The sequence below is a fragment of the Paenibacillus sp. GYB006 genome (genome assembly GCF_036577645.1).
In the GTDB taxonomy this organism is placed as follows: domain Bacteria; phylum Bacillota; class Bacilli; order Paenibacillales; family Paenibacillaceae; genus Paenibacillus.
Map to the genome: position 1 here is coordinate 57672 of NZ_JARBDA010000011.1, position 57671 is coordinate 115342.

At 42.0% G+C, this 57671-nt stretch carries 53 protein-coding genes, 1 pseudogene and 1 riboswitch (1 of these 55 only partly in view); of the genes and pseudogenes, 40 read left to right on the plus strand and 14 right to left on the minus strand.

Annotation, left to right across the window (positions count from 1 at the left end; all coding sequences use genetic code 11):
* Window positions 1-161: 161 nt before the first annotated feature.
* The 6 genes from kduI to PV403_RS19450 all read left to right on the plus strand — a co-directional run bounded on the left by kduI (window position 162) and on the right by PV403_RS19450 (window position 7237).
* Window positions 162-992, plus strand: coding sequence for a 5-dehydro-4-deoxy-D-glucuronate isomerase (gene kduI, locus PV403_RS19425; RefSeq protein WP_332085674.1), 831 nt, complete (start codon window positions 162-164; stop codon window positions 990-992).
* Between the two features lie 37 nt (window positions 993-1029).
* Window positions 1030-1782 carry a DeoR/GlpR family DNA-binding transcription regulator gene (locus PV403_RS19430; protein ID WP_332085675.1) on the plus strand — a complete coding sequence of 251 codons (753 nt, stop codon included), beginning with the start codon at window positions 1030-1032 and terminating at the stop codon, window positions 1780-1782.
* 19 nt (window positions 1783-1801) lie between these two features.
* Window positions 1802-2554: a 2-dehydro-3-deoxy-D-gluconate 5-dehydrogenase KduD gene (gene kduD / locus PV403_RS19435; protein ID WP_332085676.1), complete on the plus strand. Its 753-nt coding sequence runs from the start codon at window positions 1802-1804 to the stop codon at window positions 2552-2554.
* 29 nt (window positions 2555-2583) lie between these two features.
* Window positions 2584-3426: a sugar phosphate isomerase/epimerase family protein gene (locus tag PV403_RS19440; protein ID WP_332085677.1), complete on the plus strand. Its 843-nt coding sequence runs from the start codon at window positions 2584-2586 to the stop codon at window positions 3424-3426.
* Window positions 3427-3619: 193 nt separating this feature from the next.
* Window positions 3620-4933, plus strand: a complete 1314-nt coding sequence (locus tag PV403_RS19445) for a homocysteine synthase (RefSeq protein ID WP_332085678.1) — start codon at window positions 3620-3622, stop codon at window positions 4931-4933.
* A gap of 354 nt (window positions 4934-5287) precedes the next feature.
* Window positions 5288-7237, plus strand: a complete 1950-nt coding sequence (locus PV403_RS19450; protein ID WP_332085679.1) for a heavy metal translocating P-type ATPase — start codon at window positions 5288-5290, stop codon at window positions 7235-7237.
* A 115-nt stretch (window positions 7238-7352) separates the two neighbouring features.
* Here PV403_RS19450 and PV403_RS19455 read toward each other — a convergent pair whose 3' ends face one another.
* On the minus strand, window positions 7353-8084 hold the full coding sequence (locus PV403_RS19455) for a ZIP family metal transporter (protein WP_332085680.1): 732 nt from the start codon (window positions 8082-8084) through the stop codon (window positions 7353-7355).
* Window positions 8085-8420: 336 nt separating this feature from the next.
* On the opposite strand from PV403_RS19455, the gene trxB reads away from it, so the two are divergent.
* Together trxB and nagZ are read left to right on the plus strand one after the other, a co-directional pair.
* Window positions 8421-9368: a thioredoxin-disulfide reductase gene (gene trxB / locus PV403_RS19460; protein ID WP_332085681.1), complete on the plus strand. Its 948-nt coding sequence runs from the start codon at window positions 8421-8423 to the stop codon at window positions 9366-9368.
* A 218-nt stretch (window positions 9369-9586) separates the two neighbouring features.
* Entirely contained in the window at window positions 9587-10912 is a 1326-nt protein-coding gene (gene nagZ, locus PV403_RS19465; protein ID WP_332085682.1) for a beta-N-acetylhexosaminidase, read from the plus strand.
* 112 nt (window positions 10913-11024) lie between these two features.
* On the opposite strand, the gene PV403_RS19470 is transcribed toward nagZ, so the two are convergent.
* Together PV403_RS19470 and PV403_RS19475 are read right to left on the minus strand one after the other, a co-directional pair.
* Window positions 11025-11222, minus strand: coding sequence for a hypothetical protein (locus PV403_RS19470; RefSeq protein WP_211749725.1), 198 nt, complete (start codon window positions 11220-11222; stop codon window positions 11025-11027).
* A gap of 155 nt (window positions 11223-11377) precedes the next feature.
* Window positions 11378-12538: an ROK family protein gene (locus PV403_RS19475; RefSeq protein WP_332085683.1), complete on the minus strand. Its 1161-nt coding sequence runs from the start codon at window positions 12536-12538 to the stop codon at window positions 11378-11380.
* Between the two features lie 263 nt (window positions 12539-12801).
* On the opposite strand from PV403_RS19475, the gene xylA reads away from it, so the two are divergent.
* The 4 genes from xylA to PV403_RS19495 all read left to right on the plus strand — a co-directional run bounded on the left by xylA (window position 12802) and on the right by PV403_RS19495 (window position 19706).
* Window positions 12802-14118, plus strand: coding sequence for a xylose isomerase (xylA, locus tag PV403_RS19480; RefSeq protein WP_332085684.1), 1317 nt, complete (start codon window positions 12802-12804; stop codon window positions 14116-14118).
* A gap of 154 nt (window positions 14119-14272) precedes the next feature.
* On the plus strand, window positions 14273-15766 hold the full coding sequence (gene xylB, locus PV403_RS19485; RefSeq protein WP_332085685.1) for a xylulokinase: 1494 nt from the start codon (window positions 14273-14275) through the stop codon (window positions 15764-15766).
* 263 nt (window positions 15767-16029) lie between these two features.
* A complete protein-coding gene (locus PV403_RS19490; RefSeq protein ID WP_213534685.1) occupies window positions 16030-18390 on the plus strand; it encodes a YcdB/YcdC domain-containing protein in 2361 nt (786 codons plus the stop codon).
* 194 nt (window positions 18391-18584) lie between these two features.
* On the plus strand, window positions 18585-19706 hold the full coding sequence (locus PV403_RS19495; RefSeq protein WP_249717617.1) for a transglutaminase domain-containing protein: 1122 nt from the start codon (window positions 18585-18587) through the stop codon (window positions 19704-19706).
* A gap of 41 nt (window positions 19707-19747) precedes the next feature.
* Here PV403_RS19495 and PV403_RS19500 read toward each other — a convergent pair whose 3' ends face one another.
* Both PV403_RS19500 and PV403_RS19505 read right to left on the minus strand, forming a co-directional pair.
* On the minus strand, window positions 19748-21199 hold the full coding sequence (locus PV403_RS19500; RefSeq protein WP_213534683.1) for an amino acid permease: 1452 nt from the start codon (window positions 21197-21199) through the stop codon (window positions 19748-19750).
* Window positions 21200-21304: 105 nt separating this feature from the next.
* Window positions 21305-21516: riboswitch (Lysine riboswitch) on the minus strand.
* 140 nt (window positions 21517-21656) lie between these two features.
* A complete protein-coding gene (locus PV403_RS19505) occupies window positions 21657-22793 on the minus strand; it encodes a virulence factor (RefSeq protein WP_213534681.1) in 1137 nt (378 codons plus the stop codon).
* Between the two features lie 267 nt (window positions 22794-23060).
* On the opposite strand from PV403_RS19505, the gene PV403_RS19510 reads away from it, so the two are divergent.
* Entirely contained in the window at window positions 23061-24686 is a 1626-nt protein-coding gene (locus tag PV403_RS19510) for an ABC-F family ATP-binding cassette domain-containing protein (protein ID WP_213534679.1), read from the plus strand.
* Window positions 24687-24771: 85 nt separating this feature from the next.
* On the opposite strand, the gene PV403_RS19515 is transcribed toward PV403_RS19510, so the two are convergent.
* Entirely contained in the window at window positions 24772-24957 is a 186-nt protein-coding gene (locus tag PV403_RS19515; RefSeq protein ID WP_213534677.1) for a hypothetical protein, read from the minus strand.
* Window positions 24958-25279: 322 nt separating this feature from the next.
* On the opposite strand from PV403_RS19515, the gene PV403_RS19520 reads away from it, so the two are divergent.
* Entirely contained in the window at window positions 25280-26155 is an 876-nt protein-coding gene (locus PV403_RS19520; RefSeq protein WP_213534676.1) for a cation diffusion facilitator family transporter, read from the plus strand.
* Window positions 26156-26271: 116 nt separating this feature from the next.
* Here the strand turns inward: PV403_RS19520 and PV403_RS19525 are convergent, their stop codons facing one another.
* Entirely contained in the window at window positions 26272-26727 is a 456-nt protein-coding gene (locus PV403_RS19525) for a hypothetical protein (RefSeq protein ID WP_213534674.1), read from the minus strand.
* Between the two features lie 198 nt (window positions 26728-26925).
* Window positions 26926-27087 (minus strand): DUF1328 domain-containing protein, encoded by a 162-nt coding sequence (locus PV403_RS19530; protein WP_160035785.1) that lies wholly within the window; start codon window positions 27085-27087, stop codon window positions 26926-26928.
* Window positions 27088-27442: 355 nt separating this feature from the next.
* On the opposite strand from PV403_RS19530, the gene PV403_RS19535 reads away from it, so the two are divergent.
* The 11 genes from PV403_RS19535 to PV403_RS19585 all read left to right on the plus strand — a co-directional run bounded on the left by PV403_RS19535 (window position 27443) and on the right by PV403_RS19585 (window position 39560).
* Window positions 27443-27967, plus strand: a complete 525-nt coding sequence (locus PV403_RS19535; RefSeq protein ID WP_213534672.1) for a DUF948 domain-containing protein — start codon at window positions 27443-27445, stop codon at window positions 27965-27967.
* A 117-nt stretch (window positions 27968-28084) separates the two neighbouring features.
* Window positions 28085-28615, plus strand: coding sequence for a hypothetical protein (locus PV403_RS19540; RefSeq protein WP_332085686.1), 531 nt, complete (start codon window positions 28085-28087; stop codon window positions 28613-28615).
* Window positions 28616-28708: 93 nt separating this feature from the next.
* Entirely contained in the window at window positions 28709-29053 is a 345-nt protein-coding gene (locus PV403_RS19545) for a general stress protein (protein WP_213534668.1), read from the plus strand.
* Window positions 29054-29278: 225 nt separating this feature from the next.
* Complete coding sequence (locus tag PV403_RS19550) at window positions 29279-30451, plus strand: fused response regulator/phosphatase (RefSeq protein WP_332085687.1); 1173 nt, start codon at window positions 29279-29281, stop codon at window positions 30449-30451.
* 4 nt (window positions 30452-30455) lie between these two features.
* Window positions 30456-34166 (plus strand): response regulator, encoded by a 3711-nt coding sequence (locus tag PV403_RS19555; RefSeq protein ID WP_332085688.1) that lies wholly within the window; start codon window positions 30456-30458, stop codon window positions 34164-34166.
* A 96-nt stretch (window positions 34167-34262) separates the two neighbouring features.
* Window positions 34263-35135, plus strand: a complete 873-nt coding sequence (locus PV403_RS19560; protein WP_160035797.1) for a CheR family methyltransferase — start codon at window positions 34263-34265, stop codon at window positions 35133-35135.
* Between the two features lie 17 nt (window positions 35136-35152).
* Window positions 35153-36808 (plus strand): response regulator, encoded by a 1656-nt coding sequence (locus tag PV403_RS19565; protein ID WP_213534663.1) that lies wholly within the window; start codon window positions 35153-35155, stop codon window positions 36806-36808.
* 90 nt (window positions 36809-36898) lie between these two features.
* Complete coding sequence (locus PV403_RS19570; RefSeq protein ID WP_332085689.1) at window positions 36899-37237, plus strand: STAS domain-containing protein; 339 nt, start codon at window positions 36899-36901, stop codon at window positions 37235-37237.
* 18 nt (window positions 37238-37255) lie between these two features.
* On the plus strand, window positions 37256-37708 hold the full coding sequence (gene rsbW / locus PV403_RS19575) for an anti-sigma B factor RsbW (protein ID WP_213534659.1): 453 nt from the start codon (window positions 37256-37258) through the stop codon (window positions 37706-37708).
* Entirely contained in the window at window positions 37705-38478 is a 774-nt protein-coding gene (locus tag PV403_RS19580; RefSeq protein ID WP_213534657.1) for a sigma-70 family RNA polymerase sigma factor, read from the plus strand. The genes rsbW and PV403_RS19580 overlap by 4 nt, the downstream gene beginning before the upstream one ends.
* A 107-nt stretch (window positions 38479-38585) precedes the next feature.
* Window positions 38586-39560, plus strand: a complete 975-nt coding sequence (locus PV403_RS19585) for a magnesium transporter CorA family protein (RefSeq protein WP_332085690.1) — start codon at window positions 38586-38588, stop codon at window positions 39558-39560.
* A 110-nt stretch (window positions 39561-39670) separates the two neighbouring features.
* Here PV403_RS19585 and PV403_RS19590 read toward each other — a convergent pair whose 3' ends face one another.
* The 4 genes and pseudogenes from PV403_RS19590 to PV403_RS19605 all read right to left on the minus strand — a co-directional run bounded on the left by PV403_RS19590 (window position 39671) and on the right by PV403_RS19605 (window position 41761).
* On the minus strand, window positions 39671-40027 hold the full coding sequence (locus PV403_RS19590; protein ID WP_249717614.1) for a DUF5665 domain-containing protein: 357 nt from the start codon (window positions 40025-40027) through the stop codon (window positions 39671-39673).
* Between the two features lie 216 nt (window positions 40028-40243).
* A pseudogene (locus tag PV403_RS19595) lies at window positions 40244-40660 on the minus strand (YtxH domain-containing protein); the annotation flags it as partial.
* A 79-nt stretch (window positions 40661-40739) separates the two neighbouring features.
* Window positions 40740-40997 (minus strand): GlsB/YeaQ/YmgE family stress response membrane protein, encoded by a 258-nt coding sequence (locus PV403_RS19600; protein WP_213534653.1) that lies wholly within the window; start codon window positions 40995-40997, stop codon window positions 40740-40742.
* Window positions 40998-41083: 86 nt separating this feature from the next.
* Window positions 41084-41761, minus strand: a complete 678-nt coding sequence (locus tag PV403_RS19605) for a phosphatase PAP2 family protein (RefSeq protein WP_213534651.1) — start codon at window positions 41759-41761, stop codon at window positions 41084-41086.
* A 177-nt stretch (window positions 41762-41938) separates the two neighbouring features.
* Here PV403_RS19605 and PV403_RS19610 point away from each other — a divergent pair, with 177 nt between their 5' ends.
* A complete protein-coding gene (locus tag PV403_RS19610) occupies window positions 41939-42949 on the plus strand; it encodes an asparaginase (protein ID WP_332085691.1) in 1011 nt (336 codons plus the stop codon).
* 139 nt (window positions 42950-43088) lie between these two features.
* Here the strand turns inward: PV403_RS19610 and PV403_RS19615 are convergent, their stop codons facing one another.
* Window positions 43089-43313 (minus strand): DUF1128 family protein, encoded by a 225-nt coding sequence (locus PV403_RS19615; RefSeq protein ID WP_332085692.1) that lies wholly within the window; start codon window positions 43311-43313, stop codon window positions 43089-43091.
* Between the two features lie 100 nt (window positions 43314-43413).
* On the opposite strand from PV403_RS19615, the gene yyaC reads away from it, so the two are divergent.
* From yyaC to PV403_RS19640, 5 genes are all read left to right on the plus strand, one after another.
* Complete coding sequence (gene yyaC / locus PV403_RS19620) at window positions 43414-43989, plus strand: spore protease YyaC (RefSeq protein ID WP_332085693.1); 576 nt, start codon at window positions 43414-43416, stop codon at window positions 43987-43989.
* Between the two features lie 126 nt (window positions 43990-44115).
* On the plus strand, window positions 44116-44907 hold the full coding sequence (locus PV403_RS19625; RefSeq protein ID WP_332085694.1) for an alpha/beta fold hydrolase: 792 nt from the start codon (window positions 44116-44118) through the stop codon (window positions 44905-44907).
* 134 nt (window positions 44908-45041) lie between these two features.
* Window positions 45042-45686: a DUF6483 family protein gene (locus PV403_RS19630; RefSeq protein WP_332085695.1), complete on the plus strand. Its 645-nt coding sequence runs from the start codon at window positions 45042-45044 to the stop codon at window positions 45684-45686.
* A 103-nt stretch (window positions 45687-45789) separates the two neighbouring features.
* The gene (locus PV403_RS19635) at window positions 45790-46956 is read left to right on the plus strand and encodes a class I SAM-dependent methyltransferase (protein ID WP_332085696.1); all 1167 of its coding nucleotides are present in this window, start codon (window positions 45790-45792) and stop codon (window positions 46954-46956) included.
* 123 nt (window positions 46957-47079) lie between these two features.
* Window positions 47080-48522 carry an O-antigen ligase family protein gene (locus tag PV403_RS19640; protein WP_332085697.1) on the plus strand — a complete coding sequence of 481 codons (1443 nt, stop codon included), beginning with the start codon at window positions 47080-47082 and terminating at the stop codon, window positions 48520-48522.
* Window positions 48523-48564: 42 nt separating this feature from the next.
* Here PV403_RS19640 and PV403_RS19645 read toward each other — a convergent pair whose 3' ends face one another.
* A complete protein-coding gene (locus PV403_RS19645; protein ID WP_213534638.1) occupies window positions 48565-48903 on the minus strand; it encodes a hypothetical protein in 339 nt (112 codons plus the stop codon).
* 249 nt (window positions 48904-49152) lie between these two features.
* Here PV403_RS19645 and PV403_RS19650 point away from each other — a divergent pair, with 249 nt between their 5' ends.
* The 9 genes from PV403_RS19650 to PV403_RS19690 all read left to right on the plus strand — a co-directional run.
* A complete protein-coding gene (locus tag PV403_RS19650; protein ID WP_213534636.1) occupies window positions 49153-49719 on the plus strand; it encodes a thioredoxin family protein in 567 nt (188 codons plus the stop codon).
* Window positions 49720-50355 (plus strand): MBL fold metallo-hydrolase, encoded by a 636-nt coding sequence (locus tag PV403_RS19655; protein WP_332085698.1) that lies wholly within the window; start codon window positions 49720-49722, stop codon window positions 50353-50355. It begins immediately after the preceding gene.
* 256 nt (window positions 50356-50611) lie between these two features.
* Window positions 50612-50998, plus strand: coding sequence for an ATPase (locus tag PV403_RS19660; RefSeq protein ID WP_160035831.1), 387 nt, complete (start codon window positions 50612-50614; stop codon window positions 50996-50998).
* A gap of 134 nt (window positions 50999-51132) precedes the next feature.
* Window positions 51133-51420 carry an Asp-tRNA(Asn)/Glu-tRNA(Gln) amidotransferase subunit GatC gene (gatC, locus tag PV403_RS19665; protein WP_213534627.1) on the plus strand — a complete coding sequence of 96 codons (288 nt, stop codon included), beginning with the start codon at window positions 51133-51135 and terminating at the stop codon, window positions 51418-51420.
* A gap of 23 nt (window positions 51421-51443) precedes the next feature.
* Entirely contained in the window at window positions 51444-52901 is a 1458-nt protein-coding gene (gatA, locus tag PV403_RS19670; RefSeq protein ID WP_213534625.1) for an Asp-tRNA(Asn)/Glu-tRNA(Gln) amidotransferase subunit GatA, read from the plus strand.
* Window positions 52902-52929: 28 nt separating this feature from the next.
* Window positions 52930-54369, plus strand: a complete 1440-nt coding sequence (gatB, locus tag PV403_RS19675) for an Asp-tRNA(Asn)/Glu-tRNA(Gln) amidotransferase subunit GatB (protein ID WP_213534616.1) — start codon at window positions 52930-52932, stop codon at window positions 54367-54369.
* Between the two features lie 74 nt (window positions 54370-54443).
* Complete coding sequence (locus tag PV403_RS19680; RefSeq protein WP_332085699.1) at window positions 54444-54926, plus strand: GNAT family N-acetyltransferase; 483 nt, start codon at window positions 54444-54446, stop codon at window positions 54924-54926.
* Between the two features lie 34 nt (window positions 54927-54960).
* Entirely contained in the window at window positions 54961-55674 is a 714-nt protein-coding gene (locus PV403_RS19685) for an MgtC/SapB family protein (RefSeq protein WP_213534612.1), read from the plus strand.
* Between the two features lie 233 nt (window positions 55675-55907).
* Window positions 55908-57671: the 5' portion of a DUF4097 family beta strand repeat-containing protein gene (locus tag PV403_RS19690; RefSeq protein ID WP_213534610.1), read on the plus strand. The gene runs 147 nt beyond the window's last position; the window shows 1764 of its 1911 coding nt (coding positions 1-1764); it begins with the start codon at window positions 55908-55910; the stop codon falls past the right edge of the window.

A 57671-nucleotide genomic window follows, 5' to 3' on the forward strand; every position in this document is an offset into this window, starting at 1 on the left:
AACGACTCCTCATGGAGTCGTTTTTTTTGTCTTCATTTTCAAAGTTGAGCAATTATTTCATCTTTATTCAAAAAAGGTGTACACAAATGAAATGAAATGAACTAATATAAACCTATATGAACCTAAATAAATTACTCACTATGGAAAGGGTTGAAGAAAAAATGCAAAACCGTTATGCGTCTCATCCCAATGAAGTGAAGAAATTTGATACAAAACGTTTACGTGAGGAATTCCTAATCGAAGACTTGTTTACGAAGGACGAACTTGTCACCGTGTACTCGCATGTAGATCGTTATATTGTAGGTTCTGCGGTTCCTGTATCCGAGGATATTAAACTTGAGGTTCCCCTGAAGGATATCGGTACGGACTTCTTCCTTGCTCGCCGTGAAGTTGGAATAATTAACATTGGTGGACATGGGACCGTGACAGCGGATGGTGTGAGATACGAGGTAGGAGCAAAAGAATGCTTATATATCGGTTTAGGTGTAAAAGAAGTGATTTTCCATGCCGGAGCGGAAGAAGCGCCGCAGTTTTATTTTGTATCTACACCAGCACATCATGCTTATCCTACGGTAAAAGCTACACAAGAAGATGCCACACCAAGTCACCTTGGCAGCATTGAATCCTCCAATGAGAGAACAATTTACAAATACATTCATGAAGGCGGTATCAAAAGCTGTCAGTTAGTACTTGGGATTACAGAACTTGCCCCAGGAAACATGTGGAATACCATGCCTGCTCATACTCATAATCGTCGCTCTGAAGTTTACTTATATTTTAATCTTCCAGAGCAAGGGGCTGTTTTCCACATGATGGGGGAGTCGGATGAAACAAGACATCTCGTTGTTCGGCAAGGTCAGGCAATCATCTCACCTAGTTGGTCCATTCATAGCGGGGTAGGAACAAGCAACTATACTTTCTGCTGGGCGATGGCCGGTGAGAACCAGACGTTTGATGATATGGACGGCGTTGCAATGACCGAGCTAAAATAAACGGAAGACAGAAATACAGATAGGAAGTTGAAATAGTATGAACTCAATGAAACGGCACGAAAAGATTATGGAAACGCTGCTTGAACAGAAAGAAGTTACAGTCAGTGAACTGAGCGAAAAGCTCGATGTAACAGGAAAGACGATTCGTGAGGATCTGGATAAGCTGGAATCCATGGGACTCCTGATGAGAGTACATGGCGGGGCAGTGCTGGCTCAAAAGGATCAGTATGGTATTCTTACCAGCAGAGGGGCGCTGGAGAAGCATAACTCGGAGAAAATAGAGATTGCGGAGCGGGCAATCACTTATATTACACCGGGAGATATTATCGCTCTAGACGGCGGCAGTACAACGCTGGAGATTGCTAGACTGCTGCCTAATGAAACCCTTACCGTGATTACGAACGATTTATTTATCATTGCAGAGCTCACCAAGAAAGACCAAATTCGCCTCGTTGTACCGGGAGGATCAAGAGTAAGGAATATGCTGGTTAGTGAAGATACGGAGCATTTTATTAGGAAACTAAATATTCATAAGGCATTCATTTCTACTACGGCTCTTCATCCAGAGTTTGGTTTTTCGATCTATACCGGTGATTTGGTTCCTTTAAAAAGAGCACTCATTCAAACTGCACAGCATGTTTATGCTGTTGTTGATCATTATAAATTCGGGAATTTTGCTCTTCGTACATTTGCACAGCTACCGGAGGTTCATAAGGTAATCAGTGATCGTGCTCTGGATGAGAGCATACTGACTCCTTATAAAGATGCAGGAATAACTATCGATTATTAACTTGCAGGAGGCGGGAAAGATGCGTGTTTTTGACTTGAGCGGAAAAGTAGCATTGGTTACCGGAACAACCGGCGGCCTGGGACAAGGCATGGCACTGGGGCTTGCTGAGGCAGGAGCAGATATTGTTGCGGTTTCGAACACTTTGCCTACGGAGACTGTACAGGCCATTGAAGCCCTTGGACGTAAGGCAATATCTATTCAAGCAGATTTAAGTATAGAGGAAGAGCTAGCTGGTGTTTTTGAACAGGCTCTTGGGTTCCAAGGGAAAATTGATATCCTTGTTAACAATGCAGGAATTATTCGGCGTACACCGGCTGCGGATCACGCAGCTTCGGATTGGCACGACGTGATCGATTTGAATCTAAACACCGTGTTTTTCCTTAGTCAACTTGCGGGCCGGCATATGATTGAGCGGGGAAGCGGTAAGATTATCAGCATTGCTTCTATGCTTTCCTATCAAGGCGGAATCAACGTTCCTGGATATACGGCGAGTAAACATGCAGTAGCTGGACTGACAAAGGCTTTGGCGAATGAATGGGCCGTAAAAGGGATCCAAGTCAACGCGATTGCTCCCGGCTATATGGTTACAAGCAATACGCAGCAGATTCGAGAAGATGAAAATCGGTATAAAGATATAACAGCACGGATTCCGGCTGGTCGCTGGGGAACCCCAGATGATCTAAAAGGTCCTGTTGTATTTCTCGCATCGGATGCATCTGATTATTTGAATGGTCATGTACTGAATGTAGATGGGGGCTGGCTTGCTCGCTAGCATTTCTCGCCTAAAGGAGGATTACGAGAATGAAACTTGGAGTACTGGCTCATACGTTCGGTAAACAGAAAACAGCAGATCTAGCCCGCCGTATTGCGGGCAGCGGATTTACTTCTGTTCAGCTTGCACTTTCTAAAGCGCTTTCTGATATCGATTCATCAAACGGAAAGCTGAGCCCAGGGCTTGCTCATTGGGTGGGTGAACAATTTGATAATGAAGGAATTCGCATTGCCGTTCTTGGATGCTATATTGATCCTGTTCATCCTGATCCGGAAGCAAGAAAGCTTGAACTCACTAGGTTTAAGGAGCATTTGCGGTATGCCCGTGATTTTGGTTGCAGCATCGTGGCAACGGAAACAGGAAGTCTCACGACTTACCAAGGATCGCATCCCGAATCTTATGAGGAGCAAGGGTACCTTGTACTGCGTGATTCAGTGATGGAGCTGGCAGAAGAGGCAGATCGATGGGGCGTAAATATAGCTATTGAACCTGTTTCTGTGCACACGATGCACACCACAGAGCATATGCAGCGTCTTTTTGAGGAGATTCCGAACTCCAGTGTTGGCCTGCTGTTCGATCCATGTAACCTGATGAAGTTAGAGCATGTCGTGAATCAGGCTGATTTCTTGAAAGATGTCTTCGATAAGTTATTTGATCGTATGATTGCGATTCATGCCAAAGATGTTGCCTTTGATGTAAACGGTAAAAAATATAATCCGCTACCTGGTGAAGGTATCCTTGATTATCCTTTGTTTTTTCAACTGCTCAAAACCTATAAACCTCACATCGATATCTCCCTCGAAGGGGTTACGGCAGAGCAAGCAGATGATGCAGCCGCCTATTTGCGCCGGTTGTGGCATGCCGGGCAATAACCTATCGTGAAATTCAGAAAACACCTTTCATTCGTAACTCAATGATAGGTGTTTTTTTATATAATTTATTCGTGATTTAATTTTATTATAATATTCATAGGAAAACTCGGATTTTATTCTTTTCAAAAGGTTCAAGTTGTGAGAGAATATGGAAAATGCGAGGTAGCCATCTCGTTAAGGAGGAATAAGTAATATGTCAAATGACAAAAAGGATTTTGCTTTTGAAACGCTCGCTGTACACGCAGGTCAGGAAATTGATCCTACGACCTTATCTAGAGCGGTTCCTTTGTATCAGACGACTTCTTATGGATTCCGTGATAGTGAACATGCGGCTAATTTATTTTCCCTTCAAGAATTCGGAAATATTTATACAAGAATCACTAATCCTACAACGGATGTGTTCGAGAAGCGGATTGCCGCTCTTGAAGGCGGGGCAGGAGCGCTTGCCACAGCTTCAGGTCAAGCTGCAATTACCTTTTCTATCCTAAATATTGCGGGCAGTGGGGATGAAATCGTATCTTCTTCCAGCCTATATGGCGGTACGTATAATCTATTTTCTAATACACTGAAGAAGCTTGGGATTACCGTTCATTTTGTAGATTCTACAGATCCTGAAAACTTTCGAGCCGCGATTACAGATAAGACAAAAGCCATCTATGCAGAGACCATTGGAAACCCGCAAGGGAATGTACTTGATATCGAAGCGATCGCAGAGATTGCACATAACAGTGGAATACCTCTAATCGTAGATAATACGTTCCCAAGTCCGTACCTATTAAGACCTATTGAACATGGAGCTGATATCGTGGTTCATTCAGCTACCAAATTCATAGGCGGACACGGTACTTCTATTGGGGGAGTAATTGTCGATGGCGGGAAGTTTGATTGGAGTGCGAGCGGCAAATTCCCTGGTCTGACAGAACCGGATCCAAGTTATCATGGGTTAAAATATACAGAGGCGGTAGGAGAGCTAGCCTACATTATAAAAGCCAGAGTCCAGTTGCTTCGTGATTTGGGGTCGAGTATCGCACCATTTAATTCATGGTTATTACTGCAGGGACTTGAGACCCTTCATCTCCGTCTCGAACGCCACAGTTCCAATGCACTGCAAGTAGCTGAATATTTAGAAAGCCATCCAGATGTAGAGTGGGTAAGCTATGCAGGATTACCGAGCCATCCTTCCTATTCGCTTGCACAGAAATATCTGCCTAGAGGGCAAGGGGCCATTCTTACCTTTGGTATTAAAGGCGGAGCAGAGGCAGGGGCAAAGTTAATCGAAAATGTACAGTTGTTCTCCCACTTAGCGAATGTAGGAGATTCAAAGTCACTTATTATTCACCCAGCAAGTACAACACATCAGCAGTTAAGCGAGGATGAACAGAAGGCAGCTGGGGTACATCCAGAGTTGCTTCGTCTATCGGTTGGTACAGAGAATATCCAGGATATATTGCAAGATCTTGAACAGGCCATTGCCGCGAGTCAGCAAACAGCTGTATCCCGTATTTAACCAAAGTTTTAGTCATTATTGAATAGATGAGTGAGCACCCTAATGGGGTGCTTTTTTTTTGTTCATAAATGAATTCTAAATTCAGCTCATTACTTAACAAAGCTTTGTTTACAACTTCAGGAATCTGGAATATAATAATAAAAAAGTTGCATTAGATAAAAACAATTGGACTGATGCAATATTGATTATCATTCTCAGCAATAATAGAAGAATAATTCAACTCAATAGTCGATAAATCCATGCTGCTTCGGGCCTCCCGAAGCAGCATGTGCCATTTTAAGGGCACTAACAATGGATCTCATTCTCAATTAGCAGACCGAAAGTGACAATAAAAAAGAGAGGGAAGTGATCGTAATGGACGCAATAAATAAGAGATTAAATACGGTTACACAAGTGAAAGGAAATTCTGCTGCTCCGCAGCCAGGGCGTAAACGCGGTCCGAATTTTAAAATGATGCTTCAAAACAAAGAGATGCAGGCAGCGCTTGGCAGCGGGGTGATGATGCTCGTTGCATGGGGAGTTTCCGGCAGTCATGAATTTCTGTCCATTCTGCTGTATATTGCAGCTTACACGATCGGTGGATGGACCAAAGCAAAAGAAGGGGTAGCAACGCTGGTTAAGGAGCGGGATTTAGATGTAAACCTGCTTATGATTGCAGCGGCCGTTGGTGCGGCAACGATTGGTTACTGGAATGAGGGAGCTATGCTTATCTTCATTTTTGCACTGAGTGGAGCCCTTGAGAGTTATACAACAGAACGCAGTCATAAGGATATTTCATCCCTTATTTCATTGAAGCCGGAAACGGCGCTGCGAATCGATAATGGAACTATGGAGCTTGTCCAGGCGGAAGAACTTGTGCCAGGAGATTTAATTTTAGTGAAACCTGGAGAACTAATGCCTTCGGATGGCCGAATCTATAAAGGATATTCTGCTGTAAATCAGTCCTCCATTACAGGAGAATCTACACCGGTAGAAAAAACAACCGGAGATGAAGTTTTTGCAGGAACGATGAATGGAGAAGGTGCACTGTACATTGAGGTGACTCAGCGGGCCGAGAATTCACTTTTTTCAAAGATTATTAAGTTAGTAGAAGAAGCACAAAGCGAAGTTCCCGCATCTCAGCGATTTATAGAGAAGTTTGAAGGAATATATGCCAAGTTCATTGTAGCGATTACGCTTGTTATCATTGGGGCACTTCCCCTCCTGTCTGGCTGGACCTGGGGAGATTCATTCTACAAAGCATGTGTATTTCTTGTCGTAGCTTCTCCCTGTGCGCTGGTAGCTTCGATCATGCCAGTGATGCTCTCTTCCATCTCAAGCAGTGCAAGGAGAGGACTTCTCTTTAAAGGCGGAGCACATGTGGAAAATATGGCTAAAACGGCTGTTGTTGCTTTTGATAAGACAGGTACGCTTACAAGGGGAGTTCCCGAAGTAACTGACTTGTATCCAGCAGAAGGTTATGACGAAATGCAGTTGCTTGCTGTCTCTGCTGCCATTGAAAGCCAGTCTATGCATCCCCTCGCAGAAGCGATTGTAAATAAGGCACGCATATCAGGAGCTGAAATTCTTGAGGCTGATGAAGTTCAGTCCATCACAGGGTGGGGACTTGAAGGAATCGTAAACGGTGTGAAATGGAGTATTGGTAAGACGGATAGGTTCGATCAGGGAGAGGTTGATTCGTTCTGGGTTCATACGAGAGCATCCCTGGAGCAAGAAGGAAAAACCGTATCTGTCATTATGCGAGGTGACGACATAGCCGGGATCATTGCGATGCGTGATACGGTACGTCCGCAGGCAGCGGATGCGGTGAAACGATTGCAACAATTAGGAGTCAAGGTCGCTATGCTGACAGGGGATCGCCAAGGCACCGCGGACGTTATAGCAGAGGAGACGGGTGTAGATTTTGTCTATGCTGAACTCTTGCCACAGCAAAAAGTAGAACAGGTACGTAAGCTCCGTGAAACCTATGGTCATGTAGTTATGGTTGGAGATGGAGTGAATGATGCACCAGCTCTAGCTGCAGCTACAGTAGGGATGGGGATGGGCATGTCTGGAAGCGGAACGGCTATCGAAGTAGCTGATGTGGTCCTGATGAATGACAATATTGAAGAGATCGCTTGGAGTATTAAGCAGTCTAGAAGAGCAGCGAGAGTAGTGAAACAAAATATTGTTTTTGCTATTTCCGTAATTACGCTGCTTATTGCAGGTAACTTCCTCACCGAGGTCGCTTTACCCTTTGGAGTTATTGGTCATGAAGGCAGTACGATTTTAGTTATTCTAAATGGGTTGCGATTATTAAAATAATGCTGTAGATCAGAGAAAATCAGCTAAGAGAAGAAGTAGATAGAAAAAAACAAAAAGCGTCGTGAAAACGACGCTTTTTGCTGTAAAGTGCAGGTTATTTTCGTAGTAGATGCATCTAGAAAATCTCAGTGAGGGTAATCATCGTGATGAGACCCAGAAGGAAAGAGATCGTAGCTACACGCTGGTTACCGTCTCCGTGACTTTCAGGGATTAGTTCTTTGTACACAATAAACATCATTGCTCCTGCAGCAAAGGCAAGACCGTAAGGAACAAGACCATCAACTACACTGCTCAGCGAGTATCCAATAAACGCCGTAATAATCTCGACTGCTCCTGTTAACGTAGCAATACCGAGCGCTTTAAATCGGCCGATGTTTTGATTCACTAGGAACAGGGCTACAAGAAATCCTTCAGGCGCATTTTGCAGACCAATCGACAAGGCAATCAGATTACCTAGGCTGTCGTCTGAACTTGCATAACTTACCCCAACGGACAGTCCCTCTGGAAGATTGTGCATTGTGATCGCAGCTATGATAAGAAAAGCCTTGCCTTCAATATTAAATGGCCGTGATTCCGGATTCTCTAAATCGATATGCGGGATATACCTCTCTAAGATGAGCAGCACACAGCTTCCTGCCAAGATTCCAATGGATAGGATAATAAGATTCGATTGGCTGAGAGCCTCAGGGATGAGACTGTACATGGATGCCGATGTCATGATTCCGGCAGCATAAGCGAGCAAAATATCTCGCAGCCGGTGAGTTACCTTTGTCATAAATAGAATCGGGATTGCCCCAAGTCCGGTAGACAAGGCAGAGATAATACTTCCAATCATTGCTTCTGTCATAAACTTTCGAATACCTCCTCTTGTTGTCGTTCTATTTAGATCAGGATTAAGGCGGGCAAAGAGCATTGACAGCGACTTTGAAAATGATCATAATTATATCTAGATTAGAATTATTATAAATTATGTATTCCTTTTCCGTAAAGTTTACTTATAACATGAACGGGTAAAGCAATTCATTATATTATTTCCCATTCGTGAATGGATGACAAGCGTTGATGTGTTATAAGTTGTCTTCCAGGCGAGTAAGGTAATAACTTATTGTATGCTTGTTCGCCCCTGGTTCATTCGAAGTTCATTTACTTTAGTGTTTGCGGAAGAAATCGGGAGGTAAAGTGAATGTATAAATCAGTTATTATCGGAACAGGTCCAGCCGGCCTGACTGCTGCAATTTATTTGGCACGTGCCAATTTGAAACCACTTGTAATTGAAGGTCCAGAACCGGGAGGCCAACTCACAACAACAACCGAAGTAGAAAATTTCCCTGGTTTCCCTGATGGTATTATGGGACCTGAACTTATGGATAATATGCGCAAACAGGCGGAGCGCTTTGGTGCAGAATTCCGTACTGGATGGGTTAATAGTATTGATATGGCAGAGCGTCCTTTTAAAATTCAGGTCGAAGGACAAGACGAAATTGTTTCCGAGACGGTGATTATTTCGACAGGAGCTTCTGCTAAATACCTCGGTATTCCTGGAGAACAAGAAAACGTAGGTTATGGTGTAAGTACTTGTGCAACATGCGATGGATTCTTTTTCCGCGGTAAAGAAATTATCGTAATCGGCGGGGGCGATTCTGCGTTGGAAGAAGCAAACTTCCTGACTCGTTTCGCGTCTAAAGTAACACTCGTGCATCGCCGTGAAGAACTTCGTGCTTCAAAAATTATGCAGGACCGTGCTCGCGATAATGAAAAAATCGAATGGGCACTAAATCGCACACCTGTTGAGATCCTTGCAGGCGAAAATGGAAGCGGAGTAAAAGGCTTAAAAGTGCTTAACAATGCTACCGGCGAAGAAGAAATTATTGAAGCGAGCGGTGTATTTGTTGCCATTGGTCATAATCCAAACACAGCGTTCCTGGGTGGTCAACTGACTACGGATGCAAACGGATATATTGTTGTTAACCCTGGCACGAGTGAAACGAATGTACCTGGCGTATTCGCTTGCGGAGATGTTCAGGATACGCGTTACAGACAAGCGATTACAGCTGCAGGCAGTGGATGTAAAGCAGCGATGGATACGGAAAGATTCATCGAAAGTCTTGAGCACAGCGCAGTAACGAATTAGTACCTGAATCAATTTCATAACTCATTAAATTTATGAAATTGATTCGCCTAGTTTATATATTCAGATTACCGTAAATAAGTGAATAGAATTTTTACTAATTTTATTCAGCCTGAGGTAATGCAATGGAAGCTTAAAGCCGCATCCTTTATGGATGCGGTTTTTTATCTATATAAAGGGAATCATACGATAGTAGAATGGTAGGGTAGGAGTGATAATCCATGAAAACTAGTTATTATCTATGGGTACTGTTACTTATGTTTTTAGTGATGGGTTGTTCTAGGGAAGCAGTTATCCCTGAAAAATCAGCCGATTCCCTAACGGAATTAAATAGTCACCAAGCAGAAAGTAAACCGAATAAAGTAGAAGAAAATACCGAACAGGGTCTCGATTATACGGAGTCGCTTGAACCTAATCGTGTTACTTCAATCGATGAGTCCGACAAGTATAAGTCAGAACTCATGTCGATGACCTTGGAACAGAAAATAGGTCAGCTGATGATCTCAGGTTTCTCGGGCACAGATCTTTCACATGAAGAGACACAGTTAATTGCTTCAGGCCGAATCGGCGGTGTCATCCTATTTAAGCAGAATATTGAGAGCAAGAAACAGCTGTTAGAACTTATTAATGATATAAAATCAAATAATCCAGCAGAAAATAGACCGCTTTTTATCTCTTTGGATGAAGAAGGCGGGCGGGTGTCTCGTTTACCGGAGGGCAAAACGGAGTTTCCATCCAGTCTTATGATTGGGAAGATAGGAGATGCAGCTTTATCCGAAGAAGTGGGCAGAGTTATTGGAGAAGAGGCTGGTGCTTTTGGATTTAATGTAGACTATGCTCCTGTACTTGATATCTTTAGCAACCCGGCGAATACGGTAATTGGTGATCGTGCTTATGGCACCACCGCTGCAGAAGTATCCGTTCATGGGATCGCTGTAATGAAAGGACTACAGAAAACGGGTATGATCTCTGCTATAAAGCACTTTCCTGGACATGGAGACACATCGATTGATTCACATGAAAGTCTGCCGGTTGTTAACAAGACGAAAGCTCAGCTAGAAGAAAGAGAACTGATTCCTTTTCGTGAAGCAATAGAAGAAGGAGCAGACATGATCATGGTAGCTCATATCAAGTATCCAAAGATCGATTCCTCAGGAAAACCGGCATCTCTTTCTTCCGTCATGGTTCAAGACATCTTGCGGGAGGATCTTGGATACGATGGGGTTGTTATAACGGATGACCTTGAGATGGGAGCAATCGAACAAAATTATGGCTCAGGAGAGGCAGCTGTTTTGGCGCTTGAGGCTGGAGTCGATATCCTTTTGTTTGGTCACACTCCAGACAAAGCATCAGAAGCATATGAGGCCATACGAACCGCAGTAGAAACGGGAAGGTTAACCGAGGCCGAAATAGATGAACATGTGCTCCGAATACTGAAATTGAAGGAAAAATATATACAATCAGATGAGAAGCTAACGGAAGACGCACTTACCAAATTCGGCTCTGATGAGCATCAGCAAGTAGCGAACCGGACGAAACAGAATTGATGAGCACATCACAGAGAAGAAGCGGGGCGTGTTGTTTGAAATAAAACAAAAAGAGAGGGACAAATCATGTCTCTCTCTTTTTTTAATAATGAAATAAGCAGTGAAACGTTAGCTAAAAAACAAACCACATAAACCACTGGAATATAAAATAGACGGCTACACCCGATAGAACATACCATAATGCCTGTTTTTTCTTACCCTGAAATAACTTAAGGATTCCAAGACTTACCAAGGGAGCAATAATAATAAGGAAAAGCAGGACCGTGATGAACATCGCGGCTGAAATATCGGAAGTATCCACATAAGTCACGAGAGTTCTCTCCATTCCGTGCGTGAAGTATAGCTGCAAGTTGGAGCTTTGCAGTAATAAATGACACATAATAAGACTTATTATACCTTGGATACGGAAGGTAACGGTCCAGAAAATAGGGCGAATTTTTGTCTATTTCAGTAATTTTTTTACATTTATGATCGAACTCGAATCTGCCCGAGAAATTGGGATATGGCTCCATAGGCAGAACCGATTAAGGTCGAGTTTGCTCCAAGTTCAGCAAATTCAATATGGAGACTACGCCGATGGTAGGGAAGTGTTCGCTCTGCAACAACTCTTTGCAGTGAGCTCTCTATATATTTTTGTGCTTTTGATAAGGGTCCCCCAATAATGATGCGTTCTGGATTAAAACTATTTACGATGTTTGTTATCCCGACACCCAGCCGGTGTCCCATGCTTTTATAGAGTTCAAGAATGACCGGGTCACCTTTGGCAGCAAGGATCGTAAGATCCGAAGTGGAACGGGAAGGAAGCTGCAAGCTGGCTTCATCATATGCTTTTTCAGATGCATAAAGCTCCCAGCACCCCCGATTTCCGCAGGAGCACTGCTTTCCTTCTGCATCAATGGACATATGTCCTGTTTCTCCCGCATAACCCCATGCGCCTTTATAAAGTTCCCCATCAATTACAATACCAGATCCAATCCCAATGCCCGCACTGATGTATATCAGATGACGTGTTCCTCTAGCCGCTCCAAAATGAAGTTCACCAAGTGCTCCTGCATTGGCTTCATTATCAATCGTGACCGGGAGCTCCAGTTCTTTTTCTAACATACTTCGAAGAGGAACCATATTCCACGCAAGGTTCGGGGCAAACAGAACCGTTCCTTCTTCATCTACCATACCTGGTACTCCAATTCCTACACCAATGACACCATGGGGTGAAGGGGGCGCTTTTTGTTGCAGCCCGTTTGTCATGGAGACAATGGAGCTACATACGTATGACACGTCGTGACTTGTAAGAGGCTGAACTTCTTCAGCAATAAGGGTTCCGGCAAGATCCGTTAGAACACCTCGTAAACGTTTCACACTGACTTCAAGACCCACTGCATAACCAGCATGTTTATTGAATAGAAGCATAAGCGGTTTGCGTCCTCCACTGGATTCACCTGGACCGAGTTCAGTGACCAAGTGTCCGTCAATGAGTTCCGCTACAAGATTAGATACCGTTGCTTTATTTAATCCGGATAGAGTGGACACATTCGCTCTAGATAAAGGGGCATGTTCCCGGATTGTATTTAAAATAATCGTTTTATTAATTTTTTTGACCAGAGCCTGATCTCCGGTTATTGCCATGGATCAGCACGTCCCTTCAGGATTTTACATTACATGATTTACGAAAAATTATTGTATTGAGAAACATAGGTGAATCAATTTCATAACTCACAACTAAAGGTATTATGAAATTAATTCAAGTAAAGTCTATTGTAACAGAAAAAAAAGAGAATAAACAAACTTTGTTTAACCAATAGACAAAGTGGCGGAGGGTGTGTTAGTATATCGGTGTAAACGATTTCGCGAATCGGACATTAGACCAATTAGAGGAGGGCTTTGTAACAATGGCTTATTTTGAATCCGTTAACAAAGTTGCATTTGAAGGTAAAGAATCGAAAAATCCTTTGGCATTTAAATTTTATAATCCGGAAGAAGTCGTAGCAGGTAAAACAATGGAGGAACACTTCCGTTTTGGTATGGCTTACTGGCATACACTAACAGCGGGCGGCGCTGACCCTTTTGGTGCAGAAACAGCTGTTCGTTCTTATAATAAATATTCAGGTCTTGACCTTGCAAAAGTTCGCGTAGAAGCAGCGTTCGAATTCATGGAAAAAATGAATCTTCCTTTCTTCTGTTTCCACGATGTAGACATCGCTCCTGAAGGAAATAGTCTGCGTGAGTTCTACAGCAATATTGATACCATTGTTGATTTAATTGAAGAACAAATGAAAGCAACAGGTAAAAAACTGCTTTGGAATACGGCAAATATGTTTACGAATCCGCGCTTTATGCACGGTGCAGCTTCTACATGTAATGCAGATGTATATGCACATGCGGCAGCACAGATCAAAAAAGGTCTTGAAGTAGGTAAACGTCTTGGTGCAGAAAACTATGTATTCTGGGGCGGACGTGAAGGTTATGATACGTTGCTAAATACAGATATGGCTCTTGAGCAAGACAACATTGCTCGTATGTTCCATATGGCTGTAGATTATGCGAAAGAAATCGGCTTTGACGCTCAATTCCTGATCGAGCCTAAACCAAAAGAGCCAACAAAACATCAGTATGATTTCGATGCTGCAACTTCCATTGCATTCTTGCAAAAATATGGCCTCGACAAAGACTTTAAACTGAACCTTGAAGCTAACCATGCTACGCTGGCAGGTCACACATTTGACCACGAGCTGCGTGTTGCTCGTATTAACGGTATGCTTGGATCACTGGATGCAAACCAAGGCGATCTCTTGATCGGTTGGGATACAGATGAGTTCCCAGTCGATATCTACGATGCAACTCTGACAATGTATGAAGTGCTTAAAAATGGCGGTCTTGGTAAAGGCGGCGTAAACTTTGATGCAAAAGTACGTCGTTCTTCTTTCGAACCGGAAGATCTGTTCCTTGCTCATATTGCAGGTATGGATACGTACGCGAAAGGTCTGAAAGTCGCTGCGAAACTGATCGAAGATCGTGTATTCGATAACTTTATCGAGGATCGCTATGCAAGTTTTAAAGAGGGTATTGGTGCTGATGTAGTAGAAGGTAAAGCAACACTCAGCTCCCTTGCTGAATATGCTTTGAATAACGAAACACCACGTGCTAATAAATCAGGTCGTCAAGAACTTCTGAAAGCGACACTTAACCAGTATATCTTGGCTGACTAATATTTGATCGGCCTTGATCATGCCAACAGGACGCTACAACGTTAGTTAGACTTTGCGGATCGTCCCCGGCCTTTTTCGCCCGTATGCGAAAGGTGCGGGGACGTTTCTTATTTAGTGAAAGAAAAAAATGGGACATAGGGGAGGAAGGAATACAATGAGTTATGTTATTGGGGTAGATTTAGGAACGAGTGCAGTGAAGACGGTACTTGTGAACCGCAGCGGGGAAGTTTTATTCGAATCATCACAGCCGTATCCGCTGCATCAACCAAAAGCTGGCTACAGCGAACAGAATCCAGAGGATTGGGTCGAGCAGACGTTAGTGTCACTTCGTAAGCTTATGGAGATGTCTAATATTTCTGCTGATGAGGTAGCGGGGCTTAGCTTCTCTGGTCAAATGCATGGGCTTGTTTTACTTAATAAGGATGGTCAGGTGCTGCGTCCTGCTATTTTGTGGAATGACACACGGACGACCGCAGAATGCCGCCTTATTGAGGAAACGTTAGGTGCGGATCTCTTACAGATTGCGAAAAACCGTGCATTAGAAGGATTTACACTCCCTAAAATATTATGGGTTCAAAAACATGAACCTGAGATCATGGAGCAGGCAGCCGTATTCCTGCTTCCCAAAGACTACGTTCGTTACCGGTTAACTGGCGACTTTGCAATGGATTATTCCGATGCAGCGGGAACGTTGCTGTTAGATATAGCAAGCAAAAGCTGGAGTCAGACGATTGCAGAAGCCTTCTCACTTCCACTTTCCCTTTGTCCAAGACTGGTCGAGTCTTTTGAAGAAGTGGGAACATTGCTTCCAGAGATCGCAGAAGCATCAGGTCTTACCACAAACACGAAAGTATTTGCTGGGGGAGCAGATAATGCTTGCGGGGCGATTGGCGCTGGCATTCTGAATGAAGGACAGACGATGAGCAGCATCGGAACCTCAGGGGTTGTACTTGCTTATGAAGAGCGTAAAGAGCTTGATTTTGAAGGGAAAGTACATTTCTTTAACCATGGGGAGAAAGATGCTTTTTATATTATGGGTGTGACACTCGCTGCGGGTTATAGTTTGACCTGGTTTAAGGATACTTTTGCAAAAGATCTTTCCTTTGATGAATTGCTTAGCGGCATTGATGCTATACCGGCAGGCAGTAAAGGACTGTTATTCACTCCTTATCTCGTTGGAGAACGAACTCCGCATCCCGATGCGAATATTCGTGCAAGCTTCATCGGCGTAGACGCAGGTCATTCTCTTTCCCACTTTGGACGTGCCGTACTGGAAGGGATTACTTTCTCATTAAGAGAGTCCATTGATATCATTCGTGAATCTGGCAAAAACATTCAAGAAGTCGTTTCGATCGGCGGCGGAGCTAAAAATGAAACCTGGCTGCAAATGCAGGCTGATATTTTCAATAGCCGGATTGTGAAGCTCGAAAGCGAACAAGGTCCTGCTATGGGGGCTGCCATGCTTGCGGCTTACGGGTGTGGATGGTTTGATTCTTTACAGGCATGTGCGGCAGCCTTTATTCGCCCTGCGAAAACTTATGAACCAAATCCGGAGACGGCAGCAGTATACGATGAACTGTTTGCGCTCTATCAGAAGATCTACGGACAAACGCGTGAATTAAATGAGAAACTCGCACAATACAGATAGGCAGCTATACCGTCCAAATAACCGCTCCGAGATTTACGGGGCGGTTATTTGTGTATCTATTTTTTTGGAGAAATGAAGACGAACTTAAGAGATAGGGTTTAATTAGCGTGGCAGTTTATGTTAGAGTGTATGAGGTTTGTAACACATTTTCTAGCAAAAAGTTGGGTGTTTATCTCGAAATTTTTAATTGGGAAATATGGAATGTGATAGTTTATAGTATGATACAATGGAATAGATTGGAAATTTAGGGGGAGGTATGAATTTTGGATATAAGGTCATCGATTTCTGTGAAAAAAGTAGCGGCTGCCATGGCGGCTATTATGCTTGGAGTACATACGCAAGGAGCAATTCATAGTGTTTCCGCTGCTTCTGTCGCTGTAACAGAGACAGCAAGTGAGGCGGGAAGTGGTCAATCTTCAATTGTTCTAGACTCAAAACTTCCAAAAGGCGCAAAGATTTCGTCAGAAAAAGCTTATAACAATGTGATTGCATTGTTTCCTGAACTAAAAAAAGCAACGTTAACATCATCTAATTATGGTGGAGGGAATTCATACCCGCAGCCAGATTATAAAGTCTGGGACTTGCAATTCCAAGTTAGAATGGGTTCATCTTCACATGGATTCAGTGCTACTGTGCATGGTGAGACAGGAGAAGTTTTGTCTGTGTATTTGCCTGAATATTTGTGGGAGAAACAAGCAGACAGTGATGCTAAACGCATTTCTTATGCAGAATCTGAAGCGATCAGCAAAGCATTTTTGCATAAAGCCATCAAAGGATTATCTGAGGATGATTATGTTAAATTAGACGCTAATGGAGGAGATACGATATCTCCGCTTTTTGGTCATGCACAGTACTATTTTGTTTATCAACTTCATGTGAATGGACTGCCTACGAGTGAAAATACAGTCTATGTTACCGTACACGACAGCGGGGTTGTGACTAATTATTCGAGAAACATACCACAGTCCGACTTTCCTTCTCCTAATCCCAAATTGTCTGCACAAGAAGCAAGATCTATATTCGAAAAGAACTTTAATGTAGAGCTATCCTACATCCCTAATAAATACAGTTACAATAAAAAACATAGCAATTATTATCTTGGTTATTTGCCTTCAACAGGAATGGAATCCATTGATGCGAATACTGGTGAAACTTTTAGCGCTTATAATTCAACAGATACAAAAACAGAATATGTTACTGAGTCTTTGCCAAATGGAAATGCTTTTGTTCCTGCAAAGAAAGAACTGTCCGCTGAGGAAGCCCTGCAATTCGTAGAAAACACATTCCCGACTCCTAAGGGGTATCAGGTTTCGGAAAGCCGTTATGAGAAAAGAAGTTACCGGTCTGGAGAGCCGAGTTGGAATATCCAATGGACTAAAGAGGATAAGGATAATTCGTATATGTACATGAATGGGATCTCCGCCGAAGTTAACGCAAAGACGGGAGAAATTCAAAGTTACGACATTTACAACCATCGTATGGATAATGAGACTGAGGTCGATAAACCAGTAGAGAACAAACAGAAAATCACAGCAGAAGCTGCGAAAAAGCTGGCAATCAATAAAGTTCTGGCTCTCGTTCCAAACGCAGCGAAGGAACTAAAACTGAGTACGGTGAGCAGTTCTGACACAAGTTATTTCTTTAATTTTACTCGTTACTTAAATGGGATTCCTGTGTATGGCGATAATGTGAGCATCTCAATGGACAAAGCAGGCGCAGTGCAGAGCTTTTATTCTCAGTTCTCAGCTGATGCTGCTAATATGCCGGCTCCATCTGAACCAGCAGTGACGAAAGAGGCAGCAAAAAAGATTTTCCTTGATCGAACCAAAACAACACTTCAATACGAAGGATTTGGCGGGTATTATGGAATTCAAGGAGATAGAGAAGAAAGATCCATTAAGCTTGTGTATCATCCACATTTAAGCGATATGGACTATTACAGCAATGAAGCGCTTGATGCTTCGAGTGGCAAATGGAAACTTCTCTATGGAACTACACAGGAAAGCATTGTATCCGATATTGTAGATATTAAAGGGCACTCTGCGGAATCTCTATTACAGAAGATGGTTACCCATGGGGTGTTAACACCGAATGACGAAGGAAAGATCGAACCGGAACGCACCATTACCAAAGGGGATTGGTATACGTATTTAGCAAGAGGGCTTAATCCTGGTGTAGGAAATGACGTATATTATTCAGGAAATGATGAAGATAAGATATTCGCGGATGTGGATATAGACAGTCCTTATGCCTCTGTATTCAATCTTCTTATTAATCAATCTTGGGTTGAAGCGGATCCGGAACTAAAATTATCCCCTGAAAAACAACTTACACGCGGGGAATTAGCTGAAATGATCATGAGCGTGCTGAAGTACGATAAACTTTCTAAGTTCTATCAACAGGGAACAGATCTGGCTGCTGTAGCAGATGCCTCACAGATTACCAACAAAGGTGCTGCTTCACTAGCGATTAAGCTGGATTTGCTGCCGCTCATTGATGGACGCTTCCTGCCAGAACGTTATGTGACGGTTGCAGAAGCAGCTCAAGTACTGAATCGTCTCGCAGAGCTGCAAGGGAAACTTGATTTTTTCATGAATAGTCAGTCTTATTATCGTTATTATTAATAAATGGATGTACAGGTACTTATTTGACTTAAACGGAATAGTTATAATTAGATACAGAAAATAGCTTCCTACTAAGGGAGCTATTTTTTTTCGATGTGGATCGACAAAACTAGAAAAGAGATGCCAAGAGCGTTTGTGTTACAATATTCCTGCAAAGACTAGAGCCCATTACCCGAAGAGAGGCGGAGACGATCTTGAGGAAAAACCGTTTTGGTTTGTTAATCGTTGTACTGTTCGTCCTTGCGATCATCATTGTGATCCCCCGGGTAGTAGACCTCGATACACTATATGCAGCTTCGACAGAGAAAATAGTTACACAAGAGAGCATGCATACCGTACTGACGACAGCTATGCTGGACAGGACAGAAAGTGTGAAGTTTACGTATAAAGGAAAAATTAAAACGCTCAAGGCTACACTGCAGAAAGCAATTGAAGAGGCAATGGCAAGTGACCCCTATATTCAATACAATATTAAAAGTTATGCTTATCATTACAAAGGGAACAATGTATCAGCAGAAGTGACGATTGATCTGAAATACCGTGAAACCAAAGCCCAAACCGTGTATGTGGAACGAAGAGTGAAAGAGATATTAGAAGAGATTATCACGCCCGAAATGAATTCACACGAGAAGGTAGAAGCCATCCATGACTGGATTGTCCTCCATTTGGCTTATGATGTATCCCTGAGAAAATATACGGCTTACGATGGTCTTGCTACAGGCAGTACCGTATGTCAGGGTTACTCGTTACTAGCTTATAAGTTGTTAGAACAATCGGGAATTAAGAACCAAATTGTAGAGGGGCAAGCAGGAGGACAACTTCATGCCTGGAATCTGTTGTTGCTTGATGGCAAATGGTATCATATGGACACCACCTGGGATGATCCAACTCCTAATCAACTAGGGAAGGTGAGTTATAACTATTACTTACTCACTGACGAAGAGATGGGAAAAGACCATACATGGCAGAAACAGTATCCTGCAGCAACATCTCTATACCGTGAAACACTGGCTGTATTGCAGCAAACAGACATGAATAAGACAGCGGCGTATGATCGTTTGTATAACAAACTGGATTATGTACTCTATAATGAAGATAAAATTATACGCAGTTCTGCTGATCTGAAAGGTCTTGTAAAAGGGAAAATAAAAGAAGAACAGAAGGCAGTGCTTTTTCGCTACAGCGGGGAGAAAGCAAGACTCTTAGAGGCACTTAAGGATTTATATAGTCTAGGGCTGAATTCCGTCTCCTACTATGTGTCTGATTTTGAGGATACAGGAGATATGAAAGTAAAGGTCAGCTGGGAGTTAAAATAAGAAAAGCCTGTTCTACAACAATTGTAGAGCAGGCTTTATTATTAAGATTGACCCGTTTCGAAATCACAATCCTCAAGCGGGATTACTTTTGTTTTATACTTCCATTTGTATCCAAACCAGATGATTAGGAACAGTGGAATAGTGAAGTAAGTTGCGATGATATCAAGCCATCCTAAGTCAGCTAGATCCAAAGTGAAAATTTGGCCCACAATGACAATCATACATAAAATAAGAGCGAAGATTGGTCCAAATGGGAACCATCTTGCACGGAAAGGTAAGTCTTTTAAGTCACGTCCTTGGGCGATATAAGCTTTTCTAAAACGATAATGACTAACTGAAATACCAAGCCAGGTAATAAATCCGCACATTCCAGAAGCGTTCAGGAGCCAAGTATATACCACACCATCTCCAAACATAGATGAAAAGAAAGCCAGCATCCCTACAGCTGCCGTGGCTAAGAGGGCATAGATCGGCACGCCTTTGCCATTTAGTTTCCCAAAGATACGAGGTGCTTTACCTTCTTTAGCAAGAGCAAACAATACACGGCTGGAAGCGTAAATGCCTGAATTCCCTGCTGAAAGAACAGAAGTAAGAATAACAGCGTTCATAACCGATGCAGCGAATGCAAAACCTGCTTTTTGAAAAACTAACGTAAATGGACTGACACTAATATTGTCCACTCCCGATTTCAGCAGATTAGGGTTGGTATATGGAATCACGAGACCGATCACCAGAATCGTCAAGATATAGAAAAGCAAAATACGCCAGAATACTTGACGAATGGCACGCGGAACATTTTCACGCGGGTTTTCACTCTCACCAGCTGCAACGCCGATGAGCTCCGTCCCTTGGAATGAGAAACCAGCAGCCATAAATACACCGAGCAGTGCAAAAAATCCTCCATGCATCGGAGCATCTCCGAATGTAAAGTTAGTGAAGCCAATGGCTTCGCCGCCGATGATTCCTACAATCATCATCACACCAACGATTAGGAATATAATCACGGTAATAATTTTAATAAGAGCAAACCAATATTCAGATTCGCCGTACCCTTTAACAGAGAGGACATTCAGTCCAACGATAAGTAGTAGGAAAAGTAAACTCCAAAGCGCAGAGTTACTGTCTGGGAACCAGTATTTAATAATCAGTGTTGCCGCCGAAAGTTCTGCTGCAATCGTGATTGCCCAGTTATACCAGAAGTTCCAACCTAGCGCAAACCCAAGCGAAGGATCAACAAACCGGGTAGCATAGGTGCTAAATGAACCTGAGTCCGGCATAAATGTGGCCAGTTCTCCTAGGCTCGACATTAAGAAATATACCATAATGCCGACCGCTGCATAGGCGATTAGCGCGCCGCCGGGACCAGAGGTAGCAATGGCACCGCCGCTCGCTAGAAATAGTCCCGTTCCAATGGAACCGCCAAGAGCAATCATAGTCATATGACGGGCTTTAAGCCCTTTTTTTAGGGTGGGTGCTGGTGAGTCGTGCTGCATGTTCTAAATACACTCCTTCGATTTGAGTCAAACAATACAAAAAGACCGCGGGCAGGCACCGGCGGTCTATATCATGAATTCGGCACCATACGTTACTTTGTTAAATGTGAAGATAGCTCAACATAGCTGTTCCCTTTCACAAAGAGAATCATGCTATGACAGTTCTGTCCCTTTCGGATAACAGCCCCAACCTGGAGTATATTTCAATAGAGCATTACTCGCAGATTTCGGCAAATACGCCTTTCAGCCCGGATACCAGCGGCAGCTCATATGCCTCTCCTGGTTTACTGATCGTATTCGCGACCTCTACCTCACCGAATAACTTACGTATGATGAGGTGTATCTTAATTATGTGATTGATTGTTCATTACTCTTATTTAAAACAGATTCTAGTATAAAGGAAGGATACTTCTAAATCAATGGTACAAAATCCCTTTAATGTGAGCTAAGTGTGAAATTAGTTTTTATTACGACCGGCCATTTGCTGCCATATCGTTCCCGCAGCTTCTTCACCGGATTCAATACGTTCAAGAGCCATTCTCGCTTGAAGACTGACTTCAAATTCAGGATCTTCTACTGCTTCTTGGAGGGCTGCTTTTGCGTCCTCGGTTCCTACTTCATAAAGAAAACGCGCAGCCCGCCAGCGAACAAGTTTGCTGCTGTCCTTGAGAGCTGGAATCATGACAGGTGTGGCAGCCGCATCCCCAATATCAGACAGCGTATCCCCGGCAGTCCGGCGAACGGCAGGTGATTTATCTTGCATTGCTTCATATAATAGTTCCTGCGCCTCCGGTGTCTTTAGATCACCAAGATATATGATCGCAAGGCGGCGAATTTGCATTTTTTCATCCTGTAAGGCTGTATGGATCATCTCGATTCGTTCTGAAGAGGGCTCCATTTGATCTAAAGCTGAATAACGAACGCGCCAGTCCTCATTTTGTAGTGCTGCCTTAATTTCATCATCTGTAAGATCCCGACGCTGCTCTATAAATTCCTCTTGATTGGCACCGTGAGCAATAGCTTGATCAATGACTTTAATGAGTCTTTCCTGTGGAAATGCGGCTTCAAGTTCTTGTTCTACTTCCCGAGCAATATCAGGCAGTTCGCCATAGCGTACTCCGTAATCAGTTAATTTACGTTCTTTAATGAGTGTGCTGGAAGCGACTTCAGTGACAGCTTTGACAAAACGATCTGATAAAGAGATCCGTTCTTCTTGAGAACCGGATTTCACCCGGATTTGCATGGGAATACCGCGGAAGAATTGAACAAACACCTCAGCTTCACCAAAATGTTCACCAGCAGCGTCATCAGGCTGGGTCCAGTTTAATTCAGCGCCTTCTTGACCCAGTTTGTTTTGAACCTCTCCAAGGATTTCAGACCAATCTGCATTTCCTTTACGGTCAAGTGCTACAAAACCTGCGGTGTGGAACACACTTTTCACTCCGCTAATGTGAAGCATTTGACGAATAAAAGCAGGGGCAGAGCGTTCATTATCGAGCGTATATGTTTTTCGAATTCCCGCCTCAAGTTGCTCATCCAAGTGAAGCATCATCGTATTTGGACTAGGCGTAGGTTCAATAGATATAATTTTCATAAGTTCAAATTACCTCCGTTCATATATAAAAAAAATGATAGTAAGCTGTTAAGAATCTCACTTAATTGTACACGAGGAATGAAATAAATCCAAAAACTATGTATTCCTATGGTAAATTGAGAAACTTCATCATATTTATGCTATAATATGTTGCCATACGGGTAAATGCGGCATAATGGCTGATGTATGCTCATTAGGCATGCATAGAACCTTACGATTCAATTAAGAAATAAATTTAATTTCATATAAAAGGATGGGATTTCTAACATGATTAGTACAAGCGGCATAACACTCCGCTACGGAAAACGTGCATTATTTGAAGATGTAAACATTAAGTTTACACCAGGTAACTGCTATGGTCTTATTGGTGCAAATGGAGCAGGTAAATCTACGTTTCTAAAAATTTTGTCCGGTGAGATTGAACCAAACCAAGGCGAAGTACACATGACTCCCGGTGAGCGCATGGCCGTACTGAAACAGAACCATTACGAATATGACCAGTATCCAGTACTGGAGACCGTAATTATGGGTCACACGAAACTCTATGGAATTATGAAAGAGAAAGAAGCGCTGTACGCTAAATCTGATTTTACAGAAGAAGATGGACTACGTGCAGGAGAACTCGAAGGCGAATTCGCTGAGCTGAACGGCTGGGATGCTGAGCCGGATGCTGCTGCGCTTCTGATTGGTCTAGGTATTCCTCGTGAAATGCACGATAGCAAAATGGCAGATCTGAGCGGTAATGAAAAAGTACGTGTTCTCCTAGCACAAGCTTTGTTCGGTAATCCGAATAACCTTTTGCTCGATGAGCCTACCAACTATTTGGATCTGGAATCCATTCAGTGGCTCGAGAACTTCCTCATGGATTACGAAGGTACTGTTATTGTCGTATCCCATGACCGTCACTTCCTGAATAAAGTATGTACGCATATTGCTGATATTGACTTTGGTAAAATTCAGCTCTACGTAGGTAACTATGACTTCTGGTATGAATCTAGTCAGCTCGCACTTGCTTTGCAGCGTGATGCAAACAAGAAAAAAGAAGAAAAAATGAAAGAACTTCAAGCGTTTATTCAACGGTTCTCCGCGAACGCTTCGAAATCCAAGCAAGCAACTTCTCGTAAAAAACAATTGGAGAAGATCCAGTTAGATGATATTCGTCCGTCCAACCGGAAATATCCGTTTATTAACTTCAAACCAGAACGCGAAGCTGGAAAACAGCTGCTTACTGTGGATCGCCTTGTTAAAACGGTAGAAGGTGAAAAAGTAATTAATGACCTGAGCTTTGTGGTGAACAAAGGAGACAAAATTGCTTTTGTTGGACCAAACAGCTTGCCTAAATCTACATTGTTTGAAGTACTCATGAACGAAACAGAAGCAGATTCAGGTGAATTCGCATGGGGTGTTACGACAACTCAAGCTTACTTCCCAAAAGACAACTCTAAATATTTTGATGGTGTTGATCTGAATCTGGTAGAGTGGCTGCGCCAGTTCTCTAAAGATCAGGAAGAAACATTCTTGCGTGGATTCTTGGGACGTATGCTGTTCTCTGGAGAAGAAGCACTTAAGAAAGCAAGTGTACTTTCCGGGGGAGAAAAAGTTCGCTGTATGCTTTCCAAAATGATGCTTAACGGTGCCAATGTACTGATTTTGGATGAGCCGACGAATCACCTTGACCTTGAATCGATCACAGCACTAAATAATGGATTGATTGATTTTGATGGTACGATTCTATTTACTTCCCATGACCATCAGTTCATTCAAACCATCGCTAATCGTATCATTGAAATTACACCAAACGGCGTAATTGATCGTACAATGAGTTATGATGAGTATCTTGATAGTGAAGAAGTAAAACAACTTCGTGCTCAAATGTACCCAGCTGAAGCTTGAGTCTAGTTTAGCTGTATTTAATACAAAAAGTCCGTATCTCTGATGAAGAGATACGGACTTTTTTAGGCTGTTAACAGAGAACCTTTTATGAACCGCCAGTACGACGACGTTGGTTATTCGGTTTTTTGTTATTTTGACTGACTAATTTTTTGGTCCCTGCGCTTTGAAATCCACCACGATTTCCGGAAGAAGCTTGTTCTTTCTTCTGTGCCAGTTTTTGTTTGATCGCATCGGCCAGGCTTATTTTGCGCTGTTCTTGACCTTCACTCATACGATACATCCTCCTAAGAGATGTTTAGATTGCTTATCTGATATCCATCTCATTTTATACGTTTTTAAATACGGGAACAAGGGAAAGAATAGTTAAAGTGGGTTCGGAGGAAAGTGAAGAATAGTTGCGCTAACGAAAAAAAGTTTATCTAATCATACAGCCCTGCTATAAAGCAACAATTTTTCGCACTGACTACAGCAATGTGGGACGGCAACACTGTTTCTGTAGACCCACTCGCTTACCGTTTGGTAACATAGGTAGACCATGTTTACTGACTTATCGTTTTTATGGATAAAGTTAATTTGAGGGAGTGTCTTTTTCGTTGAACGCATATGAAGATATAAAAAGAGGAGAGCGCGGTGCCTGGATCAGTATCGGAGCTTATCTTGTCTTGTCTGCTTTTAAATTATTTTGTGGGTTTCTATTTAATTCTAGTGCGCTGAAAGCTGATGGTTTAAATAACATGACTGACATTGTAGCCTCCATTGCTGTACTGATTGGTCTTAAAATCTCAAGAAAACCACCTGATTCGGATCACGCTTATGGACATTTTCGCGCAGAGACCGTAGCGGCAATGGTGGCATCTTTTATTATGGCGATGGTTGGTATTCAGGTATTGATTGATGCAGGCAAAGGATTATTCGAAGGAAGCAGAGAAATTCCAAACGCTTGGTCGGCAGCAGTAGCAGCGGTTTCAGCCATTGTCATGATTTTTGTTTATCTATATAATCGCAAACTTGCAAGGGAAATCAAAAGTCAGGCGCTTATGGCAGCTGCCAAAGATAATTTATCGGATGCCTTGGTCAGTGTAGGTGCAGGGATTGGCATATTGGGGGCGCAACTTGGTCTGCCATGGCTTGATACGGTAGCGGCTTTTGTTGTCGGTCTCTTAATTTGTAAAACAGCCTGGGATATATTTAGAGAGTCAACGCATAGTTTAACGGATGGTTTTAACGAAGAAGAACTGCTTGATTTACGAAGCACGATTGCCAAAACTTCAGGAGTCCAAGGAATTAAGGATGTAAAAGCTAGACTGTATGGAAGCCATGTTATGGTGGATGTCGTCGTAGAAGTAGACCCGAATTTGAGTCTGGTGGAAGGGCATAAAATCAGTGACACCATCGAAGAAAATATGAGACGGCACCATAACATTATGCATGTTCATGTACATGTAGAACCTAAAATGACGATACACTGAGATCTCATCGATCTAGTAGGATTGATGTTAAGAAAAAGGGTGCCCGCTGTAAGTTTATAACTTACAGCGGGCACCCTTACGTATGGTATAAAGGACGATTTTAATTGTGGATCAGGTTATTTTCCTGTGTTCACCCACGCAACACCTTTCCAAGTGTAAATTTCAACCCATGTATCACCAGTGATGCGGTTTGTTATTTCGTTACCTGTAACGGAAACGAATTGTGAACTCAATGCACCAAGAGCTTTTCCGTTCGGTGTATCGTAGAAATATGTTGTTTCTGTAATTTCCAAAGGAAGCAGTGGAAGGTCAATTCCATCACCTGGTTTTACAAGGACCGTATCTTCGGTTGTCTCTGTAGAAACAACAGTAGTATTTGTTGGCTCGTTAGAGACAGTAGTTTCTGCAGTAGTAGCATTTGGAGTAGTAGTAGTTGTTGTCTCGGTAGAAACGGTTACAGCATTCGTAGTTGGTGTAGTTGTCGTTTCCGTTGTTTCAGTTGCTGCACTTGCAGCTCCTGCGAAAGAAGCGGTAAGGGCGAGAGCAGCTGTAATAGCAATCATTTTTTTCATTTGTTTTCCTCCTAAGGATATATGTAGTAGTTTGTTCTGTGATAACAATAACCAACTTAGCTAGGAATTGAAACACAGAAAATAACAATTAATTCAATATTTATCCATCATATGCATTTTCCTTGTTTGATCACATAAAAAAGCTGCTAGCAAAGGCTAGCAGCTTTTTTATGTTTTTATTTATGTTTTAATAACCCGTCAGGCTCGCGTTTTCCCCATAATAAGAGAAATGACGAAGAGTACCAAGAAGATAAAGAAGAGTACTTTAGCAATGGAAGCTGCTGCCTCTACGATACCAAAGAATCCGAAGATACCAGCAACAACGGCAATAATCAAAAAGATAAGAGTCCATTTTAGCATGAGAATCAATCCTTTCTATTTTTTAATTACGATAAGAAATTCCGAACGGCCCTAGGAACGATCGTGCCTGATCCTATGTATGAGTAGGTGAATTCCAATGAACATCAGCAATTTCTTCTCGTTTTGTAGTTTTTATTAACCGAGTGAACTTCGGGTGAAACAAAAAAGGAAGGATACCAAATAAGAGTCAGCGTTGTTTGAATTTCCCCTTCAAATAATAGATAGATGCTTTTATAAATAATTTGGCGATTTTTATATTTCGTGAGCTCGCCCTCTTGTTTCGAGACGGTACATGGCGGGTAATTCTCGAATAACAAACATTAATGATGAAGAAACGAAAGCGAGGTTGTGTAATATGTTGTGGCAAATTAGCGTAGCTATTATTGCGGTTGCTTTTGCTGTACTGGTTGTTTTCCTGATTAAGACATTAAAGACAGCTCAAGAATCCCTGGATAATGTATCGAAAACATTGAAAGAAGTTCAAGGTACGATCGATGAATTAGGTTATGAGGTAAAACAAACCGTTCGTCATGCTAATGAAATTACAGTAGATGTGGAACAAAAAATGAAACAAATTGATCCCGTTATGGTATCGGTGAGAAATTTAGGCGAAGTTCTTGCAGAAGTAACAGGTGCTGCTAAACAAGTATCAAGTACGGTAATGAGTAAGTTTCAACACAAAAAAGAATCCGGTAATGTGGTAAGAAGCAGTCGAGTAGCAGAAAAACAAGCTTCCGAAGTAAAGGCTTTGCCTGCTGCTGGTGGAACTTCAGCGGGAATCGTAACACCGAGTCTTGCTCATCATGAGAACTCAACAAGTAAAAAGTGGCTCAATTATGTTGATATTGCTGCAGATACTTGGAACAAAATCAGACGTTAATTTAAAAAGGATGTATGTAGAAAATCTTGCCATAGCGATATAAAAAAGGATCCCTAACAGGATAAACGTACGTGCGGCAGGATGGTACAGCATAAGGAGAAGAAGAAAGGGTGAGAGATGATGTTACAAACTATGCTAATCATGTTGGCGCTCACATCTCCCTTTTCCGTTCAACCTACGGCTGAACCTGCCGCAATGTGGCAAGGCAATCAATCAGTAGAGTTGGCGGTAAAGAAGTCGGCACCAACTCAAATACTGCCGATCGAGCAGCAAAATGAATTCAAAACGGTAAATGATATTTCTTTACAAGATACCAAGTCAGAGGTACTGAGCAAGAAAGGGTATCCCGAGCAGACGAAAGAAGACTTAATACTTGGTAGTAGAGAGTATATTTATGATGATGTGACGATCGGTATTATAGATGGAACGGTTTCCTATATTCAGGTGAAGAAAGATGCAGCCTACTTAAAGGTGAATGATGTATATATGGAACTTACTCCGCGCAGCATTAAACATACGCTTGGAGAACCAGATTTCATTGCTGAAGATGGAGATGTGTACATTAAAGGTCACCAGGCTGTAAAAGTCTATTTGGATGAAAATCAGCATTTGAAACAAGTGGAATTTTTTGATGAAGCCTCTTTTTAGGGAAAGTAAGATCATGGTTTCAAAAGAAGCAGGATCGTTTATATACTAAGTAAACATTTGAAAGATTAGAGGTTTCTAAGGAGCGTGAATATCATGAAAACAACGAATTCGAAAGCGTATGCTAAACTCGTTGAGAACGGAATTCAGGCAGTGGAAACGGTAAATGAACTTCGTGACTCAGATTATCTAGCGAAAGATATTTTCGTACTCGCACATAGTGAAGATCGAACGGATCGAATTGCTGATAAAGCAAACGCTAAAGAGATTGGTTTGAAAGAAGAAGGCGTATTTGATTCGATTGCCAATCTGTTCCGCTCCCGTGGAGATGAACTTCGCGCTAAAATTGTATCCATTGGATTTACGGAAACGGAAGCAGAATATTACGAAAAAGAGCTTGATAAGGGTAAGGTTCTTGTTATAGCTCAGCGAAGTGTGTAGATTCTGTATATACCGAAATGAAGTGAATATAAAAATACGAGGGCAAGGAATGGGAGATGTACTCCCATTCCTTTCTGTGCGTTTTAAGAAAGGGTGTTGCTGTGGATAGAACGTTGATCTTAAATATCTTATCTGATTAAAATTTGCTATAGTTAAGAAAGTATATTATTCCTGTTACAGAAAACAAGACCCTAGTATAATTATTGCTAGTAGAAGGAGAGGGTTATGAGAATACTTATCGTAGACGACAATCCGACCAATGTAATTATTATTCGTGAAATTTTAAAGAAAGAAAATTATAAAAATATCGTTACTGCGAAATCTGCTTTTGAAATGTTTGATGTATTAGGGGTTCAAGTTCGAGGTGAGAATAAAGATCTCCCATCTGATGAAGCGGAGGAACCTAATGTAGATCTCATTTTGCTGGATATGATGATGCCAGAAATGGATGGAATCGAAGCTTGTCGTATTGTACAAACCTATCCTCATCTTAAAGATATTCCTATCATTATGGTAACAGCTGTTGGTGATTCTAAGAAACTCGCTGAAGCTCTTGATGTAGGAGCGGTGGATTACGTTACGAAACCAATTAACAAAGTGGAACTAATGGCCCGAATTCGTCTTGCTTTACGTCTAAAGCAGGAGAAAGATTGGCGTAAAGAGCGAGACCAACGTATCCAAGATGAATTAAAGCTAGCCAGCCTTGTTCAGAATGCGGTACTTAGTCCCGCTATCGAAGACCCCAAGTTTACAGTGAATGCTTTATATCAGCCATCTGCTGAACTTGCAGGAGATTTATATGCTTGGTACCCACTTGGTAAAGGAAGATACGGGGTTATATTGCTGGATATGATGGGGCATGGAATTTCCTCGTCACTCTTTTGTATGTTTATTGCTTCTGTCTTAAAAGATACAGTAACCACTTATATTGAACCAGACCGGGTCATGAAGGAATTAAACCGAAGATTTAATCAACTTTATCTTGATGATCAGCTGGTTATGTATTATTTCACAGCTATATATCTTGTGATTGACACGAATGAAATGCGGATTGATTACGTCAATGCTGGGCATCCTCCCGCACTGCTTTTTGAAGGGAATGGCGAAGTGATTTCACTCGACCGTGTCACGCATCCCGTTGGACTTTTTGATACGATGGAGGCAGAAACTCACACCGTCTATTATACAGGAGATAGTCATATTGCGATGTACACAGATGGGCTGCTTGAAGCGGTGGATGGAGAAACAGAAGAGCAGCTTGCATTTTTGAAAGAGCGCTTAAGTAAGGATCACAATTTGGACGAGCAAGAGATGCGCCAGACGTTCTTTGATGAAGAAGTGACCAAAGAACATGAAGATGATATTTGTTTAGTATGGATTTCACTAAAAGGAGAATAAAAGAATGAAAATACGCACTCGATTGCTTGTTGGCTTCAGTGCAATGATGGCGATATTACTTGTGCTTACCATGCTCAGTTTTAATGCCACCAACAACATGAAGAACGAAATCGATAATATGTATAACGATCGATATATGAAGACTAGATACACTTCTGGCGTACGTGCAGATGTGAATGATGTTGCCTTTTATCTTGCGACGGCAATGATGAATCCGGATGCGAATACATTACAATCCGCGACCACGAAGATGGATGATAAAAAGGCAAGTGCGAATAAGAATTTTGAAGAAATTGAGGAACGTGCGGTTACGCCAGAGGAACATCGTCTGGTAAATGAAGTGAAAGAGAATCTTCAAAATTTTGAGGATTATACCATTCGTATTATGGAGTTTCTTGAAGAAGGAAAAGTGGCAGAAGCTAACTCCTACCGGAACAATGCCGGAGGAGCAACACAACTGGCTACACTGAGTAGTTTAACTGAACTGAATGACTATCAGGACTTATTGATAGATCAGGAAATTGAAGCTGCTAAAGAAAAAATAAATAACACAGTACAGTGGCTTGGCGGCTTTTTGGTAGCCGGTTTACTTATTGCTCTTGCTATTATTCTTTGGGTTATTCCTAGTATTACAAAAGGGTTAAATACCGTTTCGATGATGATTCAGAGTTTTGGAAAAGGGAGATTCCGCACCATCCGAAGAATCAAAGTCAAAACGAAAGACGAAATTGGTCAGATTGCCCGTGTGTTTAAAGACATGGCTGAAGATCTGGAGCAAAAGCAGCTATTGGAGCAAGAATATACGAGAGCTCAAGAGGACCAAAACTGGCTTAATGGCAATATGGCTCGGATTACGGATTTACTGCGGGGTGTAGGATCAACAGAACAAGTGTCCCAGTTATTTATAAGTGAATTTGCACCTATTATTGGTGTGAATTATGGTGCTGTGTATCTTCATGATGAGAATAAACATCCAGACGAGTTAAAATGTTACGGAGCTTATGCTTTTGATGGGGGAGAAATAAACAGTAAATCTACCTTCAAAATTGGAGAAGGGCTTGTTGGACAAAGCGCACTTGATAAAAAAGTGATCGAACTCAGCGAAGCTCCCGATGGATATTTAAAAATTGGCTCAGGTCTTGGTCATTCTACACCTGCCAGCATTCTCATTAGACCTATTTTATTTGAAGAAGAGATGCTCGGTGTAGTGGAGGTAGCTTCGTTTGAACCGCTTACTTTCATGCAAAAGCAGCTGTTTGAACAGCTTGTCAATAATATCGGCGTTATCATTAACAATATTAATCGTCGTATGCGTGTAGAAGAACTCTTGCGTGAATCGCAGGCTCTGACTGAAGAACTTCAAATGCAATCCGAGGAACTCCAAACCCAGCAAGAGGAACTGCGACGTTCAAACGAAAGTTTGGGAGAACAAGCAGAAGAACTCAAACGTTCGGAAGAACTATTGCAGCGTCAACAGGAAGAATTGGAGCATTTTAATACAGAACTTCTTGGTAAGACGAGAGCGCTTGAAGAGCAAGTACAGCAGGTAGAAGAGAAGAATGAACAGATTGAAATTACGAAGCGTCAACTCGAACAGCAAGCGATGCAGTTGTCTATTACGTCGAAATACAAATCAGAATTCCTTGCTAATATGTCACATGAGCTTAGAACGCCGCTTAATAGTTTGCTTATTCTATCTCAACTTCTAACAGAGAATAAAGACGGAAATCTGACACCAAAACAAAAAGAGTATGCACAAACCATTTATATGTCAGGTGCGGACCTCTTGAAAATGATTGATGAAATTTTAGATTTATCTAAAGTAGAGTCTGGAAAAATGGAAGTTAACCATGAGAAGGTTAACATTTCTGATCTACAGGGCTTCGTGGAACAAAACTTTGCACCTGTAGCGATGAGCAAAAACCTGAAACTTCATTTTAAAACGGATGAGAATCTGCCATCATCCTTTGTGTCCGATGGACATCGTGTGAAACAGATTTTACGTAATCTGTTATCAAATGCTTTCAAATTTACCACATCTGGTTCAATTACGGTCAATATGAAGCTAGCTGAGAGAACAGAACTGCCAGAATATCTTGATGTTGATATTCCTTATATTTCGATGTCGGTAAAAGATACGGGGATTGGGATTGCACAAGACAAAATTGATTTAGTCTTTGAAGCCTTCCAGCAAGTGGATGGAACGACAAGCAGGAAGTATGGAGGTACGGGACTAGGATTATCCATCAGCAGAGAGTTAGCTAAACTGCTCGGCGGGGAAATTAAGCTCTGCTCAGAAGAAGGAGAAGGAAGCACGTTTACTCTGTTCTTGCCTCTTCTTGAAGAAGATGCCGTGAAACTTAATGGGTCGGTGAATGAGTATAAAGAATCAGCAGCAACGCATGAAAGTTTTGTTAAGCAAGATAGAGTTATTTATGATAAATCAATGACCATTCCTTCTAGTCCGCCTAAAGTATTATCTTCCTCGTCCGTAGCTGTTGTTAACAACATTAAAGATGATCGGGAAGATATTCAAAACGGGGATCGTGTGATGCTCATTATCGAAGATGACCCGAAATTTGCTAATATTTTGCTCGATATGACAAGACAACATGATTTCAAAGCACTCGTTGCTTTGCAAGGAGACGTTGGTCTTGAGATGGCGAAGCGTTATTTGCCAGATGCGATCATTCTTGATATTCAGCTTCCTGTGATGGATGGTTGGGGTGTCTTGAATGAATTGAAGGCAAACCTGTCTACACGCCATATCCCGGTACATGTGATTTCTGTAATGGATGAAATTAAACAGGGACTTATGATGGGAGCTATTGCTTATCTGAAAAAACCATCTACCCGCGAATCATTGGATCAGGCATTTGCTCACATTGAATCCTATATAGATAAATCATTGAAACGTCTTCTCATTGTAGAGGATGACGAGATACAGCGTAATGCAATTATTGAACTCATCGGTCATGATGATGTAGCCATAACGGCAGTTTCCACGGGGAAAGAAGCAATTGAGGAACTGCGCAAAGTGAGATATGACTGTATGGTACTTGACCTTATGTTGACGGATATAACAGGATTTGAACTGTTGGATCAGATTCGTGATGACGCACAGCTGAATGACCTTCCTATCATTATTTACACAGGTAAGGAACTGGATAGTAAAGAAGAGCTGAAACTGCGTAAGTACGCTGAATCCATTATTATTAAGGATGTTAAATCTCCCGAACGTTTGCTTGATGAGACTACTTTGTTCTTACACCGGGTAGAGGCAAACTTGCCGGAAGACAAGAGAAAGATTTTGCAAAATCTTTATAACAAGGAAACTTTATTTGAAGGCAAACGAATTTTATTAGTAGATGATGATATTCGTAACGTATTTGCTTTGTCGAGTGTACTGGAAAGCTACCGTATGGATGTAACTTTTGCCGAGAATGGAAGAGAAGCGATAGAACTTCTTGAAAAGAACCGGAATTATGATCTCGTCTTGATGGATATGATGATGCCGGAAATGGATGGATATGAGGCAATGACCCGAATCAGACAAATTCCTGAGTTTGAAAAATTGCCGATTATTGCTTTGACAGCGAAGGCGATGAAAGACGACCGAGGCAAATGTATAGAGGCAGGAGCCTCAGATTATGTGAAAAAACCGATACAAACGGATCAACTTTTATCACTAATGCGAGTATGGTTGTATTCGTAAGCTTAAAAAGTGGGTATAAGAGTGAGTACCCTTATTTAAGAGAATAGAACTCAGAACTTATGGTTGGAAGTATAAAGTAAGGAAGTGGAGCAATTTATGACAACTGGGGAAACGACAATTTCAGAAGGACCTTTCGAAGAGAAGCCTGTACAGGAAGAGAGGGAGCAAATCGAGATTGATTTGCTTCTGGAAGGGATTCATCGTTTGTATGGATATGATTTTCGAAACTATGCAATGCCTTCACTGAGAAGGAGGATTCTTCATCATGTTGATACAGAACATGTAAATTCAATATCTGAGCTTCAACATAAGGTACTGCATGAGCGTGCTGCATTTAAGAAATTGGTGCAAAGTCTCTCTATTCCAGTAACGGAAATGTTTCGTGACCCCAGCTTGTTCAAGATGTTCCGTGAGAAAGTAGTTCCGCTGCTTAGGACATATCCTTATATTCGAATTTGGCATGCCGGCTGTTCTACGGGAGAAGAAGTTTATTCTATGGCGATTCTATTGCACGAAGAGGGGCTTTATGAGAAGTCTCGTATTTATGCCACCGACATGAATGAACGCTCCCTTCAGCAGGCCAAAGAAGGCGTATATGGAATTGAAAAGATGAAGTTGTATACCAAGAATTACATGGAAGCAGGAGGAACCCGCGCTTTTTCTGAATATTATACAGCGCGTTATAACTCGGTCATGCTTCATCCTTATTTACGAAAGAATATTATTTTTGCTGAACATAATCTCGCAACCGATCGTTCTTTTAACGAATTTAACGTTATATTCTGTAGAAATGTGATGATTTATTTTAATGACGAGTTACGGCGTCATGTACACGGTTTGTTTCATGAAAGTTTGAGTCGCCTTGGCGTACTGGTACTCGGATCTAAAGAATCGATTCACTTCTCTGGTTATAGTGAAGATTATGAACCGATGGATCGGGTTGAAAAAATATATCGTAAGTTGAAGTAGTAAGGGGGACCATGGCTATGGGGATGAAAGAGCCGATTCATATTTTACTTGTCGATGACCGTCCAGAGAACCTGCTAGCTCTTGAGGCAGTCCTCGAAAGTGAGCAATATGTTCTCGTTAAAGCGACTTCAGGTGAAGAAGCGCTTAGATGCCTGCTGAAGTATGACTTTGCAGTCATTGTTCTGGATGTGCAGATGCCTGGTCTAGATGGAATAGAGACAGCCAAATTAATCAAGGCTAGAGATAAAACAAAAGATATCCCTATCATTTTTATTTCTGCGAACAGTAAAGAGGCAGAGCACCTTTTTGCTGGTTATTCTGCAGGGGCGATTGATTACATGGTAAAACCTTTTATTCCTCAAATCTTGAAATCCAAAATTGAGGGGTTTGTGGATATGTACTTATCCAACAAGCGTCTCAAAATTCAGTCCATGCTCTTACAGCAAAAAACAATGGAGCTAGAACGGATTAATCAAGAGCTAGTTCAGGCGAAAGAAGCAGCAGAAATTGCAGTGCAAGCCAAAACCGAGTTTTTGGCGATGATGAGTCATGAAATCAGAACACCGATGAACGGTGTTATCGGAATGATTGATCTGCTCATGGAAACAGAGTTACAAGAGGAACAAAAAGAATATACCGAAATCATTCGTAATAGTGCAGATGCCTTGGTCATTATCATTAATGATATTTTGGATTTCACCAAAATGGAATCTGGAAAGATGGAACTTGAACAACAACCATTCGAATTATCTTCTTGTATTAAAGAAATTTACAGTTTGTTTCAAGTGGAAGCTTCCAAGAAGAACTTGGAACTTGTTTACTTCATCGATGAGGCTATCCCGAGTGTTCTCTATGGAGACATGTCCCGACTTCGACAAATTCTTACGAACTTGATTGCCAATTCTATTAAGTTTACAGACAATGGCGGAGTATATTTAATGGCGTCCCTTAAGGAGTTTGACCAGTGCCGCTATGTACTCGAATTCACAATAAAGGATACAGGGATCGGTATTGCGCCGGAGAAAGCCGATCATTTGTTTAAACCTTTTTCACAGCTTGATTCATCCATGACACGGAAATACGGTGGCACAGGCCTTGGTCTTGCTATTTGTAAAAATCTAGTGGATATGATGGGAGGAACCATTCGAGTGGATACGGAGGAAGAGCGAGGAGCTACCTTTGTGTTTACGGTGAATATGCTTCCTTATAATCAATTGTTGGAAGATAAGGAACTGCCTAATTTCCCAGAAGGTTCAGAGGAAGAGGAGAATTCTAAAGCAACTGTTCTTGTTGTGGATGATCATCCGATTAACCAGAAGTTAATGACCAGTATGCTGAAGAAACTTGGTTTGTCTTCGGATATTGCTGAAGATGGGAGTCAGGCGCTGGAGATGGCGTTAACGAATTCATATGATCTCATTTTCATGGATTTGCAGATGCCGATTATGGATGGACTTGAATGTACTCGACGGATTAGATCTGAGCTTGGACATAGGCCTCAACCTGCGATTATAGCAATGACTGCTAATGTAATGGATGGAATACAAGATCGTTGTATTCTGGAAGGAATGAACGGTTACATTAGTAAACCTGTCAAAATGTCAAATGTGAAACAAAAAATAAGTGAGTTTCGTCAGACGTATAATACTTCCAGAGCAACCTCCATACTTTGAAGAAAAAGATGGAAGATAAAAAGTGTTTCATATCGTATACCTGAGGTTAATTCAATATAGATAACATTTTTATCGGGAGAGAGATGTCTAATGAATACAAACAAAAATGAGAAGTTTAATGTAAGTACGGAAACGGTTGACAATGCTAATAAGGTTTATCTGAGCGGAGAACTTGATCTCTCCGTTGCACCTGATTTCCGCAATACAATGGAACCACTCGTGGGGGACAATGAAAAGAACTTAATCGTAAATCTGAAAGATCTGAAATACATTGATAGTACAGGGATTGGTATCTTGCTATCGATCCTAAAAGTAAGACATGGTCAGAATGCGAATTTTATAGTAGAAGAAGTGCCTGCAAATATTCAAAAATTATTTGATATGACCGGTATCTCGAAATTTTTTGTCTCACAGGAGAATACCCAATAGGAAAGGAACGAAGGTAAAATGAAAGCAGAATCACAAAGTGTAAAACTGAATTTGCCGGCGACCGCCGACTTTGTTGATATTGTTAGGCTTAATTTGTACGGCATTGCATCAAAAATGGGTTTTTCCTATGAAGAGATCGAGGACATGAAAGTCGCAGTCTCCGAAGCATGTAATAATTCCGTGCTTTATGCCTACGGTGAGGAAAATGGAGTTGTAGAAGTTATTTTTAATTTTGACGATTCCGAACTTGCCATTACGGTCAAAGACGAAGGGGAGAGCTTTGAACGTGTTGAGCAAAGAGAAGGAGTCGCTACACTGCATGACAAAGATTTGAATGACGTTCAAATCGGTGGCCTAGGCTTTTATCTCATGCAGGCTCTTATGGATGATGTAAGTGTAACAAGTGAGTCTGGTAAAGGAACTGAGGTTGTACTGACCAAACGCCTCACTAAAAGCGAGGAAACGGTATGACTGAACGGTCGACTCCCCAAGAGTCTATGGATGAAGCAGTAGGGTTAATTTGGGAATATCAACAAACCAAAGATAACGAAATTGCCACCGTACTGATTAAGAAATACGAGCCTATGGTCAAAATGGCTGCTGGGAAAATATCTAGAAATAGACCGGATTTATATGAAGATTTGTATCAAACTGGTCAAATGGCGCTCGTTAGGTTACTCAGTCAATACGATATAACCTTGGGGATTCCTTTCGAGCCTTATGCGATGAAAAGCATGATTGGACATATGAAAAATTACCTTCGTGATAAATCTTGGTACATACAAGTGCCGCGTCGGATCAAAGAGAAAGGTGCGCTGGTACAGCACGCCATTGATGATCTGACGATGAAACTTGAACGTTCGCCTGATGTGAAAGAAATTGCGAGTTATCTGGATCTCACCGTTGAAGAAACAGTAGAGGTGCTTGCAGGCCGTGAATCTTATCATTATGTCTCACTAGATTCACCGTTATCACAAGATGAGAGTACAGCTACGCTTGGTGAACTGATTAGTTCAGATGTGAATGACTATGATTCGGTAGAGAAACGTATGGATCTTCAGCAAGCGATGAACCAATTGAAAGAACAAGAACAGAAAGTACTGCTGCTCGCGTTCCAAGATGGGCAGTCGCAAAGGGCTATTGCTCAGAAACTAGGAGTTTCCCAAATGAGCGTATCTCGTATTCAGAAGAGAGCTACGGAAAAATTAAAACAGATTATGTCGCAATCATCTTCATTTTAACTTACTTATCAAAGTGCTTACGTAAGCTTGGAAGCATGCCTGCATTTCCATCGGAATGCGGGCATGCTTCTTTTATTGCGATATTATAAAGGAAGGGAGGGGCTTTTTTGGAAGAGCATGATTTAAAGGAAATGGGTCATGATTTGAAGATCTTTGATCACTTTCAGTGGAGAAATTATAACGTAACCGACCTTGGATGCGAGGAACTAAAGGAACTTAGTAACATTTTGCCTGGAGCTACAGAATGGCTTAGTAAATTACCTGATTTAGAAACGAATTATATATCAGCCCGCACGGTAGCAGGAGGGAAGCAGGTATTATTCGGTTCTATTCTGTATACCATTAAAAAAGATATCGGGGAAGAAGGCATAGAAAGCCAATTCTACTTTTATGTTGAAACGGGGACGCTGGTTACCTTAAATATAGATGAAGGCACTAGGCAGATGCTCTATACCAAAGAAAGATTAATGGTACTATCGGAAGCAGACGATGCGATCTCTGGATTATTTGTCATGGCGCGTACGCTGCTGCATTATTTTCATATTGGTATGGATGAATTTGAACTTAATCTTCGTAAGTTGGAAAAAAGTATGGAAGAAAAGAATGCCCGGACATTAATGGATAAAATCTTGACTGCGCGTTTTGAATTATTGTTTTGGAGTAATCAATTTATTTCTTTTCAGGAATTAATGTATGCAGCGAATGAAGCTTTTTATGAGCTGGATTTGGAAAAGAGATTGACGTATAAGAAGCTTTACTACCGAATGAAACGCATGGATAGTTTGTTTACACATTATGAGAAAGAGATTGATACACTCATTTCCATCGATGATGCTTCCTCCTCAATTCGAGGTAATGATATTATGAAGACGCTCACTATTGTTACCTCCGTGTTTACTCCAGCTACTGCGGTGGGTGCCATTTGGGGTATGAACTTTGAGAACTTACCATGGATTACGACATCATGGGGATTTACCGTGACAATTACGGTTACTTTGCTCAGTATGGTAAGCATGTACTTATGGATGTACTTTAAGGGTTGGACAGGGGATATTCTAAAAATAAAAACAAAAAAACGCTAAAAGAGAATAAAAAATAAATATAATAAAAAAGCCTTATAAAATACCTCTGACAGGTAATTAATAAGGCTTTTATGAATATATAGATTATTTTATTGAATCATAAAAGAAGGTTACTTGGCCTGGTCTATATAGCCTTGCAGTTCAGCGATATAGCTTCCGATACCTGGGAGGTTCATATCCACAATTAGACTGAGTAACCAGCCTAATAAAGCGAGTACAACAACGGTACCCAGAGACATACCTAATCCTCGAGCAATCCCAGCAGTGAAATTAGACAAAAGGCGTCTTTTGGTGCTGCTGTAATTTTCCAGCAAGTCTTTGAATTCTACACTTTCCATCGCTTTATAGATTCCATCGAGACGAGAATTTAAATTCTTTACTTCATGTCTTAGCTCAAAAGGATGATCATTAACGAGCTCCTTTTGTTCATTTTTTTTCTTATCTGTGTTTATGTTCATCGTGCTCATCGATTCTCCTCCTTTAATCCGTATCGTTAAATTGATGAAAAAATAGCCAGCTGTATACAGCTGGCTATACGCTACGCAGATGAATGATCGAGATTAATGGTTAGTGGATGAATGGTTAGAACTGCGATTCAGTTCACGATTTGCTTCACTCGTAGCTTTTTCAGAAGTTGCAGCAACCTGAGAGGTTGCGTTTTTTGCTTCATTAGCAATGTTGTTTGAAGATTTCTGTGCTTCGCTGTTTACATTCTCAGAAGCTTTTTTTGCTTCCTCTGCTACATTCTCAGAAGCTTTTCTAGCTTCATCCGTTACGTCAGCAGTTGCTTGTTTCACACTTGAAAGGACAGTAGAAGTGTTATCACTAACGGTTTTAGCCAAATCTGTAGTTTTAGAAGAAACAGTTTTTGCAATTTCAGAAGCTTTATCGCCAACTACACAAGCTACTTCTTTCGTTTTATCGGATACTTCACCCATTCGGTAAGATAAGTCACCGCGAAGTTCGCGGCCCGGTTTCGGTGCGAAAAGCAGCGCTGCTGCAGCACCAATCAATCCTCCGATAAATAAGCCTTTCGTAAAGTTGCTGCTATTTCCCGTATCTTCGTTTCTGTAGTCTGCAATAGATCTATTGTATTCCATGTCATTTTGATTCATCATAATCGCTCCTCTGATTTATAAATTTTATAAGTTCATTACTTCTTGTTCTTTTCTTACCCCGTTAAGCTGCTTTTCTAAACAACTTTCCAATAAGTCCGAGAAGAAAAACAAAGATAGCTGTTCCGATAATGGCTGGGACGACGGCAAAATCAGCGATGACGGGACCAAAGTCACCGAATAGCATCGAACCGATCCAAGCACCGACTAATCCCGCAATCATCGATCCTAAAATACCGCCTGGCATGTTATGGCCAACGAGAGCATCGCCGATAAGTCCAATGAGAATCGCCATTACGATACTTAAGATGATGGCCCACATAACAATCGCCTCCTTTGCTTGCTCATTTGCCTTGCTATTCGATATATAAACGTCCCCTGCCAGTATTGAAACAAGGATGGTAACATCTAGTGTTTCGCAGAGGGAGATAATGCAAATTCCGTTCGAAAGACCTTGTTTATACAAACCACCCATACGCTCCCCGAAATGAATCCTGTAAACACATCCGAAGGGTAATGCACACCAAGATAAATACGACTGAATCCAAGCAAGAAAATAGCCGAGATGCCAATCATGATAAGTAAAGTGGGATCTTCTTTTTTCTGTTTCTGCGAATAGACTGCGATTAATAGCAGTGAACCATAAAATCCAGCGGCTACCATGGCATGTCCACTTGGAAAACTATATCCGCTAACGCTGATCAGAAAGTCAAGGTCCGGGCGCTCTCGGCGCACAATGTATTTACTAAGGGCATTAATTCCCCACATCCCGAGAAAACTTAGCAGTACGATATTCCCTTCTAGGTAACGACTTCGGTAGATAATGTAGTAACAAGCGAAGGCAAGTGCGACCATCAGAGAATAGGAAAAGGAACCAAAGGAAGTGACAACCCGCATAAGCGGGAGGAGATTGTAGTACCAGCTATTTTCGGAAGGGAATAGGAAGTTTTGTATACGGACATCAAGTTTTTGAATGAGATCTACATCAATAATGTAGAACAGAAAAGCAATCAGAAAGATAACGATGAAACTTGAAACTAGACCGATACTTGTCCATAATAACGAATGGTTTTTGATTTTTAGCATGTTTTAATGAACTCCTTTATCGTTAGAAACTACAACATAAAAATATGAACCTTTCATAATAGTTTACCTATTTTCTCTGTTAAAATATCGTCTTTGTACTATACTGTACTATGGTGAATGTTAGGGCATCCTATAATAATGTAAAATGGTCCCTTTATTTAGAAGGAGAGAACAAGCATGACGGACACAATGTTAATAAAAGAATTTCGTTCGGGTGTACTCGAAAGTGCACACCGAGGACATATATGTATCGTGAATGATAAGAAGCAGGTTGTTTATTCGGCAGGCAATCCTCATTTCAGGACATTTACCCGTTCTGCTGCCAAACCGCTTCAGGCAATACCCGGAATTCGGGCAGGAATTGTGGATGCATACGATTTTAGCCAAGAAGAAATCGCACTTATGGTATCTTCCCATCGATCAGAAGCTTTTCATAGGAGTACATTAGAGCAAATGAAAGAAAAGATAAACCTGGATGAAGGCGGACTCGTATGTGCCCCAAGTTTTCCACTGCATGAGGAGAGCCGTACGGATTATATTCGGCAGCAAGGAGATAAGAGAAGGCTCCTTCATAATTGTTCGGGTAAGCATATGGGAGTTCTTGCGTACAGTAAGTTAAAAGGATATGATCTTGCTTCCTATGCTGATCTAAATCACCCGGTTCAACAAGAAATTAAACAAATTATATCTCAACTAGGTGAAATAGATCCAAGTGATATGGCTGCAGGAGTGGACGGTTGTGGATTTCCCGTATTCGCATTGCCCATTTCAACCATGGCAACGGCATTTCTTAAACTGGCTTGCCCAGATCTCATAGAAGATGAAGAAACCCGCAAAGCGGCAGAGGTTATTACTGCAGCTATGAATAAAGCCCCCGAGATGGTCGGAGGGACAGGCCGGGTTGATTCTGTTCTGCTCCATGATGATAACATTGTAGCCAAAGGCGGGTTTCAGGGTGTATTTTGTTTGGCTTTACGCAAGGAACGACTAGGTATTAGTTTTAAAGTACTTGATGGCTCAGATGAAGAGTGGGGACTCATTGTGAAATCCATTCTTACACAGATCGGTTATGACAATGCAGAGACGATCCAGCGCCTTACGGAGCATTTCCCAGGAGAGATCCGGAATGACGCACGTACTGTAGTAGGCAAGGCAGAATCTGCTTTCATACTGGAATCTCATGCATAGAACGTAGAACGTTTCTTTCTTCATTATAAAAAACAGCCCTGTAAACTTAACATGGATCCTATAGATTTTTTCCTAATCAAGGAAATGATCTATATGCCATCGTAGTCACAGGGCTGTTTTTATATTTTCTATGCATGTGTTACACGCGGCGTAGCCGACCGAGCTCAGACACTAGCGCTTCCACTTCAGATATACTAAGATTTGTTTTAGAATTGACAACATCATATAGGTCATAGATATCATCATATTGTTCCACGGAAAAAGCAGAAGATTGCAGGGCAGAAGCACTCGCCATTTTTAATTTTCCTTTAATAGCCTCAATCATGTATTCAATATTTTCCGGGCTTTTTTGAGATAAATCCATATTCCGTCCATTCCTTTCGGTACAGTAAAGTTTGTTCGTATTGTATCATGTAAGGAGCAGGATAGAAAGGAAAAGAAGACAGAAAAGGAGATGACAGGTATTGTCTAAATTCACTTCCCTTACTTCTCGTAGCGGAATGTCAGTGAGGAACGCGGTAACAGCGGATCAGCTTGTCTCTTTTTTTAAACAAATATATACCAAGCACAAGGAAGAAGAGATCACTTTCGTATGTATTGGAACAGATCGCTCTACTGGCGATGCACTTGGCCCGCTGACCGGAACCTATCTGTGTGATCATGGTTTTACAAGAGTGATAGGTACGCTCTCAAGTCCTTGTGATGCGGCCAATCTAGAGTCGCATCTCGCAGAAATTCCCCCTGATCAGATCATTATTGCCATAGATGCCTGTCTTGGAGATGCTGCTAATATAGGTAGATTTATAAGTAAGTCAACTGCCTTGTTCCCGGGCCGGTCTGTAAAAGGACAACTGCCTCCTGTAGGGAATTATAGTATTGCCGGCATTGTAAATAGGAACGGTCCCAGACCGTATTCCATCTTGCAAATGACCTCACTGTATCAAGTAATGAATATGGCATCACAGATTGCAGACGCTGCAAAAGCAAGTGTGGACTATACGAGAATGAGTCAAGTAAATGAATTAGCTATTGAGGTCTAGGAAATAATTGCAGATAAGGTAAGTGTTTCAATAGGTTATAAAAAGAGTAATAGAATAGATAAGTCTAATCCAGGTGTTTTAGTTTTAATACGGCTATATACTGCTAACAGAAAGAAGGCGTAACGGATGGAGAAAATGGAACTTGGAAACCAGAACATTGCTTATAAGGATCAAGGAGCCGGAGAGGCCATCTTATTATTACATGGTTTCTGTGGCAATTCGGCTTATTTTGATGAAATATTGCCTGAACTCACAGCGAATTATCGCTGCATTGTTCCTGATCTAAGAGGACATGGTCAGTCAGATGCTCCTAATAGCAGTTACAGCATAGATCAGATGGCAGACGACGTAATGGGAGTGCTAAATGCACTTGAACTAGCTAAGGTAAGTGTATTTGGTCATTCACTTGGCGGATACATCACTCTTTCTATTGCCGAACGTTACCCTGAACGGGTAAAAGCTTTTGGACTTGTTCATTCCACTGCTTATCCAGACAGCGAAGAAGCAAAAGAGAAAAGATTAGCAGCCGTCTCTACCATTCAAACACAAGGAATTCAGAGTTTTGTGGATTCTCTCGTGCCGGGTTTATTTGCAGAGGAAAACCGTGAACGGATGTCCACCGTAATCGACAAAATCCAGGAGATTGGATATCGTACTTCTCCGCTGGGAGCAACCAGCACAGCAATCGCTATGAGAGAACGTCCTGATCGGCGTCTTGTTCTGGAGGACTCCATTGTCCCCGTCCTGCTTATCGCTGGAGAATCCGATGGAGTCGTACCGCCGGATAGAACCTTTACTGCAGATGGTGAAGGAGTTACGCAGGCTTTAATTCGTGGTGCTGGACATATGAGTATGGTAGAGGCCCCTGATGAGCTGACACGAGTTATCTTAGAGTTTATGAATAAGAATGTGAAATAAAAGTATAGATTAATAGGCGGACAGGTGAATGTTAGAACCTGTCTGCTTTTTTGTGTGGTTTGGCTTTTTCGAAGGAATGCAGGTAAAATCAATACATACAGTACGGATAAGCTGTCTAAGGAGTGAAAATCCATATGTTCAGAAGAGATTATCTCCTTCGTATGGTGGAGGAAATGACCAACATGATCGGTAAAGTGTTTGAACTCAAACAGAAGAAAAAACACATAGAAGCTTTATGGGAACTGGATGAGTGGCTGAAACGTCAGTTTCGTTTAAATTCTCAGCTCCTGAATTCATTACCTGCCGAGGATATTATTGATCTCTTCCGTCAAGGTAGCGGGATCGAAGTAGATCAAGTTCAACAGGTTGCCCGTATTCTGGAAGAAGAAGGCGAGATATATCAGGATCAAGGACATACAGATGAAGGCTTAATCCGGTATATGAAAGCTTTGCATTTATATCTGTACTGTATGCTGAATGGAGCCAATCCGGATATTTTGCAAGCACCGGTACGAATTCAGCAGCTATATGTGAAAGTGAAAGGATATGAACTTCCAGACAAAACGGAAAGATTATCGGCATTATACCGGGAAGAAATAGGTCAATATGCGGAAGCTGAGAATAGTTGGTATCGTTTGGTGGACCGCGACGAACAATACAAAGAAGAAGCTCGCGTATTCTATCAGCGTCTTTTAAAACTTGAAGATGGGATACTTAAACAAGGTGGACTGCCTCGTCAAGAGGTAGAAGAAGGACTTTATCATTTGCAAAGAAAGTAGTATGATTCGGTCACTCCATGATAAAAATAAACTTACTGAACATAATGGTTTAATATGTTATCGTTACTAAGATAAAGTTATATAGAAAGTGAGATGTACCATTTTGGATTCTTTACGAAAATTAATTACAGATATATTTGAAGAGCAGGCACTGATCAATGCTACACTCAGCCAATTACGTAAACGAGAAGGCCAGCTTTATTCAAAAGTACAGATTAAACCTGTATTGCTAAAGAATAAATTGCACTATCAGTTTGCATATCATCAGAACAATAAGGTAATTCATGAAAATTTAGAACCTGAGCAGGCAGTTAAGGCTGTGACTGCTATGTTTGAGGAAACATTTAGACAAGGTATGCTATGTACACCAGAAGCGGACTATCAGATTTTGATTAGTAAAAAATACAAGGTCTCCATTCTAACTCGGTCCCCGTCCAAAAAGGAGATTGACCTTTCACATAATCGTAAAAAAAGATATGTACTTGAAGATGGCAAGCCGATTCCATTTCTCATTGAACTCGGTATTATGAGTGAGGAAGGAAAAGTATATGCTCGTAGATATGATAAATTCAAGCAGATTAATCGCTTTTTAGAGATGGTTGAGGATATCATGCCTAGTCTGCCAGAGGAAAGACCTATCACAATCGTTGATTTTGGGTGTGGTAAATCGTATCTGACGTTTGCTCTTTATCATTATTTGGCGGTGAAGCAAAGAAGGAAAATTCAAGTTGTTGGTCTTGATTTGAAGGCCGATGTCATTGAACATTGCAGTCAGATCGCCAAAAATCTGGGATATCAGAATCTGAAGTTTTTGGTAGGGGATATTGCGGAATATAATGAGCTCGAACAAGTAGATATGGTAGTGACGCTTCATGCCTGTGATACGGCAACCGATGCCGCACTGGATAAAGCAGTTCGCTGGGGAGCTTCGGTTATTTTGTCTGTACCTTGCTGTCAGCATGAATTGTTTGCGCAGATGGAAGCTTCGGTTATGAATCCATTATTGTCTCATGGCATTCTGAAAGAGCGTTTCGCTGCTCTTGCTACCGATTCCATTCGAGCTAAATTACTTGATATGATGGGATATCGAACTCAGCTGCTGGAGTTTATTGATATGGAGCATACCCCAAAAAACATCCTAATCCGAGCGGTGCGAGGACAAGCAGGCGACCGGGATACCTTGTGGAAAGAATACGAGGCTTACCGGGACTTTTTACATGTGGATCCTTACCTGGAACGGGCTTGTCGTGATTTGCTTCCTAAATCGTAAATTGCATAGAAAAAATAGAACAAAAGTGTTAGATAAGAGGCTGACCCTAATATAGGGTTAGCCTCTTTTTTTGGGGGGAATAGTAGATAGGTAGATAGGTAGGAAAAGAGGATCGTCCAAACCATGATGTATCAAAAGATAAGAGAACAATCTGCGGAAAAAGAACGATGGCTGTATTCAATATTAGGTGTTCTTACTGGCTTTGTACTCGTGATGGGGATCATGGACCGAGGCCTTTTTTATGTAGAGGATGTATATAAACTCGGAGGGGCCTTGTTTTGTGCTTTGTTTGTTCTGTACTTATATGTTTGGCTTCACTTAAGAAAGAAAAGTAGATTTTGGTATGATCATCTGTACGGCCAAGGAGCTTTTTTATACGTGATTCCTCTACTTCTATCTGTTATTTATGCAGTCCAATTCGTATGGGGGAATCCGATTAGTTTAGAAGGTACTTTTCAAAATATGATCCGGTTTGGATTTATTAGTGTTTTTGCGGTAGTCTGTTTTGTACTTGGCACGAAACCGCTCGGAAAAAGATGGCTTGCTGCAAGTATTCAGGTAGCAGGCTGGCTTCTTGTGATCAGCGGTTTGTCTGCTGTATGCGGCTTGTTTGTATTACCTTATACCATTTTGCGCACGGATGATCCGCTAATTAGCTTTGCGGGGGCAAGATTATCCGGGGTGCTTGAATATCCAAATGCCTATGCAGCGCTTGTGGGGATGTTTTTACTGGAGCGCCTTGCGGCGGCGGCATCCGATTTTAGCAGCAGTGGAAAAGGGGCAAGAGAGCGAGTGATCCTCTCGTCTCTTGCTATATATCCAGCTGCAACCGCGCTTCTCCTCAGCGAGTCGCGCGGTGCTTGGCTGGCGGCGTGCGTATGCGCTGCCGCCATGCTCTTATTGCAGCAACGCGGACAGCGCCTGCTGCTGCTTTGTGCGGGTGCTGCGCCGCTTCTTGCGGCGGCAGTCACGCACCGAGCACTTGCCGGCGCGAGCCTTGCGCCGGCAACCATCCCCGGCCTACTGTGGCTGACCGGGGGAGAGATCGCAGCGCTCACAGGTGCGCTGCTGCTTCATGCACTGCTTGCGCGCGGCCGGAGGGTGGCCGCTGCCGCAGTAAGTACAGCGAGCCTCGCCAGCTGTGCCTGGCTCGTGATCCGCACTGCATCCGCAAGAATAACCTCCGGAGAGACTTGGGTCTCCCGGGAGGTGATGTGGCAAGATGCAGCCAGATTGGCCCTGCACTCCCCTTGGCTGGGCCATGGCGGGGAGGCCTGGAAACATGCCGTGCATACGGTGCAATCAGCTCCGTATGCAGGAAATGAAATACATAGCGCCTATCTCGATATGTGGCTTGATACAGGTTTGATAGGGCTGCTGCTAATGACGAGTCTCTTTGTCTATATAGGAAGACTTCTGCGGCGGCACGCGCCGGAACTCTTACCTGCCGGGCTGCTTCTTATACTGCATGGCGGGGTTGATTTTGATTTTAGTTATACGGTGTTCTGGATGATTCTTATCTTACTGGGTGCTCTGGCTTTACCTGTTCGGATCCCTAGGGAGTGATGAACCTGAGAGAAGATGTACCTTCATCATAAGGAGCAGGAGTTAACCTCCGTAAGAATCTCGAAATGCTGCGGAAAGTTTGGCTTCTGGGATATCCCAAAGTGCGGCAAGCTCAGGGAGTACATCTTTGTCCCACCAGTCACACTGAACTTTTCGGTTATTATGATTTTCGTTCACCCAGATCAGGTTGCCAATCACTTTTCGGTAATATAGATTTTCACCTTGTGTTACAAGGTCTGGTGCAATATAAACTTTGAGTCGCTTGATAGTCCGGTACAATTCTTTATTGCAAGCCCTGCGGATTTTTCGAGCTGAAGGCAGCTTCGTCTTGGGTCCTTTCGCGTAGGGAGCGGTCTGTCCGGGACGGGCAGAGTGATTCATGCCATCGACCTCCTTTTTTGTACCATATGCGGACGGAGCTGCAGTGGATACCTGTCTTGGTAGAAGAAAATAAGAACTTCATGATATGATGGAAAAAGGAGAGGCTTTGATCTTTACAGGGTATCCTCCGTATTTACATAAAGTAAGGATGAACATATTTTCCTTTTCTGTTTGTATTTTATCGATTTGGTTTATATGTAATCATCATATCAATTGATCACATTCTGAAACGGAAAGGAAGTGCTTCTCATGGCTCCAAATTTATCGCATAAATTCGGTAAAGGATTATCACCAGAAGAATTTGTTTCGAACATGACTCAGAACCAAGAGGCTTTTCAGGATTGGTATCAACGGTTTAAGTGGGCAAATGCCGAAGATCAGGCTTTCTTTGAAAGCTTAAATTATCGTGATGATTTGCGCGTTCTTATTTTAGCGGCTGATTGGTGCGGAGATGTTGTTCGTAATATTCCGGTTGTATTCCAAGCAATGGAGATTACAGGAATTCCTACAGAAGTACTGATTATGGAGAATCACCTTGAAATTATGGATCAATTCTTAACCTTGGGAGGACGTTCGATTCCGGTAGTTATCTTTGCAGACTCCGGTGGTCACGTGCTTGGAACTTGGGGACCTCGACCTGCTCATGTGCAGGAGGCGATGGTTCAATTTAAGACAGAGAATAAAGACCCTGAGGCGGCAGATTATCAGGATAAACTCACAGAAACACGCAAGGAAATTATACAACGTTACGGGGAGGGTACGGAGTATCAGGCAGCGATTATACGTGAGCTGCGTGAACTGATTTCCGGTTTTTAGATGCTGAATATACGAACTTTTAACCTTGGACCACTGCAAACAAATGCATATCTGGTGCAAGGAGAAGATGCGAGTAAAGCTTTTATTATTGATCCGGGTATGAACCCTAAGTCGCTTGTCCGGGCGATTGAGGATCTTGAGATTGAAGCCATCGTGCTTACTCATGCTCATTTTGATCATATGGGCGGTGTAGAAGAAATTCGGAAGTGGAAAGGGTGCCCAGTCTATCTGCATGCAGCGGAAGCAGAATGGCTGGAATCTCCCAAATGGAATGGATCGCTTCGCTGGCCTGATGTGACGGAACCGCTGATGACAGGCCCGGCAGAATATGACCTCGCTGCGGGACAGACTTTGAATTTAGTAGGACATACCTTCAAAGTATTCCACACTCCAGGACATTCCCCAGGCAGTGTGAGTCTGCTTAGCGGTAAAGATCTTTTTGCCGGGGATGTATTATTCCGTTCGGGTGTAGGACGTACTGATCTTCCTGGAGGCAGTGAGCGAGAGCTGAATGATTCCATACAGAACACGCTCTATACATTTGATGAGGATGTTGTGGTATATCCCGGTCATGGCCCGAAGACAACCATCGGATTTGAGAAACAAAATAATCCATACGTTCGTGCTTCTCGCTAAAAATAGTAGTGAATCCGACATTTTTCTTCAAAAAGTATGGACAACACTCTTGTTAATGAGTAGAATGAACTTTATTAGAAACACCCAACCATGACAAGCACGCAGACTGAGGATTCGTCCCGGTTTGCGTTCTTTTTTTATGTATCTCTTTTTATCCTTATCTATCTTTTTATCTCGCACGGGGCGATTCTTTCCATAGACATCGTTACTTTTTTTTAGTAGACTATACAGACAATAATGAATCAGGAGGTAGACGATGCTGAATTTAGGGGAAAAGATTATCATCGTCGCGGACGCCTTTGAGCAGAATCTTCCTGTAGGAGATTACGGTTATATTATTGCTTATGATCGGAATCCAGATAACGCTTTTGACTATGTGATTCGTGTTCCTCAGGTAAATCGTAACTTTTTTGTTCCATCAGGTGATATAGAACCGGAAGAACAAATCTTGAGACAGGAAGCAGAGCGTATAGAGAGGGATGCCCTTATTGATTACGCACTGGCTACACATAATGAGAAGTTGTTTCGTCAGTTATTGAATGGCGATGAACTGGAATTAGTGGAAGAGGAAGAAGAGGCCGCGAACGAACCAATGTCACAAGCGGATTTTATAAAGCAAGTTAATCTACGTGCATGGATTTAATTGTAAGGAGCCGGATCAATTTCCCGGCTCCTTTTGTTTCTTTATAACGATTTCATTTGATTCACTGCATGGACGTGTTAAAATGGACACAATATCAATAGATAGGGTTAATTTGAAGGAGGAACGAACCTAGTATGAGTATTACTAATCAGGATGTACAGCATGTAGCAAAGCTGGCACGTCTTAACCTAAGCGAAGAGGAAGAAACGCAGCTAACGGAGCAACTGAACGCGATTTTGCAGTATGCTGAGAAGCTGAACGAGCTAGACACCGATGGGATCGAGCCGACTACACATGTACTGCATGTATCCAATGTAATGCGTGAAGATGAAGTGCGTGAAAGTCTGCCAATAGAAAAAGTTATGCTGAATGCGCCGGATGAAGAAGAGGGTCAGATTAAAGTTCCGGCTATACTTGAATAGATACAATAGGGAGGTAAATACCGTTGAGTTTGCTTAATCTTACATTACCTGAAATACATAATAAGCTGCATGCCAAGGAGTTTTCAGTTTCCGAATTAGTGGCTGCATCTTATGCAAGAATCGGCAAAGTAGAAGAACAGGTTCGTGCTTATCTGACTTTAGATGAAGAAGGAGCACAAGCGACTGCAAGACGTCTTGATGACAAGCTTGCGGCTGGCGAAGAGCGAGGCTTGCTGTTTGGACTACCTGCAGGAATCAAAGATAATATCGTTACTGAAGGACTTCGAACCACATGTGCCAGTCAGTTTTTGAAAAATTTCGACCCTGTCTATGATGCAACAGTAGTTAAAAAGCTGAAAGCAGCCGATACGATTACACTCGGGAAACTAAATATGGATGAGTTTGCAATGGGGGGTTCCAACGAGAATTCCAGCTTCTATCCCGTACGTAACCCTTGGAATTTAGATCATGTACCTGGCGGCTCCAGTGGTGGATCAGCCGCAGCTGTGGCAGCGGGTGAAGCTTATTTCACACTAGGTTCCGACACAGGTGGATCGATCCGTCAGCCTGCATCTTACTGCGGCGTGGTTGGACTCAAGCCTACTTATGGCCGTGTCTCTCGTTTTGGACTCGTTGCTTTTGCATCCTCTCTTGATCAAATTGGACCTCTCACCAAAAATGTGGAAGATTCAGCTTATGTACTCCAAGCCATTTCCGGCTATGATGCAATGGACTCTACTTCAGCTAATGTAGAAGTACCTGATTTCCTCAGCGCTTTGACCGGCGATGTGAAAGGGCTGCGAATTGCGGTACCAAAGGAATATATAGGAGAAGGGGTCGATGCATCGGTTAAGGAAACGGTCATGGCAGGCCTGAAAGTGCTTGAAAGCCTGGGCGCTACTTGGGAAGAAGTTTCGCTTCCGCATACCGAATATGCAGTAGCAAGTTACTACTTGCTCGCTTCTTCCGAAGCTTCCTCTAACCTGGCAAGGTTTGATGGAGTACGTTATGGCGTTCGTGCTGAGAATCCGGACAATCTGCTGGATATGTATCACCGTTCCCGCAGTGAAGGTTTCGGGTCTGAAGTGAAGCGCCGTATTATGCTGGGAACCTATGCACTTAGCTCAGGTTACTATGATGCATATTATTTGAAAGCTCAAAAAGTACGTACTTTGATCAAAAATGATTTTGATGAAGTGTTTAAAAACTATGATGTAATTATCGGGCCTACTGCTCCGACAACCGCATTTAAACTTGGATCTCAAGTGGATAACCCGCTAACGATGTATTTGAATGATATTCTTACCATTCCTGTAAGTCTCGCCGGTGTTCCAGCGATCAGCGTCCCTTGTGGTTTTGCAGATGGATTGCCTGTTGGTATGCAGATTATCGGAAAGGCTTTTGACGAGTCAACCGTTCTGCGTGTAGCCCATGCTTTTGAGCAGCACACCGATTACCATAAACAGCGTCCACAGCTGTAATTCACAGAGGAAAGAGAGGAAATAGAATATGTCATCAAAGAAATATGAGACTGTCATTGGGCTGGAAGTTCACGTTGAACTCCATACAAAATCCAAAATCTTCTGCGGCTGCTCTACAGAATTTGGAGCACCGCCTAATACACATACATGTCCGATTTGTTTAGGACACCCCGGAGTACTGCCGGTACTTAATCGTCAAGCAGTAGAATATGCCATGAAAGCAGCGATGGCTCTTAACTGTACCATTGCGGATGTAAGTAAATTTGACCGTAAGAACTATTTCTATCCTGATTCGCCAAAAGCATATCAGATTTCACAGTATGATCAGCCAATCGGGGAAAATGGTTGGATTGACATTGAAGTAGGCGGCAAAACAAAACGTATTGGTATCACTCGTTTGCATTTGGAAGAAGACGCAGGCAAGCTGACGCACGTTGACGGCGGATATGCATCGCTTGCTGACTTCAACCGTGTGGGAACTCCGCTTGTTGAGATTGTATCCGAACCGGATATTTCGTCTCCAGAAGAAGCGCGTGCTTATCTTGAAAAGATTCGTGCTGTTATGCAGTACTGCGATGTATCCGATGTGAAGATGGAAGAAGGATCGCTGCGTTGTGACGCTAATATCAGTCTTCGTCCTTTTGGTGAGACCAAACTCGGAACGAAAGCAGAACTGAAAAACATGAACTCTTTCCGCGGAGTGCAGCGTGGATTAGAATACGAAGAGATTCGCCAAGCGGAGCTGCTTGATGATGGAGAAGAGATTGTTCAAGAAACACGCCGCTGGGATGAAGCTGCTGGTAAAACGTTATCTATGCGGAGTAAAGAACAAGCTCATGACTATCGTTATTTCCCGGATCCGGATCTGGTTACTCTTCATATCAGTCAGGAATGGAAAGATCGCGTTCGCGCTTCGATTCCAGAACTTCCTGATGAGCGTAAGGCGAGATATACTTCGGAATACGGCCTTCCAACCTATGATGCGGAAGTCATTACTTCATCTGTGCATCTGGCTAATCTTTTTGAAGACAGCATGAAATACACTTCTGATGCAAAAGCCGTATCCAACTGGATTATGGGTGACTTGCTTGGCTACCTTAACAGTGAAGGGGTAGAAATCACGGCACTCCAGTTGACTGGACAAGGTCTCGGAGAAATGGTCGGCCTTATTGAGAAGGGAACGATCAGCAACAAGATTGCGAAGACCGTATTTAAAGAAATGCTCGAAAGCGGCAAACTTCCTAAGCAGATTGTAGAAGAGAAAGGGCTCGTACAGATCAGTGATGAAGGAGCCATTCTGACGATTGTTGAACAGGTTGTTGCAGCTAATCCGCAATCCGTAGAGGATTACAAAGCAGGAAAGCAAAAAGCGATCGGTTTCTTAGTTGGACAAGTGATGAAGGAAAGTAAGGGGAAAGCAAACCCTGGACTAGCCAATAAACTGCTTGTTGAAGTTTTAAGCCGCTAGGTTATGCTTGAATATACTGATAGAAGCTCGTCTATGATGACGGGCTTCTTTTATGGTAGGAGGAACTAGCTTAGATGGAAGGCAAAATCATACCAATCTCTTTGCAGGACACAGATTTGGTCCTTGAGATTTGGAGACTTCAGCACTTGGCATATCGCCTGGAAGCACAGTGGATTGGCTTTAATGAAATTCCGCCGCTTTTAGATACCGTAGAGACGATTCAGGGTTGCGGTGAATCGTTTTTTGGTTATATAACAGATGATATGGAACTACTTGGGGCGGTAGCTGTAGAGACAGAAGAGGAAGGGACCAGAACCATTTCCCGGATGATGGTTCATCCGCTTCATTTTCGCAAAGGAATAGCAGGACAGCTCATTGAATATGTGCTGGATCTACACCGGGATGTGCCCAAAATCATCGTTTCAACAGGACTTAAAAATATACCCGCTTCGAACTTGTATCAAAAATACGGTTTTAAACCGATAGAAACACAGGAGGTTGCTCCTGGAGTGGAATTAACGACTTTTCATTTGAATAGGATAAACGATCGTTCCTAATACTGGATGAGTTTAACGGAAGGGGTAAGATAAAATGGGCGATCCATGGTACATTGGACAATGGGATATCCTTTTAAGGCTGCTCACAGCAATGACACTTGGTGGATTAATTGGAATTGAGAGAGAGCGGTCTAACCATGCAGCTGGCTTTCGGACACATATTTTAGTTTGCTTAGGCTCTGCACTTATTATGTTATTATCCGCATATGGCTTTGCTGATTTCGTGAATGAAGCAAATGTACGTATGGACCCTGCTCGTTTAGCCGCCGCTGTAATTACAGGGGTTGGTTTTTTGGGTGCTGGGACCATTTTATTTACAGGAAAGTCCATTACAGGACTTACAACAGCAGCTTCTATTTGGGTAGTTGCAGGTATTGGACTTGCAGTAGGTGCTGGATTTTATTTTGCTGCTATTGTATCCACTGTATTAGTCCTTCTTAACCTATGGGTGTTTAATAAAGTGGAGAGACGTTATCTGAAAGCGAATAAACCCCACATTATTACACTAAGTGCGGTATCTACACCTGTACTGATCGAGAAGATCTCTCACTTTATGGAGGAAGAGAAGATTGCCGTTCGTAAAATGACAGTAAGTGATCTGGATATCAGTTCATCAAACTACCGATCAGAGTTAGAAAGACATGTCGAGGTTACTCTTCATGTGCTAGTTCCAAACAGTTTCAATACGGTGTCCCTTGTTACGAAGCTGCAGGAGTGGCATCAATTTCGCTCTATTTCAGTGGAATAGAAGACTTGCTTGCATAAAAAGGCTATTATTTTGTATCTTATATAGATCATATAAGAACTGTTCAAACTTACTGAACAGTTCTTTTTATATTTCCTTTTAAATTATTCTGTTTACCAAGGTTAGGTTAATAAATCCCATTTGATTTCCAGTTACAGACAAAAGAGAATAGGGTAGTATCAAAAAGAAAATGGACTTACCGTTCATAGTTTGTTATTCAGGAGGTGGATATTCACATGCAGCCTTCCATGCAATCTGGCTCATCAAAACGTTTTACACGAAAAAAACATAAGTTTATAGCAGGTCTATTATCTGCTTTATTACCGGGTTTGGGTCATTTATATCTTGGTGTATACATTAAGGGCCTGACCTTTATTTTTCTCTTATTACTTGATTTATCAGCTCTTCTTTATTTCTCTACGATCGGTATACAAATTAATGTACCGCTGCTCATATTGCTGGGTCTTCTTATTCCTGTTCTCTATTTCATAAATATTTATGAAGTTCTCCAGCTTGCAGATCAGATTGTAATGCGCAAGCGCAGGCCCCACGGGCAGAGCGACGAAGAGGACAGAACTTTAGCTCCTAATTTTAGATTTTTAGCGTGGGAACGAGGAATATCTTTCGGAATACTCCTTATTGTTGGTGGCACTTTAATGGTGCTGTTCATTCAGAGACCGAGGTGGTTGCAGCAGTACATTGCCCTGTATGGGACCACGGGTACAGCCGTTGTCTTGATTTTGATTGGCGGCATTCTTCTCGTTAGAGAAATTTTACTATCGCTAAGCTTTTGGAAGAAACAAAAAAATAAAAGAATGGCATTACCTTATAAAATTCGAATTGGTCGATATACAGCTGCTTTATTTATTATGATAACGGGTATCCTTCTGCTGCTTGATCAGATTTATCAGATGGAGTACACATTTGAGCTTTTAAGATACTGGCCGTTTATTCTAGTTATATGGGGAATTGAATTTATTATTTCGTTTATTCTGCATCAACAATTTCGGCCTTCCAGTAAAAGAAAATATAAATCGAGATTTAAGCCGGATTTTAAAGGTATTATTTTCTCCGTTACGCTTATCGCTTGTATCTTTGTTGTAACGCAGCAGGACCATTACACTCATCTATGGAATAGAGTGAGTTTGAATCTCTCCTCTGCTTCGATGGATTATAGTGAAGCTACAGACAATCGGATTGTCAAAGATACCATTGCAGTTCCTGTAGAGATGAGTACTGCAGCTGTTCTTGTTGAGAATGTTAATGGAGATATAAGAGTAAACCGAGGCGACGTAGAACAAATTCAGATTAACACCATAGTATGGGTAGATCAGGTGGAAGAAATAGAGGCAGAGGCAGTAGCAGAAGCTTCAAAGGTGAAGGTGAACGAAGGTAAGACCATTCACATTTCTACCTCGCCCCAAGGTTATGGGAGTGAATCGAAACGCCAGCCAAGACTCAATATGACGATTACAATCCCGGACGACCGCAGATTTGATCTGGAGGTTAGAACATCGAACGGTGCTATATATATGGATCGGCCGCAAGCAATTAACAACATTAACGTCGAATCCGGTAACGGTAAAATTTATATTCATAGTGCAATCGGTGATATACGGGCTAAGACACTAAACGGAAATATATCGGTTGCAAATGTGACGGGAAGTGCTTCGTTAGATACGAATCGAGGAGATCTCCGAGCGGAAGATGTATCCAAAGAAATCAGTTTATCAACACAGGTAGGCCATATCCAGGCTTCCGGTATTGTAGGAGATATTGAAGCAAAAACACGCAATGGGAATATTAAAGTAATGAATCCTTTAAATAACCTGAGTCTTGAAACATTGAATGGAGCCGTTCAGGTAACATCAAGTATGGTAGGTGGCAATTGGAATATATATAGTGCAGTAGGGGATATTAATCTATCATTACCTGAAGACGGAGACTATACCCTTGAAGGTTCCAGCACATATGGCAACTTAAACAGCGAATTGCCATTT

Bases quoted from the DNA above. Each gene is read 5' to 3' on its own strand.
- kduI (WP_332085674.1), top strand. From the start codon at position 162: ATGCAAAACCGTTATGCGTCTCATCCCAATGAAGTGAAGAAATTTGAT.
- PV403_RS19430 (WP_332085675.1), top strand. From the start codon at position 1,030: ATGAACTCAATGAAACGGCACGAAAAGATTATGGAAACGCTGCTTGAA.
- kduD (WP_332085676.1), top strand. From the start codon at position 1,802: ATGCGTGTTTTTGACTTGAGCGGAAAAGTAGCATTGGTTACCGGAACA.
- PV403_RS19440 (WP_332085677.1), top strand. From the start codon at position 2,584: ATGAAACTTGGAGTACTGGCTCATACGTTCGGTAAACAGAAAACAGCA.
- PV403_RS19445 (WP_332085678.1), top strand. From the start codon at position 3,620: ATGTCAAATGACAAAAAGGATTTTGCTTTTGAAACGCTCGCTGTACAC.
- PV403_RS19450 (WP_332085679.1), top strand. From the start codon at position 5,288: ATGGACGCAATAAATAAGAGATTAAATACGGTTACACAAGTGAAAGGA.
- PV403_RS19455 (WP_332085680.1), bottom strand. From the start codon at position 8,084: ATGACAGAAGCAATGATTGGAAGTATTATCTCTGCCTTGTCTACCGGA.
- trxB (WP_332085681.1), top strand. From the start codon at position 8,421: ATGTATAAATCAGTTATTATCGGAACAGGTCCAGCCGGCCTGACTGCT.
- nagZ (WP_332085682.1), top strand. From the start codon at position 9,587: ATGAAAACTAGTTATTATCTATGGGTACTGTTACTTATGTTTTTAGTG.
- PV403_RS19475 (WP_332085683.1), bottom strand. From the start codon at position 12,538: ATGGCAATAACCGGAGATCAGGCTCTGGTCAAAAAAATTAATAAAACG.
- xylA (WP_332085684.1), top strand. From the start codon at position 12,802: ATGGCTTATTTTGAATCCGTTAACAAAGTTGCATTTGAAGGTAAAGAA.
- xylB (WP_332085685.1), top strand. From the start codon at position 14,273: ATGAGTTATGTTATTGGGGTAGATTTAGGAACGAGTGCAGTGAAGACG.
- PV403_RS19500 (WP_213534683.1), bottom strand. From the start codon at position 21,199: ATGCAGCACGACTCACCAGCACCCACCCTAAAAAAAGGGCTTAAAGCC.
- PV403_RS19505 (WP_213534681.1), bottom strand. From the start codon at position 22,793: ATGAAAATTATATCTATTGAACCTACGCCTAGTCCAAATACGATGATG.
- PV403_RS19510 (WP_213534679.1), top strand. From the start codon at position 23,061: ATGATTAGTACAAGCGGCATAACACTCCGCTACGGAAAACGTGCATTA.
- PV403_RS19515 (WP_213534677.1), bottom strand. From the start codon at position 24,957: ATGAGTGAAGGTCAAGAACAGCGCAAAATAAGCCTGGCCGATGCGATC.
- PV403_RS19525 (WP_213534674.1), bottom strand. From the start codon at position 26,727: ATGAAAAAAATGATTGCTATTACAGCTGCTCTCGCCCTTACCGCTTCT.
- PV403_RS19530 (WP_160035785.1), bottom strand. From the start codon at position 27,087: ATGCTAAAATGGACTCTTATCTTTTTGATTATTGCCGTTGTTGCTGGT.
- PV403_RS19535 (WP_213534672.1), top strand. From the start codon at position 27,443: ATGTTGTGGCAAATTAGCGTAGCTATTATTGCGGTTGCTTTTGCTGTA.
- PV403_RS19540 (WP_332085686.1), top strand. From the start codon at position 28,085: ATGATGTTACAAACTATGCTAATCATGTTGGCGCTCACATCTCCCTTT.
- PV403_RS19545 (WP_213534668.1), top strand. From the start codon at position 28,709: ATGAAAACAACGAATTCGAAAGCGTATGCTAAACTCGTTGAGAACGGA.
- PV403_RS19550 (WP_332085687.1), top strand. From the start codon at position 29,279: ATGAGAATACTTATCGTAGACGACAATCCGACCAATGTAATTATTATT.
- PV403_RS19555 (WP_332085688.1), top strand. From the start codon at position 30,456: ATGAAAATACGCACTCGATTGCTTGTTGGCTTCAGTGCAATGATGGCG.
- PV403_RS19560 (WP_160035797.1), top strand. From the start codon at position 34,263: ATGACAACTGGGGAAACGACAATTTCAGAAGGACCTTTCGAAGAGAAG.
- PV403_RS19565 (WP_213534663.1), top strand. From the start codon at position 35,153: ATGGGGATGAAAGAGCCGATTCATATTTTACTTGTCGATGACCGTCCA.
- PV403_RS19570 (WP_332085689.1), top strand. From the start codon at position 36,899: ATGAATACAAACAAAAATGAGAAGTTTAATGTAAGTACGGAAACGGTT.
- rsbW (WP_213534659.1), top strand. From the start codon at position 37,256: ATGAAAGCAGAATCACAAAGTGTAAAACTGAATTTGCCGGCGACCGCC.
- PV403_RS19580 (WP_213534657.1), top strand. From the start codon at position 37,705: ATGACTGAACGGTCGACTCCCCAAGAGTCTATGGATGAAGCAGTAGGG.
- PV403_RS19590 (WP_249717614.1), bottom strand. From the start codon at position 40,027: ATGAGCACGATGAACATAAACACAGATAAGAAAAAAAATGAACAAAAG.
- PV403_RS19600 (WP_213534653.1), bottom strand. From the start codon at position 40,997: ATGTGGGCCATCATCTTAAGTATCGTAATGGCGATTCTCATTGGACTT.
- PV403_RS19605 (WP_213534651.1), bottom strand. From the start codon at position 41,761: ATGCTAAAAATCAAAAACCATTCGTTATTATGGACAAGTATCGGTCTA.
- PV403_RS19610 (WP_332085691.1), top strand. From the start codon at position 41,939: ATGACGGACACAATGTTAATAAAAGAATTTCGTTCGGGTGTACTCGAA.
- PV403_RS19615 (WP_332085692.1), bottom strand. From the start codon at position 43,313: ATGGATTTATCTCAAAAAAGCCCGGAAAATATTGAATACATGATTGAG.
- PV403_RS19625 (WP_332085694.1), top strand. From the start codon at position 44,116: ATGGAGAAAATGGAACTTGGAAACCAGAACATTGCTTATAAGGATCAA.
- PV403_RS19630 (WP_332085695.1), top strand. From the start codon at position 45,042: ATGTTCAGAAGAGATTATCTCCTTCGTATGGTGGAGGAAATGACCAAC.
- PV403_RS19640 (WP_332085697.1), top strand. From the start codon at position 47,080: ATGATGTATCAAAAGATAAGAGAACAATCTGCGGAAAAAGAACGATGG.
- PV403_RS19645 (WP_213534638.1), bottom strand. From the start codon at position 48,903: ATGAATCACTCTGCCCGTCCCGGACAGACCGCTCCCTACGCGAAAGGA.
- PV403_RS19650 (WP_213534636.1), top strand. From the start codon at position 49,153: ATGGCTCCAAATTTATCGCATAAATTCGGTAAAGGATTATCACCAGAA.
- PV403_RS19655 (WP_332085698.1), top strand. From the start codon at position 49,720: ATGCTGAATATACGAACTTTTAACCTTGGACCACTGCAAACAAATGCA.
- PV403_RS19660 (WP_160035831.1), top strand. From the start codon at position 50,612: ATGCTGAATTTAGGGGAAAAGATTATCATCGTCGCGGACGCCTTTGAG.
- gatC (WP_213534627.1), top strand. From the start codon at position 51,133: ATGAGTATTACTAATCAGGATGTACAGCATGTAGCAAAGCTGGCACGT.
- gatB (WP_213534616.1), top strand. From the start codon at position 52,930: ATGTCATCAAAGAAATATGAGACTGTCATTGGGCTGGAAGTTCACGTT.
- PV403_RS19680 (WP_332085699.1), top strand. From the start codon at position 54,444: ATGGAAGGCAAAATCATACCAATCTCTTTGCAGGACACAGATTTGGTC.
- PV403_RS19685 (WP_213534612.1), top strand. From the start codon at position 54,961: ATGGGCGATCCATGGTACATTGGACAATGGGATATCCTTTTAAGGCTG.